This is a genomic window from Pedobacter nyackensis (assembly GCF_032678475.1).
GTDB classification, from domain to species: Bacteria; Bacteroidota; Bacteroidia; order Sphingobacteriales; family Sphingobacteriaceae; genus Pedobacter; species Pedobacter nyackensis_A.
In genome coordinates, this window is record NZ_JAVTSF010000007.1 from 115343 (window position 1) to 173013 (window position 57671).

At 38.4% G+C, this 57671-nt stretch carries 44 protein-coding genes (1 of these 44 cut by a window edge); 36 read left to right on the forward strand and 8 right to left on the reverse strand.

From position 1 onward, the window contains the following. Positions 1 to 71 precede the first annotated feature (71 nt). Entirely contained in the window at positions 72 to 665 is a 594-nt protein-coding gene (locus R2Q84_RS20385) for a hypothetical protein (RefSeq protein WP_316818447.1), read from the reverse strand. 193 nt (positions 666 to 858) lie between these two features. Between R2Q84_RS20385 and R2Q84_RS20390 the strand changes: the two genes are divergently transcribed. From R2Q84_RS20390 to R2Q84_RS20405, 4 genes are read left to right on the forward strand one after another with little or no spacing between them, the layout of a single operon-like run. Continuing rightward, a complete protein-coding gene (locus R2Q84_RS20390; protein WP_316818448.1) occupies positions 859 to 2160 on the forward strand; it encodes a hypothetical protein in 1302 nt (433 codons plus the stop codon). A 44-nt stretch (positions 2161 to 2204) separates the two neighbouring features. Then, on the forward strand, positions 2205 to 3575 hold the full coding sequence (locus tag R2Q84_RS20395; RefSeq protein ID WP_316818449.1) for a hypothetical protein: 1371 nt from the start codon (positions 2205 to 2207) through the stop codon (positions 3573 to 3575). Between the two features lies 1 nt (position 3576). Then, on the forward strand, positions 3577 to 3963 hold the full coding sequence (locus R2Q84_RS20400) for a hypothetical protein (protein ID WP_316818450.1): 387 nt from the start codon (positions 3577 to 3579) through the stop codon (positions 3961 to 3963). Between the two features lie 2 nt (positions 3964 to 3965). Further along, positions 3966 to 4346, forward strand: coding sequence for a hypothetical protein (locus R2Q84_RS20405; protein ID WP_316818451.1), 381 nt, complete (start codon positions 3966 to 3968; stop codon positions 4344 to 4346). 229 nt (positions 4347 to 4575) lie between these two features. Here the strand turns inward: R2Q84_RS20405 and R2Q84_RS20410 are convergent, their stop codons facing one another. Further along, positions 4576 to 5553, reverse strand: a complete 978-nt coding sequence (locus R2Q84_RS20410) for a GlxA family transcriptional regulator (RefSeq protein ID WP_316818452.1) — start codon at positions 5551 to 5553, stop codon at positions 4576 to 4578. Between the two features lie 140 nt (positions 5554 to 5693). Between R2Q84_RS20410 and R2Q84_RS20415 the strand changes: the two genes are divergently transcribed. The 9 genes from R2Q84_RS20415 to R2Q84_RS20455 all read left to right on the forward strand — a co-directional run bounded on the left by R2Q84_RS20415 (position 5694) and on the right by R2Q84_RS20455 (position 19539). Further along, positions 5694 to 6116: an SRPBCC family protein gene (locus tag R2Q84_RS20415; protein WP_316818453.1), complete on the forward strand. Its 423-nt coding sequence runs from the start codon at positions 5694 to 5696 to the stop codon at positions 6114 to 6116. Positions 6117 to 6139: 23 nt separating this feature from the next. Next, the gene (locus R2Q84_RS20420; protein ID WP_316818454.1) at positions 6140 to 6514 is read left to right on the forward strand and encodes a DoxX family protein; all 375 of its coding nucleotides are present in this window, start codon (positions 6140 to 6142) and stop codon (positions 6512 to 6514) included. Positions 6515 to 6518: 4 nt separating this feature from the next. Continuing rightward, complete coding sequence (locus R2Q84_RS20425) at positions 6519 to 6893, forward strand: glyoxalase (RefSeq protein WP_316818455.1); 375 nt, start codon at positions 6519 to 6521, stop codon at positions 6891 to 6893. A gap of 320 nt (positions 6894 to 7213) precedes the next feature. After that, positions 7214 to 10525, forward strand: coding sequence for a TonB-dependent receptor (locus R2Q84_RS20430; protein ID WP_316818456.1), 3312 nt, complete (start codon positions 7214 to 7216; stop codon positions 10523 to 10525). Between the two features lie 12 nt (positions 10526 to 10537). Then, positions 10538 to 12292 carry a RagB/SusD family nutrient uptake outer membrane protein gene (locus R2Q84_RS20435; RefSeq protein WP_316818457.1) on the forward strand — a complete coding sequence of 585 codons (1755 nt, stop codon included), beginning with the start codon at positions 10538 to 10540 and terminating at the stop codon, positions 12290 to 12292. 275 nt (positions 12293 to 12567) lie between these two features. Further along, positions 12568 to 13137: an RNA polymerase sigma-70 factor gene (locus tag R2Q84_RS20440; RefSeq protein ID WP_316818458.1), complete on the forward strand. Its 570-nt coding sequence runs from the start codon at positions 12568 to 12570 to the stop codon at positions 13135 to 13137. A gap of 65 nt (positions 13138 to 13202) precedes the next feature. Next, positions 13203 to 14348 carry a FecR family protein gene (locus R2Q84_RS20445; protein WP_316818459.1) on the forward strand — a complete coding sequence of 382 codons (1146 nt, stop codon included), beginning with the start codon at positions 13203 to 13205 and terminating at the stop codon, positions 14346 to 14348. A gap of 18 nt (positions 14349 to 14366) precedes the next feature. Then, on the forward strand, positions 14367 to 17813 hold the full coding sequence (locus R2Q84_RS20450) for a TonB-dependent receptor (RefSeq protein ID WP_316818460.1): 3447 nt from the start codon (positions 14367 to 14369) through the stop codon (positions 17811 to 17813). 10 nt (positions 17814 to 17823) lie between these two features. Continuing rightward, entirely contained in the window at positions 17824 to 19539 is a 1716-nt protein-coding gene (locus R2Q84_RS20455) for a RagB/SusD family nutrient uptake outer membrane protein (protein ID WP_316818461.1), read from the forward strand. A gap of 38 nt (positions 19540 to 19577) precedes the next feature. Here R2Q84_RS20455 and R2Q84_RS20460 read toward each other — a convergent pair whose 3' ends face one another. The 3 genes from R2Q84_RS20460 to R2Q84_RS20470 are packed head-to-tail and all read right to left on the reverse strand — an operon-like array spanning position 19578 to position 22028. Further along, entirely contained in the window at positions 19578 to 20636 is a 1059-nt protein-coding gene (locus R2Q84_RS20460; protein WP_316818462.1) for a sterol desaturase family protein, read from the reverse strand. Between the two features lie 39 nt (positions 20637 to 20675). Then, positions 20676 to 21602, reverse strand: a complete 927-nt coding sequence (locus R2Q84_RS20465; RefSeq protein ID WP_316818463.1) for a sugar phosphate isomerase/epimerase — start codon at positions 21600 to 21602, stop codon at positions 20676 to 20678. A gap of 51 nt (positions 21603 to 21653) precedes the next feature. Then, positions 21654 to 22028: a helix-turn-helix domain-containing protein gene (locus R2Q84_RS20470; RefSeq protein WP_316818464.1), complete on the reverse strand. Its 375-nt coding sequence runs from the start codon at positions 22026 to 22028 to the stop codon at positions 21654 to 21656. A gap of 80 nt (positions 22029 to 22108) precedes the next feature. On the opposite strand from R2Q84_RS20470, the gene R2Q84_RS20475 reads away from it, so the two are divergent. From R2Q84_RS20475 to R2Q84_RS20515, 9 genes are all read left to right on the forward strand, one after another. Next, the gene (locus R2Q84_RS20475) at positions 22109 to 22987 is read left to right on the forward strand and encodes an NAD(P)H-binding protein (RefSeq protein ID WP_316818465.1); all 879 of its coding nucleotides are present in this window, start codon (positions 22109 to 22111) and stop codon (positions 22985 to 22987) included. Between the two features lie 148 nt (positions 22988 to 23135). After that, on the forward strand, positions 23136 to 23708 hold the full coding sequence (locus tag R2Q84_RS20480) for an RNA polymerase sigma-70 factor (RefSeq protein ID WP_316818466.1): 573 nt from the start codon (positions 23136 to 23138) through the stop codon (positions 23706 to 23708). A 96-nt stretch (positions 23709 to 23804) separates the two neighbouring features. Further along, positions 23805 to 24782: a FecR family protein gene (locus R2Q84_RS20485; RefSeq protein ID WP_316818467.1), complete on the forward strand. Its 978-nt coding sequence runs from the start codon at positions 23805 to 23807 to the stop codon at positions 24780 to 24782. A 103-nt stretch (positions 24783 to 24885) separates the two neighbouring features. Continuing rightward, the gene (locus R2Q84_RS20490) at positions 24886 to 27609 is read left to right on the forward strand and encodes a TonB-dependent siderophore receptor (RefSeq protein ID WP_316818468.1); all 2724 of its coding nucleotides are present in this window, start codon (positions 24886 to 24888) and stop codon (positions 27607 to 27609) included. Between the two features lie 2 nt (positions 27610 to 27611). Then, on the forward strand, positions 27612 to 28715 hold the full coding sequence (locus R2Q84_RS20495) for a PepSY-associated TM helix domain-containing protein (RefSeq protein WP_316818469.1): 1104 nt from the start codon (positions 27612 to 27614) through the stop codon (positions 28713 to 28715). A 134-nt stretch (positions 28716 to 28849) separates the two neighbouring features. Continuing rightward, a complete protein-coding gene (locus R2Q84_RS20500) occupies positions 28850 to 31237 on the forward strand; it encodes a TonB-dependent receptor (protein WP_316818470.1) in 2388 nt (795 codons plus the stop codon). Positions 31238 to 31265: 28 nt separating this feature from the next. Beyond that, positions 31266 to 32525: a DUF4374 domain-containing protein gene (locus R2Q84_RS20505; protein WP_316818471.1), complete on the forward strand. Its 1260-nt coding sequence runs from the start codon at positions 31266 to 31268 to the stop codon at positions 32523 to 32525. A 53-nt stretch (positions 32526 to 32578) separates the two neighbouring features. Beyond that, on the forward strand, positions 32579 to 33901 hold the full coding sequence (locus R2Q84_RS20510; RefSeq protein ID WP_316818472.1) for a PepSY-associated TM helix domain-containing protein: 1323 nt from the start codon (positions 32579 to 32581) through the stop codon (positions 33899 to 33901). Positions 33902 to 33931: 30 nt separating this feature from the next. Then, complete coding sequence (locus R2Q84_RS20515; protein ID WP_316818473.1) at positions 33932 to 34645, forward strand: DUF4198 domain-containing protein; 714 nt, start codon at positions 33932 to 33934, stop codon at positions 34643 to 34645. Positions 34646 to 34748: 103 nt separating this feature from the next. Here R2Q84_RS20515 and R2Q84_RS20520 read toward each other — a convergent pair whose 3' ends face one another. From R2Q84_RS20520 to R2Q84_RS20530, 3 genes are all read right to left on the reverse strand, one after another. Further along, positions 34749 to 35918, reverse strand: a complete 1170-nt coding sequence (locus R2Q84_RS20520; RefSeq protein WP_316818474.1) for an MFS transporter — start codon at positions 35916 to 35918, stop codon at positions 34749 to 34751. A 189-nt stretch (positions 35919 to 36107) separates the two neighbouring features. Continuing rightward, a complete protein-coding gene (locus tag R2Q84_RS20525) occupies positions 36108 to 36719 on the reverse strand; it encodes a hypothetical protein (protein ID WP_316818475.1) in 612 nt (203 codons plus the stop codon). 124 nt (positions 36720 to 36843) lie between these two features. Further along, positions 36844 to 38388 (reverse strand): ATP-binding protein, encoded by a 1545-nt coding sequence (locus R2Q84_RS20530; protein WP_316818476.1) that lies wholly within the window; start codon positions 38386 to 38388, stop codon positions 36844 to 36846. A 154-nt stretch (positions 38389 to 38542) separates the two neighbouring features. Between R2Q84_RS20530 and R2Q84_RS20535 the strand changes: the two genes are divergently transcribed. From R2Q84_RS20535 to R2Q84_RS20600, 14 genes are all read left to right on the forward strand, one after another. Continuing rightward, entirely contained in the window at positions 38543 to 39130 is a 588-nt protein-coding gene (locus tag R2Q84_RS20535; protein ID WP_316818477.1) for an RNA polymerase sigma-70 factor, read from the forward strand. A 68-nt stretch (positions 39131 to 39198) separates the two neighbouring features. Next, on the forward strand, positions 39199 to 40338 hold the full coding sequence (locus R2Q84_RS20540; RefSeq protein WP_316818478.1) for a FecR family protein: 1140 nt from the start codon (positions 39199 to 39201) through the stop codon (positions 40336 to 40338). Positions 40339 to 40459: 121 nt separating this feature from the next. Next, the gene (locus R2Q84_RS20545) at positions 40460 to 43987 is read left to right on the forward strand and encodes a TonB-dependent receptor (RefSeq protein WP_316818479.1); all 3528 of its coding nucleotides are present in this window, start codon (positions 40460 to 40462) and stop codon (positions 43985 to 43987) included. 11 nt (positions 43988 to 43998) lie between these two features. Further along, a complete protein-coding gene (locus R2Q84_RS20550; protein WP_316818480.1) occupies positions 43999 to 45621 on the forward strand; it encodes a RagB/SusD family nutrient uptake outer membrane protein in 1623 nt (540 codons plus the stop codon). 115 nt (positions 45622 to 45736) lie between these two features. Beyond that, a complete protein-coding gene (locus R2Q84_RS20555; protein WP_316818481.1) occupies positions 45737 to 46786 on the forward strand; it encodes a glycoside hydrolase family 99-like domain-containing protein in 1050 nt (349 codons plus the stop codon). An 11-nt stretch (positions 46787 to 46797) separates the two neighbouring features. Further along, positions 46798 to 48657, forward strand: a complete 1860-nt coding sequence (locus R2Q84_RS20560) for a glycoside hydrolase family 127 protein (RefSeq protein ID WP_316818482.1) — start codon at positions 46798 to 46800, stop codon at positions 48655 to 48657. Between the two features lie 56 nt (positions 48658 to 48713). Continuing rightward, positions 48714 to 49412, forward strand: coding sequence for an SGNH/GDSL hydrolase family protein (locus tag R2Q84_RS20565; RefSeq protein WP_316818483.1), 699 nt, complete (start codon positions 48714 to 48716; stop codon positions 49410 to 49412). A 30-nt stretch (positions 49413 to 49442) separates the two neighbouring features. Next, on the forward strand, positions 49443 to 50642 hold the full coding sequence (locus tag R2Q84_RS20570) for an InlB B-repeat-containing protein (RefSeq protein ID WP_316818484.1): 1200 nt from the start codon (positions 49443 to 49445) through the stop codon (positions 50640 to 50642). A 418-nt stretch (positions 50643 to 51060) separates the two neighbouring features. Beyond that, a complete protein-coding gene (locus R2Q84_RS20575) occupies positions 51061 to 53289 on the forward strand; it encodes a heavy metal translocating P-type ATPase (RefSeq protein WP_316818485.1) in 2229 nt (742 codons plus the stop codon). A 27-nt stretch (positions 53290 to 53316) separates the two neighbouring features. Then, positions 53317 to 53529 carry a hypothetical protein gene (locus tag R2Q84_RS20580; RefSeq protein ID WP_316818486.1) on the forward strand — a complete coding sequence of 71 codons (213 nt, stop codon included), beginning with the start codon at positions 53317 to 53319 and terminating at the stop codon, positions 53527 to 53529. A gap of 106 nt (positions 53530 to 53635) precedes the next feature. Continuing rightward, entirely contained in the window at positions 53636 to 54034 is a 399-nt protein-coding gene (locus R2Q84_RS20585) for an HYC_CC_PP family protein (protein ID WP_316818487.1), read from the forward strand. Positions 54035 to 54170: 136 nt separating this feature from the next. Then, positions 54171 to 54521, forward strand: coding sequence for a heavy-metal-associated domain-containing protein (locus R2Q84_RS20590; RefSeq protein WP_316818488.1), 351 nt, complete (start codon positions 54171 to 54173; stop codon positions 54519 to 54521). 25 nt (positions 54522 to 54546) lie between these two features. Next, entirely contained in the window at positions 54547 to 55845 is a 1299-nt protein-coding gene (locus R2Q84_RS20595; protein WP_316818489.1) for an efflux RND transporter permease subunit, read from the forward strand. Next, positions 55842 to 57671, forward strand: partial view of an efflux RND transporter permease subunit gene (locus tag R2Q84_RS20600; RefSeq protein WP_316818490.1) — the 5' portion only. 108 nt of this gene lie beyond the right edge of the window; the window shows 1830 of its 1938 coding nt (coding positions 1-1830); it begins with the start codon at positions 55842 to 55844; its stop codon lies off the right edge, out of view. The genes R2Q84_RS20595 and R2Q84_RS20600 overlap by 4 nt, the downstream gene beginning before the upstream one ends.

The following is a 57671-nucleotide window of genomic DNA, read 5'->3' on the forward strand; positions in this document are numbered from 1 at the left end:
TTGAAACGCTCACACCATCTTTTACAACGTAGTTTAATTTCGTTATTGATGTATTTTTCATAATGATATTCTTATTTTACCATAGCATGATTGCCGCTATAGATGTCTATGTAATCAGCCAGTTTAAAGTTGAAAAATTCTTCCTGTATATTTTTAAGGTCTTCTTTAACCTGATCAATAGATGGCTTTGGATATTCGGAGGTCATAATATCTCGCAGGTAATCCGGTAGATGGTAATCCTTTTTACCCTTGCTGTTTTTTTTGTTTAGCGCTGCTGCAGCAATTCTTTTCTTAAAATTTTCCTGATCCTCTCTTAATTCTTTATACCTTTTTAGGTTTACATTGCGGGCTTTCAGGGCTTTAGCGAGGTCTTGTATTGCGGCTTTATTGTAATAATATGTATAGCTATGTTTAAAGTAATTCGAAAATTTAAAGTCCTCCCGAATAATTTTACCGGTATTGTGATAGCAGCCCCTAAAATATTTATGAAGCTCATTCTCACTAACCCACTGATCGTTCATTGTGTTTAGTTTTTTAAATTCTTTGGCTGCTTTATCTAATACTGATTTTGATAGTTGTTCTTGTTGAGGCAGGTCAGAGGTACCTGCAAGAGCAGCGATTGCTGCTTTAATTTCTTTAATTTCTTCGAGTATTTGTTTTTGCATGTTGTTGATATTAAAAGGAAGGCTTAATCATTTCATATTCAGCTTGATTTTTAACACCTAAAATACAAAATATGTTGTGCTATAGGGACTCTGAAATTTATTTCAGCCCAGAACTTACTTCTTCTTTGAGGTTGATTTAAGAGCAATTGGCTTTCTTGTATTTTACCCTTAAGTTTGTAAAAACTAACCAGATATGGATTTTTCAAGTTATGATATTAAAAATCTTCAACTGCTTTATACAATTGCAGAAGAAAACGTAAAGGATTTTACTGCTCAAATGGAAAAGGAAGAAGATCTTAAGTCGGAAAAATTCAAAGAGCTGGCAGGATATTTATTAAATTCATCTGCCTGGGCTGAACAGGTATTGGCGGAAATTCAAAAAAGACAGAAGGAAAAGCTTAATTTCTCTGTTGAAGATTTATTTTGTCAAGCTGGCCAGTATGATAAGTTTGTTTCAGTAGAGTTTTATCGGAATAGTGATGCCTTTGGTAAATATGGTGAATCTGTAAACGGAAAGATTATTTACGGGCGTAAACAAAGAAATGACCTGACACAGAGAATTTCAGTTGAGGACCATGAACGAACTGATGGGGTAGTTTTGCTAAACTCAAGCAGTAAAAATCAAGCAGTTAATAAACAGTTGAAAACAGAGGGTTTTTTAGCAAGCGATATAAGTTCTATATTGACTTTTCTAGGTGATCCAAATGAAGTTGTATACCAAAAGCCTGGCATAAAAGAAATACCTAATACGATTGTTATACCTTTTGAATCAGATAGCTTCGATTTGCCTAAAACTCAAAATCTGATTACATCTTGGAAGTTTCGTGATAAAACCAAGATCCTAGATCACGAATTGATAAGATATTATACCAATGAGTTAATTATGGGAGAGGAAGTCCCAGAGGCTATTAAACTGAAATTTCTTTATGAGGACTCGGGACCCGGTTTGAAGGAAGATGTGTTAATTCATTTCTATAGCTATGGGTATGAAAAACAACTGCTTGATCAACAGCAGAAAAACCACCTCAATAAACTTTTTAAGAGCCGAGCCGATAGGAGAGAGGAACTTCTAAAACGTGACTTGAGTATCAGTAATAAAAGATTTGAGAAATTTAAGTTGGACTTTCCTGATGCATATAGGCAAACCCGTGGGGCATTTTTGGCCTTTACTAATGAAACATTATCTGAGCATAAAACCCAACATCCCGTGTATTGGGATGAAGAACGCTTTGTTCATATATATGGTCGTCATTATGTTGATCATTTTATAAATATGTCAACATACAATGGTACCCATTTTCAGTATTCCTTTAAGGACATTAGGAGATTGCTATGTATGGTGTTGGAAAGTTTGCAGGGGGAGATTGAAGCCGCATTATCAAGCGGTAAAAATTATAATAAGTATGGTGATCAAGGGTATTACTTCAATGGTAACTATTACACACTTAAAATTGATGCAAACGGGCGGTTGATGACATTTTTCCCTATGTCTTAAGCGGCTTTTTATTTAAAATTAACGTACAAAACTTAAAATATTTAATGACAGATTTAATAATACGTCCGAGGATAAGTGATTTTTATGGAAAGCATTTTACCCAAGAGGAAGTAGACTTTGCAATCCCTTTCTTGAATGAGGATCTACCATTGTATATAGATCCATTTTTGATGTGGAAATCTCCCTCTCAGCAGGACAGCAGTTTGCACCTAAATTTGGTAAATTCTTTCAACTATTTAGGAAATCAGTTCCTTAAGGGAAATGATGAAATGCTTAAAATATTGATTCATTCCTCAGAATGCAATGAGATTGGGTTAGGTAATTCTAAAACTAGAATCGGGAAGCGAATAGGGGAAAAAACAGCCATAGAAATATTGTCGTTATATAAAGATATTCCGCAAATTTCCTCCGCTGGATTTACCCATTTTGAGGAAATTCAACTATTTGTTGACAATATAGCTCAGGATAGAATAAGTGACATCTCTGCCAATCTTATTAAATCTTTTTTGATTGACTATACCATAGACCAGGCAGAAAGGTACGGTATCCCAATTGAAAAATGTTCTGTTACAGTATTTAACAATAGAACATTTAAACTCGAAGAAGAGCAGGTATTTCTTCCTGTAAATCCTGTCTCTAAATTTCCTGTTTTATTTGTTCCGAAAAGATGGCTTAGGTTCTCAACTTTTATAAATTATGAAGATTACTTCAATGGCTATTATGTAAAAGATATAGATGCCAAAGGCTTAAAATCAGAGCGGGTAAAGATCTTAAATTTTAACCGGAGGAATTATGATCTAGTTGATACCTATATTAAAATCAAAGAAAGACAGCAGGTCGACTGCAAGAATGATCCACTTTTTAAGCAGCTTCCAATATTGTCAGTAAAAAGAAAACTATCTACAATATTAAAGCTTGCAACAGGTAAGACTGATAATGCAGATAAAGAATACGAAAATAATATAGCCCCTTTGATTGCAACAATGCTATATCCACATTTAGATTTTGCAGAAGTTCAGAGCCGGACTGATAGTGGTGTTTTAATTCGTGACCTGATATTCTATAATAATCAATCTCATGTATTTTTCAAAGAGATGTATGAGACCTATAACAGTAAACAGATAGTTTTTGAAATGAAAAACGTAAAAGAGCTGTTGCCAGAACACATCAACCAAGTTTATAGATACCTAAATGATAATTTCGGTAAATTTGCTGTGATCCTTACAAGAAATTCAACTCCAAAGAAGGTTTTAAAGAATATTATAGATCTTTGGTCGAGTAGGAGAGTTTGTATATTGGTATTGACAGATGCGGAATTACAGCAGATGTGTGAGGTCTTTGAAAGCAAGAATAGAGATCCTTATGAAGTGATTAAAATGAAATATTTAGAATTTACAAGACTTTTACCCTCTTAAGATGACACAACAAGAAGTAGACCTGTTTGAAAAATTGCAAGCACAATTAGAAGGCTTGTATATTGAGATTAGTGCACTGTCAAAAAAATCGCAAAATGATGCGCTGAACAAATTTAAGCTAAAATTCGTCAATCAAATACTGACTGAAGCGAATATCCTGCTGGAAGAAGAATACATGCCTTTTGCTGATTTTTCGACTTTTGATGAAAACGATATGCCGACCAATAGTGATGTGGCAATGATGCTTACACAGTATTTAAATTGTTTTGAAAAATTAAGAGTAGATAACATTGTTAAGGCAATGAAATTTCCCCAGTATTGGTATTGGGTAATTGATAAAGAAATTTCAGATTCCAGAACTCATGCACCTAAAAATCTAGCTAAATAATCATGGCAAAGAAAAATAAGACGAATTCAGCTCCAAGCCAAGAAGACATAGAGCAGTATCAAATGTTGTTTCCTATGATTATCGCTGATCTAACAGAGGTGAAAAATCTTTCCAATAAAAAGCCAGATGGACTTCTGAACAAGCTTAAAGTAAGTATGATCAATAAAAAGCTTGAAAAAATTAAGCAAATCTTGTCGACTGAACCGACTGTAGAATTTCTTGACATATTAGATGCTGATTCACTACCTTCGAATAGTGATGCTGTGTTTATAATTCTTCAGTTCAAAACTGCAATGGAACAGTTTAAAGACAAGCATTATACAAGAGATGATGATGGGTATGAGTACGATGTAGACCAAGATTGGTCATGGAAAACTAGATGATTGCCAGTTTAGAAGGGATCCTTCGATAAGTACAGATTTCGATAGTAAGGTGATCATAATATGTTAGATGTTAAATAGTTCGATACAGTCTCTTTATGGTCTTAAAAATCGGTTGGGAAATCATAAAGACGAGCGATTTTTTTCATGTCCTCTTTAAAAACCATCGTTAGTGATATATTTTGGAGTACAACCTGACTTAAAATGTTAAGTCAGGTTTTTTTATGCCAAATCACACTTCATATGCCACCTTTGCAAACTTATTTCTATACTCAATTGGGGTAAGCCCCGTAATCTTTTTAAATGTATCTCTAAATGCTTTGGTGTCCGTATAGCCTACATCAAACATTATTTCTGAGATATTCTTTCTGGATGCTTCAAAGAATTTTTTGGCAGCTTCTATTCTTACTCTTTGTATATACTCTATCGAAGTATTGTTGGTTGCCTCTTTAAATCTTCGTTCAAATGTTCTGCGACCCGTATTAATTAAATTTGCTAAGGTTTCTATCGTTATTTTATCCTCATAGTGCTTTTCAATATGATCCTGTACTTTTTTAATTTCGACATCACCATGGTTTCTCTGGCCTTTGAATATAGCAAATTGGGATTGGCTATCTCTCCCGATATCTAAAGCAAAGTATTTCGAAATCATCACGGCTGTTTCTCTATCAGCATACTTTTCAATCAGGTATAATATTAAATTCCATAAACTACTGGCCCCACCACTGCTATAAATATTATCGTGTTCTGTTATGATCGCTCCATCTTCTACTTCCACCTCTGGATATCTTTCTCTAAAATCACTAATATGGGCCCAATGTGTAGAGCATTTTTTGCCATTGAGGAGACCAGTTTCAGCTAAAAGAAAGGCACCGATGCATAAGCTGGCAAGACTTGAACCGTTTTCATAAAGTTTTTTAAAATAAGGTATTGCTTCTGCATTAGCCTGTATTCCCTTGGTGGTATCGCCAAAGGTAGGTGGTATAATCAGTAAATCTGTTTCAGTAACATCTTTGAGTAATCTGTCGGTTTTAATCGTGTATTCTCCATTATTGGCTGGCACGTACTCGTTTAAACCTACATATTCTACTTTAAAAATTGGTTTTTTACCAAATGTGGTTAAAAAATCATTGGCAGTATGAAAGCTTCTAAAAGGGGGAGTGATTGCTTCAATTACCCCATACTCAGGTACAAAGACTGAAATTCGCATATCAATTTTAAGATTAGACTACTAAGCTACGAAAATAGTTTTGTCATAATTTACCCCTAAAGTTGTCATTTTTATAATAGACCAGATTTTATATCTTAATGTAACTTTGAATTATAGAATTTAACAAACGAAAAATCACAATGGCACAAGTAACAAAAATTACGGTAGAAGCAGTAACCAATGTTCCCGTAGCAAGAGTTTGGGAGGCGTGGAATACGCCAGGCGAAATTATGCAATGGAATGCTGCCGACCCAAGTTGGCATAGTCCAAGTAGTGAAAATGATCTGACAGTAGGTGGTAAGTTTAAGCACAGAATGGAAGCCAGAGACGGTAGCTTCGGTTTTGATTTTGAGGGTGTTTATGATAAAGTGGAATTACATAAAGAAATTACGTACACCATGGGAGATGGAAGGCAGGCCACTACTTTGTTCGCTGAAAAAAATGGTAAAACCACTATAACAACCACATTTGATGCGGAAACAGAGAATGATCCTGAATTTCAGAAACAAGGATGGCAAGCTATTCTGAACAACTTTGTGAAATATATTGAATCAACTAATTAATCAACTCTACTTATTTTAATATCATGAAGAAGAATAAAGTAATCTTTTGGGTGGCAACTGTGATCATACTACTGTGGGAGGGTGTAATGCCACTTGCTACTATGCTGTTCGCACCAGAGTATGTAAATGCTGGTACAAAACCTTTAGGCTACCCAGATTATTTTGCGTACGTACTTATCATATGTAAAGTACTCGGTACTTTTACTATTGCTTATCCTAAAATGCCAGTTAAACTAAAGGAATGGGCTTATGCAGGACTCACATTTAGTTTAATCTTTGCATTCATCAGTCATGCTTGTGTAGATAAGAACATTGCATACATGTTAATGCCGCTGGCGGTATTGGGTATCCTGGCTGTTTCTTATCTGTATAACAATAAAATACAGCATAACGGTTAAAATAATGACTGCGATCTTTATAACATTTTCTGGAAATTGTAAAAAGGCACTTAGCTTTTACCAAAGCTGTTTTGGTGGGCTATTGCAATTTGAAACTTTTGAAAAAGAAATAGAGGGGTATGCTGAAATGCCTGTTGTTAGTGGATCGCTAGTTTCAGACAGTATAATTATTCACGGTTCGGACCTGGTACATAACGAAGGACGAAAGCTCGGGAATTATATATCTATTTTTTTGTACTGTAAAAATTTCTATCATAGAAAAGAGCTTATTGAAAAGCTGGAGTCTAATAAAAAAAATGTTTTTGTAAATAACTATGATGACCAAAAACTAATTGAAGTAACTGATGCTTTTGATGTGAGGTGGATGCTAGGTATTTAGTTGTAAGTAAGAAATTTGTAGTTTATTCGACCGTCTTTATTTTTAAAGGCGGTTTTTTTGTTTTTGGGTTTTGGCGCTCTCTTTTTCTCCCCGGCTTCTTGGTTATTCTACAATAAAAAATTTTTTGATTTTTTTTTGAAGCATTTGGTTCGTCTAAGGTACTTGTTAATAATTGATCACCTACAGAGGGTGGATTGTAGTCAATAAACAATTATTAATCACCAATAAACAATTAAAACAAGAAACAGACAGCGCACCAGAAAAAACTCCAACTAAACAAACAACCAATCAACAGACCAAGAAATAAATAAACCAAATGTATGAAACTTAAAAATTTACTTTTTAGTAGGGCATCTATTTCTATGCTTGCATTATTGAGTGGAAGTTTTGCTTCAGAAGCAACCGAACTACTCCGCCCGGTATTTGTAAAATCAAGAGCAAATGACAACGAAAAAAATGTTGACCCTAAAACAGTGCATCTCAATGAAACATTGGATCTACTGTTAACACACACACACAGTACTGCTTTTGCAATTATTAAAGGGAAAGTGGTCGATAATAAAGGGATTGGGTTACCTGGAATTAGTATTAAGGTTGATCGCACGGGTGCTTCTGCACAAACAGACCAAAATGGCAATTTTCAAATCGAGGCAAATTCCGGGGATATAATCTCCTTTAGTGCTATTGGTTACACTTCCAAAAAGCTTACTGTTTCAAATGAGAAAACAGTATTGACGATTACACTAGAAGAAGATGATAAAGATCTAGAGGAAATAGTTGTAGTAGGTTATGGTACACAAAAGAAGGTAAATCTAACCGGAGCCATTAGCACAATTAAAACAACTGATATCACTAGTATTCCAGTTAGTAATTTATCAAATGCATTGGCAGGGCGTTTACCTGGGGCTACAATTGTAGGTTCATCGGGTTTAGCAGGGGCTGCCTCAAGTATTCGTGTGCGGGGTAGTTCTGTTGAACCACTTTATGTGATTAATGGGATCATCAAAACGAAAGCGGATTTTGATGCGTTAAATGCGAATGAGGTAGAAAGTATTAGTATTTTAAAAGATGCTGCAACGGCATCTATTTACGGTTCTAAAGGAGGGGATGGAGTTGTTTTGGTTACCACTAAAAAGGGTATTGTGCAAAAGCCGACTTTTGATTATTCAAACTCTTTTTCATTTTCGAAAACAACACAACCACAGCAAGATTTTACCGCCACCGAAGAATTAAGGTACAACAATAATGTGGCAAGAGGAAAGGGAGTCCCTGAACCCATTGGTCAGGAACTTTTCGATTATTTTAAAGATAAAAGTTATAGCATTAACGATTACATTTGGCGGAATCCAAGTGTTCAGGAACATAATATAGGGCTAAGAGGAGGATCTGAAATCATTCAATACAATATGAACTTAGCCTATCATGACGAAAATGGTTCATATAATAATTTAGATTTTAATCGATATAATTTTCGTGGTGACATTACAGCTAAGGTATCAGAAAGAATAAAAATTAACTTAAACCTTAGTGGTAACCAACGTAATTTCAATAGATGGTATTGGCCTTATGATGATCCTGCAAGTAATACCGTTGGAGATTTTTATCGCGCCACTTTTAACTGGACCCGTTTGTATCCGTTTTATGTAGATGCTGTTGGAAATCCATCAACCAATACCAGTGATTTACCAGTTATTGCGGGTTCATGGAGTCCTGTTTGGGCCGTAAACAACAGTCCGGCTTATATTCATAATAAGCTACGTACGCTTGATGGAATTTTGAAATTTGATTTGGATTTAGGTGAATATGTGCCGGGCTTATCCACAGCACTCCAGGCTCAATATAATGCCAATGACAATAACATGAAATCATTTGTTGTTTTTAATGAGGTTTATAAATTTCAATCGAACCCCAATAGCCCAAATAATAAATACGTTCCGGGGCCAATCAATCCCACACAAATTAATATTCACACGATGAGTAATAATTATCCAAATATTCGGGAAGGATTTGGATTGGGCGATGGTTATACTTTAAATTGGTTTTTAAACTATAATAAAACTATAGGTAAACATGCCATAAATGCTATGGCTGTTTATGAGCAAGCGAGAACAAATTTTAAAAGTTTGAATGGGATGCGCCAAAAGCTCCTTATCAATGATATTGATCAACTTTTTAACGCATCGGATGATGCGGTTAATAGCACCTTTTCAGGTCGGGAAAGTATAGAAACACGCTCCTCGGTTATTGGACGGGTAAATTACAGTTATGCGGACAAATACATAGCAGAATTTTCATTCCGTGAAGATGGTAATTATAGGTTCGCACCGGGCATTCGATGGGGCTTTTTCCCTTCCGGCTCAGCTGCCTGGCGTTTAGGTCAGGAAGATTTTATGAAGGATATAAAATGGTTATCTGAATTAAAACTGCGTGGATCCTTTGGTACCTCGGGTAATGACTTAGCTGGTATTTCATCAGATGCGATTGCTCCATTTCAATGGGCCCAATATTTTAATAAAGCCAGCGGTACTGTTTTTGGATCAAGTCTGGCTGATGGTCTTGCCCCAGGTACTTTACCTAATCCAAATGTAACCTGGGCTACCTCAAAAATGCTGAACATAGGTTTAGATTTCGGCCTTTTTAATAATAGGTTAACCGGTTCTGTAGAGTATTTTACTAAAGAAACTTCAGATATTTTAATTGCAAGATTAGCTTCTACGCCTAATACTTTAGGTGCAGCTTTGCCTGCTGTAAATTACGCCGAAAGATCCTGGAAAGGTTTTGAATTTTCTGCCGGCTGGAGCGATACCAAAGGAGAAATAGATTATTCAGTTTTTGCGAATATGGGCTATTCGAAAGATCAGTGGGATGTTTTTGATCAACCTGCTGCTTATACCGATGGTACTTATTTAAACAACTGGAGGAGTGTGATTGGCCAACCTAACAATAGAATATCTGGCCTGGAATCATTAGGCATAATTCGCACTCAGGCACAATTAGATGCACTACCATCTACCTATACACAATATGGTCTTAAACCAAAATTGGGTTATATTTTATACAAAGATATCAGAGGCGCAAATTTCTCAGAAGGGCCTGATGGTAAAGTGGACGATAATGATGTGACTTTCTTATCTGATAATGCAATTCCACGTATAAATTTCGGCTTTGGTTTTCGTGTAGCCTGGAAAGGGATTTCATTGTCTACACTGTTTCAAGGTGTAGCTGCCTATGACAAAATAGTGAGTACAGGTAATACTTCATCTGGAGGTGTATTCCAGACAGGCGACAGGCCATATTTTGAAATATGGTCTAAAGATTACTGGACTCCTGAAACACCTAATGCGAAATATCCAATGGCCTCTGATTTATTTGGTGATCAGAATGTTGGAGGCGGACCTTCGACTTTTTGGATCCGTAATGGGGGGTATATTCGTTTGAAGAACATTGATTTGGGTTATGAATTACCTGCTAAATGGGTTAAACATATTGGTTTGCAAAAAGTACGGTTATTTGCTAACGGCACGAACCTTTTTGTCATTTCAGACTTTAAAGAGCACGATCCCGAACAAGAGCGTTTGGATTCTTATCCTTTAATGAAAACATATACAGCAGGTTTAAATGTTACATTTTAATCTATAAAAATTATGAAAAGTTTTAAATTCAATTTATATACATTGCTATGTACATTTATTATAGCAATAGTTTTTAGTAGTTGTAATAAAATTCTGGATGAGGCAGAAAATTTAGGTCAGTATCCAGCAGATGGTGTTTTTAACAATGCTGCACAATCAAATGCCTATTTAGCTAATTTGTATGGGACTTCGCTACCTGGAGGCTGGCCTCTAAACGATGGTAATTCTGCGGATGAAAGTGGTGGCATTACCGGAGCAAATGCCATTACACCAAATAGTTCAAGATTTTTTTGGCCTTATGTACAGATTAGAAAGCTAAATATATTTATAAATTCAATTCCTGCAGGTACCTTACCTGATGCGACTAAAACCAATTTAGTAGCGCAAGCCAAATTTTTGCGTGCATTTTTATATTTTAAAACCGTAGTTTTTCATGGTGGGGTACCAATTATTAAAGAGGCGCAGGGTTTAGATGATGATTTAAAGGTATCTAGAAATTCAACTGCTGAATGTTTTACTTTTATCGAAGGGGACTTGAATGATGCGGAAGCGGGTTTACCTCCAAAATACAGTGGAAATGACAGGGGACGAATAGATCAGGCAACGGTAAAGGCGTTTAGAGGAAGGGTTTTGTTATACAAAGCATCTCCGCAATTTAATCCCGGCAACCAGTACGATAATCAATATTGGGCCGCTGCCTATCAGGCGAATACTGCTGCAAAAACTTTTTTAGATGCAAACGGCTATGGCTTATTGGATAGTTACAGCGATGTTTTTACAGTAAAAGGTAATAAAGAATGTATTCTGTCGGTAATTGGCCTTAATCCCGGTAGAACAAATTTACGGGCTGATGATGCTGTTCGTCCGCTTTCAGAATCGAAAAATGCGACAGGAGGTGATCAACCCATTTGGGCCCTTGTGCAAGCCTATCCGATGTTAGACGGTAAAAAAATAACCGATCCTACTTCTGCATACACCTATAATGAACAACGTTTCTGGTTAAATAGAGATCCACGTTTTGCCCAAACCATAGTTTATAATGGAGCTCCTTTTGCGCTAAGTGGTAAAGCAGGACGCCGTCAATACACTATGAAGAATATAGCATCTTCACTTGATGCTTTTGGCTTTGCAATTCAAGGTGAGAATCATTATAGGACAGGTTTTTTTACTACTAAAGGTTTGAATTTAGCTTTACCAGCACCACCTACAACCAGTGATTATGATTGGAATGAAATGAGGTACGCGGAAGTCTTGTTTAACCTGGCTGAAAGTGCAAATGAAACCGGACATGGTAATGAATCATTAGCCATTTTAATTGCTATAAGAAAACGTGCCGGTATTTTACCTGGGGCGGATAATATGTACGGATTAAAAATAGGAATGAATCGTACGGAGATGCGGACTGCTATTTTAGATGAAAAGTATATAGAATTTGCTTTTGAAGGCAAACGCTACTGGGATTTACGCCGTCATCGCTTATTTGCGACCAAATTAAATGGTATACACAAATATGGTATGATGGCCACTACGGTCAACGGACGTACTGCTGATCAGCTAATTCCAACGGATAATAGTAGCGCAGCTGCCTATTCACTATTGCCTGAGAATTTTGGGTATACCGTTACGGAATTGATCACTTCGGGACCTACGGCAATGGTAGTGCCTGATACTTATTACTTCTTTCCCATTCCGTTGGATTACATTAATCAAAATCCGAATCTAAAGCAGAATACTGCCTGGGGTGGTACATTCAATCCTGAATTATAAAGAAGTATATCATTTTATTTAGTTGTAAGAAGCTGTCTCCTAACTTTTAGAGACAGCTTCTTTTTTTATATTTCAGGGGGCTGCCAGTTTGTAATTTACGATAAGGTATTGAGAAGAATTATCGTTATCTTTCGAATACCTGACAAATTAGTTTAATGTTTTGATGAAAATTCTTAATAAATGTTTTTTTGTAATTTATAATTTCGTTTATAAGCGATATTGTGTTAGTGGAATTGTAAGGGTAAAGTTGTTAGTCAAATCGAGGGATAATTATTATGAAGGCATATCCTGATTTTACTGATTCGGAGTTGCTCGCATTGATTTGTGAGGGTAACGAGAATGCATTTGCAGAAATATATAACCGGTATTGGAAACAGGTGCTTTATTATGCTACTCAAAAAACGGGTGATATGATAGTTGCAGAAGATATTGTACAGGATGTATTTGTGTCTCTATGGAAAAGAAGAGCGGAGCTGGATATTAAGTCGGAGTTTAAACATTACTTAATTGTATCTATAAAATACAGGGTATTGAAGTTTTTAAACAGAGAAAGAATTAAAAGATTAGCTGAAGAAAACAATGGCTTGGCTTATGATCTGTTGGATGATTCTACTCAACAGTATCTTGATTTTGACGAACTTCGTTCTGCCCTCGAGGAAATGATTAACAAGCTCCCAGAAAAAAGTGCCCTGATTTATCGTAAAAATAAGGAAGAGGGACAAAGTTACAAGGAGATTGCTTATGAAATGGGGATGTCAGAAAAGGCAGTTAATTCTAATCTGGTCCGGACAAAAAAAATACTTCGTGCCGGATTGCACACCATCCTTTTTAGTTTTCTGCTTTAAAATGTATATATTTTGCATCATTTGGCTGAGACAGGGTACTTATCAATGTATATTTAGGTAGAAAGATGAAAAAAACGACGGATAAGATCAGGCTCGAGGAGCTTGCCCTTAAGTATCTTCAGGGTAATCTTACCAAGAAAGAAAAGAATGAGTTTGACCACTGGTTTAATCAAATTACTGAGGAACCCTTAGAAGTCTCGACTTCGCATGCAAGTAACGAAGAGGCACATGGACAAGCTATTTTTAACAGGATAAAAGAAGACATAGGTACGAAGCGGTCAGGAACATTTAGCTTATGGAAAGGTATTGCTGCTGCAGTCTTTTTTATTTTTGCTGTAGGTGCTGGATTACTGTATTTTAAAGGTGATAGGGGGGCAGCTGAGCAGGTTACAAAAGTAAATAGAAATGATATTGGGCCAGGGAACAGTAAGGCTACTTTAACGCTAACCAATGGAAAAAGAATTTTACTTTCTTCGACAGTTAGTGGAGAATTATTGAAAGCAGTAGGAGCGGAAGTACAGAAAAATTCAAAGGGGGAATTGATTTATAAACAAATAGGAAGTAAGAACTCTGCAGCGTTGGAATATTACACGCTAAGCACTACGAGAGGAGAACAATATCAGGTTATTTTACCTGACGATTCTCATGTGTGGCTAAATTCTGCATCTTCGATTAAATTTCCGGTTAATTTTTCTCCATCAAAAGAACGCAGAGTTTTCATATCGGGAGAAGCCTATTTTGAAGTTGCTAAAGATAAAAAGAAGCCCTTCAGAGTGGTGTCAGATGGTCAGGTTGTTTCTGTGTATGGAACTCATTTTAATGTCAACAGTTATAAAGATGAAGGCGGAACACGAACTACCCTCCTTGAAGGAAGTGTAGATGTAAATGGTACTTTGTTAAAGCCCAAACAACAGGCAATAAATGAAAATGGGGTTATAAAAGTGATACCGGCTGATCTGGAATACATCATAGCATGGAAGAACGGAGACTTCAGGTTTAAAACCGAAACCCTTGAAAGCATTATGCGGAAGGTGTCAAGATGGTATAATGTAGATGTAGAATTCCAGTCTCCATTGCTTAAAAACATTGAATTTGGGGGAGTTATGACAAAATATACAAGTGTTTCTAAGGTGTTGAAAATGCTCGAACTTACGGGTGAAGCATCGTTTGAACTTAAGGGAAGAACCATCCTTGTTAAGGATAGAAAATGAATAAAATAGAGGTTGACAATGAAGTTAACTATTATTCTTTTAATGGCTGGCATGCTGCTGAATCCTTTAAGGGATTTTGCGCAAAGGGTTACCTATGTAAAGAAAAATGTATCATTGTCGGAGCTTTTCGACGAGATTAACAAACAAACCGGATATGGTATTATCTGGTCCGTGAAAAAACTAAAAAACAGGACCAACTTTGACGCCGATTTTCAAGATGTTCCTCTGGAAATGGTGCTTAAAATTAGTTTGAAAAATCAACCATTGAGTTACACGATTGAGGATAAGACAATTGTTCTCCGGGAACGAGATCCTATATCCGTTGGTCGTATTTCTTCGGGTACAACAAAGGATGTTGGGGGACGTGTTTTAGATGAGAATGGAAAGCCCTTGATTGGAGCTACAATTAGGATAATGGGAAGCTCAAAGGAAGCCATTACTGATACAATTGGTGCCTTTTTTATTAGTGGTGTTGATGAGCATGCAGAACTTATCGTTTCTTTTCTGGGCTATAATACGGAACAGGTCAAGGTCATCTCTGAAAATATGGTCATTAATATGTCTGTTAAGTTAATTGATCTTGAAGATGTGATGATTTCCATTGGCTACGGAATCCTGAAAAAGACAAGTGTTACGGGGGCTGTGTCGACTGTTAATGGAAAAGAGATACAACTGACGCCAACTTCGAGTTTATCTAATTTGCTTGCAGGTCGTTTATCTGGGGCACAGGTTGTTAATAATTCCGGATTTGTTGGTGCGAACTCGAATATCCTGGTTCGTGGAGTTGGTTCAGGTACGGGGGGTACGTACCCTTTGGTGGTGATTGATAATGTCGTAGGTTCCAGAATAGATTTCGATTTGCTGGATCCAAATGAGGTCGAGTCGATCACTTTATTGAAAGATGCAGGGACCGCAGCCATTTACGGCTCAAGAGCTGCAAATGGTGTGTTGTTGGTGAAAACAAGGTCGGGTAAGAATAACCAAAAGGCTGAGTTTGCGCTTAAATCTTATGTTTCTACAGATCGTACAACAAGACCAATCCCATCATATAACGCAATAGACGAATTAATATTTAAGAATAATCAATATAAGCATCAGCAGGAAATAGCAGGCCAGGTAGTTGGTACTTTACCTTATGGACAGCCTGCTTTTGATTATTATAAAGATAAGTCGTATCAACTGATGGATTACATATGGCGAAATCCGAGCGCTCAACAATATGATCTGGAGGTCCTTGGTGGAGGTGAGGATGTTAAATATTTTATGTTGCTAGGCGTTAATGAAGCAAATAGCTCTTTTAAAAATACAGAATATGACAGATACAATTTTAGAAGTAAAGTAGAGGCAAGCATTTCTAAGAACTTAAAAATAGGCTTGAATTTGAGTGGTTACAGACGTAAGCTCAATCGGTTTTATTGGCCGTATGATCAAGAGGAAAGTCAAACAGTACAAGATTTTTATAGAACCACCTTCAATTGGTCCAGGCTTTTTCCATTTTATGCCAGGTTAGATGGTACCGCCACTGATAGATTAGATCCGGAGGGATTTCCTGCTATCGGAAGTGGCGGATGGAATCCTGTGGAAACGATCTACAATGCGGGGTACCGCAAGACAATTTATAACACCTTAAATGGTATTTTAAATATTGATTTAAAAATTTCGTTCGTTCCTGGTTTAAGTACCAGTGTTATGGGGAATTATAGTGTTGATACTAGAAACAATAAGTCTTTCGTCAAATTTAATACTTCTTATCCCATAAAGTTTATGAGCGATGGGGTAAGCACCAGGCACTATTTGCCGGTAGGTCTGGATCTTGAGAACCCTAATGTTCACAATTTGAGTAATGATTTAGAAAAAGTAATTGAAAACGTAAATTTTGCAGATTCATACCAGTTAAACTGGTTCTTGAATTACAGCCGAACTTTTGGTAAGCATGATATTTCGGGTAATTTAATATATGAACAAAGTGAAGGTAGTTCTAAAGTCTTATCGGGTTCAGCCGGCAGACTCATATCAAGCGATATTGATCAAATAATATCGGCTTCGCCAGATGCTTCTGACAGATACTTTATTGGCGTTGAAAATGCCAATGCAAGATTGGGACTGATTGGAAGAGTACATTATGAGTATGATTCTAAATATATTGCTGAGTTTTCCTTCAGAGAAGACGGATCTTATATATTTGAACCAGGTCATCGTTTCGGATTTTTTCCATCGGCATCGGCAGCCTGGCGTATATCAAAAGAGAAGTTCTTTGATGTCAATTTTATTAATGAACTAAAATTAAGGGGGTCTTACGGTACAACAGGAAACGATGGTACTGTTGATGGCAGTATTCCGGCTTATCAATGGCAAAATAGGTATTATTCGGCCTCCTCATATGTATTTGGAGACAACTACGAACTTGGAATAGCACCGGGAATATTTCCTAATCCAGACATCACCTGGGAAAAGACAAGTTCATATGATGTTGGGCTTGATTTTGGAATGTTTAAAGGTAAGTTAAATGGGGAGTTTGATTATTTTAAGCGTAGGATATCAGATATATTTCAAACAAGAGTACAAACGTTACCAGGTACTTTAGGCGCGGTTCTACCACAAGTAAATTATGCTAAAAAAGATGTAAGTGGTTTTGATTTTAGTTTGGAATATAATAATAAGATTGGAGCCATTTCTTATTCCATTGGTGCAAATATAGGCTATGCTAAAGATAAATGGGTAGTTTATGATGAACCTGAGGCGCTGCAGGGAACATGGCGCAGTCGAATTGGGCAACCAGCTAATAGATTGAAGGGGTATATTTCTGAAGGGATTATTAGGGATCAAAGTGTTGTTGATGAGCTTAAAATCAAAGGTTTTAAGCAGTTTGGCAGAGATCCTATGATTGGAGCGTTATTATTTAAGGATATTCGTGGAGCGAATTATGCTGAGGGGCCTGACGGGAAAATTGATGTAAATGACGAAACCTATCTTTCAACTAATCAGATTCCCCGTGTCAATTATGGTGCGTATTTATCCGCAGGGTGGAAAGCTATTAAAATTGAGATTCTGTTACAAGGTGTAAGTTCTTATGATAAAATAGTTTCTACCGCAAATACGGTTGAGGGTGGAGTGTTTCAGTTTGATAGACCCTATTTTGGCCTTTGGACAGATGCCTGGTCAGCTGAAAATCCAAATGGTAAATATCCTAAAATTATTGATTGGGGATATCAAGAGTTAGGTTTTGCGCCTTCATCTTTTTGGATTAGAAATGGTGCTTATCTAAGGTTGAAAAATGTTAACATTTCTTATAGTTTTCCTACGAAATGGATGAATAATATTGGAATCAAACAAGCTCAGGTATTTTTTACCGGAACGAACCTCCTTACATTAAGTGCCTTTGAAGAACATGACCCTGAGCAGTTGGCTTTGGATTCGTACCCGATTATGAAAACATTCACAGGAGGATTAAATATTATCTTTTAATACAAATAGTATGAAAAATATAAACTATATCGTGTGTCTTTTAGCTTTCCTCTTATCCATATTGGGGTGTAAGAGAATTCTTGATGTAGAAAATGTTTCAGCATTTGATCCAAATAAAGTTTGGAATGATCCACAATTGGCACAGGCTTATTTAAATAATATATATCACAATGTTTTTGGTGGTTGGCCAGTTGATAACGGCCGTAATGCTGATGAATTATTTGGTAATCTTGAGGTTGATGCGGTAAATACTAGTAGTGATGCATTTAAAAGATGGCCCTATGCAACAGTAAGGAATATAAATATTTTGCTTAGTGAAATAGATAAGGGTCGATTATCCGCGTCAATTAAAGACCCTATTAAAGGGCAGGCATATTTTATGAGTGCTTTTTTGTACTTTAATACAGTTATTTATCACGGTGGAGTGCCAATTATTGATAAACCACAAGGGATAAATGACGAGCTTAGGGTTAAAAGAAATTCAACTAAAGAGTGTTTTGATTTTATAGAATCGAATCTTCAAAAGGCTGCAACCTTGTTGCCGGATAAATATACCGGGGATAATAGAGGGAAAATAGATAAGGCCACAGTATTGGCTTTTTTAGGTAGGGTTTTACTATATAAAGCTAGTCCACAGTTTCATCCGACAAATCCATATGGTAATACAGACTGGGCAAAAGCTTATGAGGCAAATAAACAGGCAAAGGATCAGCTGGCAGTTCTGGGATATGACTTAAATCCTGATTATGCCGGTATTTGGTCAAAAAATAATAAAGGGAATAAAGAAACAATATTTAGCGTCATATTCAAAAAGACAAGTAAAGCTAACGGAAGACGAGAAGATAGTTGCAGACCATTAAGTGAATCAAAAAATTCGACTGGTGGAGATCAGCCTATATGGGAAATGATTGAGGCTTATCCAATGAAAGACGGTTTTCAGATCGGAACTTCGCCGACTTACACTTACAATCTGCAGACCTATTGGATGAATAGGGACCCGAGATTTTATGCGTCTATTGTATATAATGGAGCACTTTATGAACTAAGTGGTAAAACTGGTCGTAAACAATATACAGCCGCAGGGGTAGCTCATCAAGATGATATGTTTGGTCCCGGACAGAATTATCCCAGAACAGGATTTTATCCGCTAAAAGGTATGGACCCTACGTTGGAACAAACAAATGTAACTAATAATGAAACGGATTGGATAGAACTTCGTTATGCAGAAGTTTTATTAAATTTTGCGGAAGCGGCAAACGAAACTGGGAAATTTAATGAAGCATTAGATATATTGATGCGTATTCGTAAACGGGCAGGTATTGATCCGGGCGCAAACAATCTATATGGCTTTGGGGCTAACTTGGGTAAGGATGATATGAGAAAAGCAATACACAGAGAGCGTAGAATTGAATTTGTTTTTGAGGGGAAGCGTTTTGATGATTTACGAAGAACAAGGAGCTTAAATATAATAGATGGAATGAGGAAAAATGGTTTGCTGGCAACATTACGGGAAGGGAAAAAGCCTGCCGATGGCGGGGCTTATTTACTTAAGCCAGAGGATTTCATTTATAATGTGTTACCGCTTTTGGGAAATGGTACAAATGTGATGTCAACACCCAATACCTATTATTTTTTTCCAATTAATAAAGTTGAGATTGATAAGAATCCCAACCTGGTTCAGAATGTCGGTTGGGATGGTGGGACATTTAATCCCACCCTAGAATAATAGAATTTGAATAAAGGTTTTTGGGGTATAAGGTTTGTTTAAACGCGCTCCAGATTAGGTTCTAAAATATTCTCATTAACCTGATCTTTATTTATACTGACTACTTTATTTTCATTTTCTTCTGCTATAAACGAATTGCGCACTATTTTGGCTGTTTGATGGCTACCTGTATGGCTCCATCCCGGAGGCATAACAATGTACAATAATGCCGTTTTGAGATTAGGTGCAGCAATCATGTCTTTACCCAAACAAATAAATTCGCCAAAATAGACATCCCATAAACTATTTGGGTTCATTTTTCGAGTGATACCATATTCGATATGAATGTCTTTTCGTTCATCCTGATAAGTTTTGAAAACTTTATCCCATATGTTCAAAAGGTTGCAAAAATTAGTATCCATGTATAGCGGGTTTTTTGCATGATGGACCCGATGATGAGAGGGGGTAAGTAAAATCTTATTTAAAAATCCGAGTCTGCCATCTTTAATGATATTCTCCCCGACATGGATAAAGGATCCCCAGAAACCATCAACGAACATAATGAAAAATAGTAATGCCGGATTAACACCCAGTAATATACAGATTGACGTACGAACTATATCAGCATAAGGGGCTTCCAAAAAGAAATGAGCGAAATTGACTGTAAGGTTCATCTGTTGCGGTGCATGATGTGTGGAATGTAGGCACCATAAAATTCTAACTTTATGCCCGAAATAATGATAGATAAAGTGAGAAAATTCCCATACTATGTATCCGTAAATAAACCAGTACCAGGTAAACGTTGTGGTGAAAATGGCCCATTTTTGAAGTAGGCCGATGCAGAATGCGACAGCCGCAATTGATATGAACCTGGAAATAACACGATTTAACACAAATACGAGAAAAGGTATCTTGTAGTCGTCGATTTTAAAACGTTTATAAAAAACTGCCCTTATTATTTCTATAAGCAAGAGAAAAGGTATAATAGGCCAAATGACACTCTGTATGCCACTTAATGTTGATAGTGCTCCGTAGTCACCGGATTGTACCATTTTTATGATACCGCTAATACCAAAGAAACCAATTAATTCATCGTAAACTGTTTGTAAAATATCCATTGCCCTTTAAATAATGACTAAATTTAGTGAAAGTTTTCTTTACAAGTATCTTTTTTTCCAGATTTGCATCATAAAAGTGTTTATTGCCCACTGATCGGCAATGGGAACGTTGGTAAAAGGGACAGTTGGCATATAAGTAGGTGGGCCAAATTCAGTTAACATCGTCAATACTTTACCCTGTTGTTTTTTAATCGCCACTACTTTGTCCCACCACGCGAAATGAGCTGCAACCGTCGTCTGCCACTCCGGAGCCCTTGGGTCACTAATCTGGGGACCCTGCTCATGGCCAACCCTCGAGTGAATATGATCTGTGCGGGAAATGGCTAGTTCAACTGTTGCCGGTTGATCTTCAAGTAAACTTTCACTTACATTACACCAATGGGAAATGTCAAGTGTTATCCTCAAATCAGGGTTTTCTTCTAAATAGCGTAGAGAGGCGGGAGCCGAATAAAGCATACGTGATCTGTGGGTCTCATGATAAATGGGAACCCCTGTTTTTTTTGCGTATTGAACAGTAAAGTCAATAAACTTTTTGTTGTCTTCGTATTTAAAAAAGTCCTTTCCTGAATGCACATTTATGTACAGTGGTTTCTGGTATTTATGCTCAATAGCTTCTTTTAGTACCTTTTGAAACGTTGCGAAATGAGTTGCGGGAACGGGTTCATCGCCTCTGCAAAGAAAGCCAACTTCTAATTTATATTGTTTCAGTGCATTAAACAACTCATCAGCGATTTGGGCTGACCATAGGATCTCTATCCCATCATATCCATCTTGTTTCGCTTTTTTGCAAAAATCAGTTACAGAACCTTGAAATCCCCAGTAAGGAGCCATGATTTTTAAAGCAAAACCTTCAGCTGCTTTTTTTGAAATGATGTTTGGGAGAGCAAATGCGTTCATTGATGTCAAAAATGAGGCTGTTGTCGCGATCATGCCTGCTCCTATAAAATCTCTTCTATTGTATCCCATAAATATTTATAATTTGAAAATTCAAATTACTTATTTTTTAATTATAATATATTATTTCTTCGGACCATTAATTCTTTGTTCCATGTCCTCCAGACCCCAGATGGCCATTGCATTTAAAACCGGTTGTAGCTTTGTACCTGCGGAAGTCACCGAATAGGTGACAAAAGGAGGGACCACAGGTTCGGCAGTTCTAAGCACGAGGTCATCTTCCTGTAATTGTTTTAAATGCTGGATGAGCATTTTTTCAGTGATCTGAGGAATTGCCCGTTTCAATTCACTGTAGCGTTTTGGCCCGTTTGAGAGGTGATATAAAATAATTGGCTTCCAATGCCCTCCGATTTTGTTCATTACATAAGTAACGGGGCAGGATATAGCAGTTGTCTGCTTGTTGAAATTACGGGTTGAGCTTTCTTTAATGGCTGTCATGTTACATACTTTGGGGTAAGTACTTGTATAAAAGTAAGTGCAAATATACCTTTGTATTCAACATTTTAAAATATAAAGTTATGAATTTTACAATCACAGGATCACTAGGAAATATCAGTAAGCCATTGGCAGAAATTTTAATTGCAGCCGGGCATCAGGTTACTATCATCAGTAGCAGTGCAGATAAGATTAAAGCTATAGAAGAACTTGGCGCAACAGCAGCTATTGGCTCTGTAGAAGATGTAGCTTTTTTAACCGAAGCTTTTTCAGGAAAAGATGCCATCTATACCATGGTTCCACCCAATTTTGGGGCTTCAAATATCAGGGAATTTATTTCCGGTACAGGTAAAAAATATGCTGAGGCCATTAAAGCTTCTGGTGTTAAACAGGTCGTTAACCTCAGCAGCATAGGAGCACATTTAGATGGCGGTACAGGACCTATCTCGGGATTGCATGATGTAGAGCAAATTTATGCTGAACTGGATGGTGTAGCGATTAAACACTTGCGTCCTGCATTTTTCTACATCAATTTCTATGGAAATATCGATATGATTAAACATGCTGGTATTTTGGGCTCGAATTATAGTGCGGAAACACCACTCGTATTGGTACATCCCATTGACATAGCCGCCGTAGCAGCAGAAGAATTGCAACAGGTATTTACTGGCAAGAGTATAAGATATATCGCCAGTGATGAAAGTACTGCTGGAAACGTGGCAAGTGTATTGGGCAAAGCGATTGGTAAGCCAGAACTTCCATGGGTAGAGTTTAATGATGAAGATGCTTTACAAGGTATGTTACAGGCCGGACTTCCTGAGGTGATGGCTAAAAGCTATGTGGAAATGGGTGATGCGACCAGAAGTGGCAGATTATACGAGCACTATTTTAACAATAAACCTTCTTCGTTTGGAAAAATCAAGTTGGAAGATTTTGCTGCGGAATTTGCAAAGGCATTTTAAAACTTTTGTTAATTGTATATTTAGAAGTACGCATAACCACCTTTAATTAGTTTTAAGGGTGGTTTTTACTATTTAGGTTAAGAAAAATTAAAGAGCGACAATTAAAATTGTTGCTTTATTTAGATTGATTCCAGTTAATTGTTTAGCTTTGAACAAATTTAACGAAGTGCCAGGATCTCCTTCAAATCAAGACCCAAACGCTCCCCTTGCTGTTCAACTGATGAACGAGCAAGATTTCGCCCATATTTACAGAAATTGCTGGAAAAGTGTGTTTGGCATTATATTTCATTACACCCGTGATGAAGAAATTGCTGAAGAGATTTGCCAGGATTTGTTTGCCTCCCTCTGGGAACGTAGAGAGAAAATCACTATTAAAACTACTATTGAACAATATTTAAACCGGGCAGCTAAGCTGGAAGCCTTTGAATATCTGCGTACCAGCAATAGCCATAGGGAACACATCAAGTGCGCTTTACAAAATTTTTCTTGTTCAAGAAACTGTACAGAGGAACATGTCTTGTTTAGCGAATTAAATGGAAACCTGAGCTTGTTGGTAGAGGAACTACCTTGCCGATGTCGTGAAGTATATCGCTTAAGTCAGGAACAGGGGATGAACAATAAAGCGATTGGCGTCGCATTGGTTATTTCAGAAAAAACTGTGGAATACCACTTGTATAAAGCTATTAGTTTTTTGAGGAGTAATTTGCAGGAATTCAGGTAGTTGGAAAATAATTCATTTTTTTTGAATTCAGGCCTAGGGAAAAAACTGATTTATCCGGCTTAGTTTATATAGGCGTCATAGTGATGCCTTCAATATATGCAGATTACTAAAGAACTTATTGAGCGTTATCACCTCGGGCAGTGTAGCCCTGAAGAGCAGTATAATGTTGAACAATGGCTGGAATCGGATGAGGTGGAAATGAGCTTTCCCGAAAAAACAGATTTAGCCATTCTGCAGAATAAAGGCTGGAAGAGGTTGTCGAACCGTTACCAGATACTTATTGAGACCATGCCTGCCCGTATTGTTAAATTGCGGAATTACAGGATGATCTGGCAGCTTGCAGCATGCGCCGTGTTCTTGCTGGGACTTGCAACTTTCTATTACATTCATACAATTGGGAGGAATAATTTCCCAAAAAATAACACAATAGTTTATAAAGAAATAAAGACAGTTAAGGGACAGAAACTAAGTGTAACCTTGCCAGATGGGACGGTGGCATGGTTGAATTCAGAAAGTGTTTTACGATTTCCTGAAAGTTTTAGAGGGACGTTTAGAAAACTGGAATTTAGTGGGGAAGCTTATTTTAGTGTGGCAAAGGATCCGTCAAAGCCGTTTATCATCCATACCGCAAATACAAAAATTCAGGTACTGGGTACTAAATTCAACTTAAGGGCATTAACTGCCGAAAAAACTACTTCGGTAGTTGTAGTGGAAGGTAAGGTCCAATTTTCAGAGAATTCCGATAAACAAGGATTGATTTTGACGGCTAATAAACGCGGTGTTTTTGAAAATGTATCATCAGAGGCAATTATGAAAGCTGAAGATGTATACACAAGTAAATATATAGCCTGGAAAAACAATGAGTTGCTGCTGGATAATGTAACCCTGGAAGAGGCTGTCAGAATTCTTGAAAGCTGGTACAATGTGAATATTACGATCAGCCGTCCTGCATTACTTAGAGAACGTTACACAGGTAATTTTAGTAATCCAACTTTGAAACAGGTGTTGGAAAGTATAGGCTTCGCGGTAAAGTTCAGTTACAGGCAGGAGAGAAATAATTATATACTCTATTGATCATCTCAAACCAATTATAAAAATAAACCCGGTTTCAGTCGGCAAACTTCACACCGGGTTATTGAAAAATCAATTCATCATTAATTTAACAACAAACAAAAGTATGTACAAAGGATGTACCCAAAAGAAACAATTCGTAAAATTTCTGCTTTTAATCTGTTTTGTGCTGTATCTGCCGCTTAGCAGCTATGCGCAGCAAAACCCAATACTGGAAAAACCGGTAACGCTTCAGTTGAGCAATGTTAGTGTTGCTGATGTACTCAAAGCTGTGGGCGATGCTGCAGGAGTGCGTTTTTCGTATAGCAGTACTCAACTGAATGTACAAAAGCGAGTGAATGTGAATTTCAAAGATAAATCTTTGAAAGATGCCTTAGCGGAATTGCTTGGTACCCAGCTTAAGGGATTGAGTGTAAACGGTACACAGATAACTATACAAACCTCCGGTATTAAAGGTAGCATCAAAGGTAAAGTGAGAACGAATGATGGAAAACCCGCTGAGTTTGTTACGGTAGGCATTAAAGGTGTAAAGAGTGCACAGGTAGATGCCAGGGGAAATTATTTACTGAAAGATCTGGAAGCCGGAGCGTATAAGCTTGTGGCCAGTTTTGTAGGACTTGGTGTTCAGCAAAAGGAAGTAACTGTACTTGCGGGTGAAACAGTTTCTGTTGATTTTGTACTGGTAGAAAGCAATGATCAACTGGAAGAGGTAGTGGTAAATGGTGGCTGTACTAATAAATTTGCGGTAAAGAAAACAACTACCGCGGCTAAAATGCCTTTAGGTAATCTGGAGAATCCGCAGATTTATACAACGATACCAAAGGCTTTACTTACTGAACAAATGGTAACTGAGTTTAGCATGTCGTTAAAAAACAGTCCCGGAATATATAAAATACAAGGTACCAGAGGAATCAATGCAGATGGTGCTTCTTCTTACAGTATGCGCGGTTTTCGCACTGAAGCCTCGCTGGTTGACGGTGTACCTTCACAGACTAATGGAGAGATTGACCCCGTGAATATCGAACGTGTGGAACTGGTGAAAGGACCTTCGGGAACTTTATACGGAGGTGCTGTTGTGGCATTTGGCGGTTTAATCAATATTGCTACTAAAAGGCCTGTGGACACATTGGGTGGAGAACTCAATTACACTACTGGAAGCTATGGTTTGAACAGACTTTCTGCTGATGTGTATGGCCCGGTTAATAAGGACAAAAAACTTTTGTTTAGAATGAATGCTGCTTATCAAAACCAGAATAGCTTTCAGGATGCAGGGTTCAAAAAGTCAATTTTTGCGGCCCCGGCATTTGAATATAGAGCAAATGAAAGGTTAACGCTGAGTTTGAATGCCAGTTTCTACGAAATGGAAGGAACAAGTTCTCCTTCGGTTTTTTTAAATCGTTCGCGTAATTTTTTTGCGACAACACCTAAGGAGTTAAATTATGACTGGAAACGTTCATTTACTAGTAATGATATTACCATGAGAAATCCAACGGTAAATGTAAGAGCACAGGCTACTTATAAGATGTCGGCACAATGGACTTCACAAACCATTTATTCAAGTAATACACGCAAATCTGACGGGTTTTATCAATACCAGTTTGTCCGCTTGTCTTACACTGACGATATGCTGGAACGCAACATCTCCCTGCAAAATTCTGTAAATACAGCCACTGATATTCAGCAGAATTTTATCGGTGATTTTAAAATCGCAGGCCTGCGTAACAGACTGGTGGTGGGGGTGGATTATCTGAACCAGACAATTAATAACAACAATTCACCTTATCTGGCATTTGATACCACAAGTGCTGTAAAACCTGATGCCTATTATGTAAGGTTATCACGTTCACTGGTAGAGTTGAGATTGGCACAACTTGATGCGATTAATAAAAAAGATCCAACAAAATTTCAACCTACAAAGAACAATACCAAAAGTAATATTTACAGCGCTTATGCCTCTAACGTATTGAACCTGACTGACAGATTGCTGGCCATGCTGAGTTTACGTATAGACCGTTTTCATAACAAAGGTACATGGAATCAGATTGATAATAAGTTGGCTGCGAACAGTTCATACCTGCAAACTGCCGTCTCGCCCAAGCTGGGAGTAGTATACCAGGTATTAAAAGACAAGGTTTCTCTGTTTGGTAATTACATGAATGGCTTTAGTTATGTGCCACCTGTTACACAGCCAAAGGGATCAGAGGTTTCAGGTACATTCAAACCTCAACATGCCAATCAGTTTGAAGCAGGGGTTAAGATGGAATTGTTTGAAGGTAGACTCAGCTTTACCGCTAGTGCTTATGATATTGAGGTGGAGAACATGACACGTACTGAAGCGATAAATGTAAACGGGGCAAATTACAATATTACCGTGCAAGATGGTACGCAGAAAAGTAAAGGCATAGAACTGGAGCTGATCAGTAATCCGTTTGAAGGACTGAATATTATTGCCGGATATAGCTATAACGATAGCAAGCTGATAAAAGGTCTTCCTGCTTTGCAGGGTCGTAGGCCGGCATCAGCGGGACCTGCAACATTGGTAAATTCCTGGATTAGTTACGCAATTCCCCGTGGTGAGTTGAAAGGTTTGGGGCTGGGTGCCGGTATCAATTATATTGGTGAGCATAAAACGGCGAACCATGCAACTACAGGTGTATTCACCTTACCATCATATATAATGGCAACGGCAACCATATTTTATGATAAACCTCAGTACAGACTGGGTATTAAAGTTGATAACTTAGCTGACGAATTTTATTTCGCAGGACAAGGTGTATTGACTCCACAAATGCCAAGAACCATTGCGGCAAGCTTAACGTTTAAATTTTAACATTGAATCTTAAAAAAATCATTGGACAAATTCACCTCTGGCTCGGATTAATATCCGGGCTGGTGGTGTTTATATTGGGGATTACCGGTGCAGTATATGCATTTCAGGACGAAATAAAGGCGCTGATTTACAAAGATCGTCTACACGTAAATATCCCTAAAGGAGCAGTACGTTTGCCTTTGAGCCAGTTGATCCCAATTGCTGAAAAGGCTATTGGGAAAGATCGTAAAATCTCTCGGGCAGAACTTTCGCAAACACCAGGACACACCTATATGTTCCGGTCAATGAAGGTAGATAAAACCGCATTTGGTTATTGGAACTATTATCAATATTATAAAAAGGTTTACCTGAACCCTTATACAGGAGAGGTGGTGTTTAAAGAAAATGCCAAAAAAGAATTTTTTACTGTGGTGTTGGCATTGCACATGAATCTATTGCTGGGTGATACCGTAGGACACTTTATTGTACGCTGGTCTGTCGTATGTTTTGTTATTTTATTGCTTTCAGGCTTGGTTTTGTGGTGGCCAAAAAAATGGAAAGCTAAGCAGCTGAAGAAAAGCTTTAAAATCAAATGGGATGCAAAGTTTAAACGTCTGAATTATGACCTTCATAATGTATCAGGTTTTTACACATTTATATTGTTGATGATCATTTCTTTGACCGGTTTAATGTGGTCTTTTGAATTGACGACAGAGAAAAAAACAAAAATACTATCCGATACTACACAGGTAGCTACTGTAATGCCAGCCGATCAGATTCTTGGTCAGGCCATTAAAGCTTCACCCGAAACGGCTTACTTTTTATATAGTTTTCCCTCTGCTAAAAGTGGAACGGTGAACGTTTCCGCTTATCAGGATGAAATGCGTTTATACCGTAGGGTGCAATACAAGTTCGATCGATACAATGGAAAGCTGCTGCAGAAAGGAGCCGAGTTCGGAATGCTATCAACAGGGGCTAAACTTATCGCTATGAATTATGATCTCCATACCGGAAGCGTACTTGGAATTACAGGAAAAATACTTGCATTTTTTGCAGGGTTAATCGCTGCGGGCCTGCCAATTACAGGCTTTTTGATCTGGTGGAAGCGTGGGAAAGCTAAGGTGTAAATTAAAATACACATTCTTTATTTGGACTTGTTCTAAATAACTATATATTTGCATCATAAAAAAAATGCCACACGGCTTAGGACCCGTGTGGCTAACCGGCAATGCCGGCTCACCTTTAATCGTAGTTAAAAGTCATGCAAATTAAGAATTTTTTGCTATTGGGTATATTATGTACCAACGTTTTTTTTTCCAAAGCTCAAACAGAGCAAGCCAACCTAAGTGGAAGGCTGACCGGCAGTGCAGGTGAACCAATTGTTGCTGCCACTATTAAACTTCAAAATTCCAAGTATGGAGCGGTTTCTGATCATAATGGGAATTATGTGATTAGGAACGTAAAATCAGCCATTTATATTGTGCAGGTAAACGCTGTTGGGTTTAAATCACAGAAAAGGGAGATTAAACTCGTTACCGGTGAAAACGGTGGCATAAATTTTACACTGACTGAGAACGTCCAGCAAATGGAAACAGTTAGCGTGATAGGTCGCACAAAGCCTCAGGAGGTGAATAGACAAGCATTTAATGTGACTGCGATAGATGCGACTAAACTCTACAATACTACCTTGGATATCTCGGGTGCATTAGATCGTGTTGCAGGTGTTCGGGTAAGAGAGTCTGGAGGTGTAGGATCCAATTTTAATGTATCATTAAATGGTTTCTCAGGCAGGCATATCCGTTACTTTATCGATGGTATCCCGATGGATAACATGGGATCTTCTTTTCAGATCAATAATATCCCAATCAATGTTGCCGAACGCGTGGAGGTATATAAGGGAGTAGTTCCAATGTGGTTAGGCTCTGATGCTTTAGGTGGCGCCATTAACATCGTTACTGGCAACCGACATCGGAACTATGTGGATGCCTCATATTCTTATGGGTCATTTAATACACATCGTAGCGTGTTAAATGCCGCAGCTACATCGGAGAGCGGATTTACGGTACAGCTTAGTGCCTTCCAGAACTATTCTGATAACAATTATAAAACAAACCTGAAAACCTTGTTACAGAATAATATGGTTCCTGAGAAAAAGGCAGCTACAGTAAAGCGTTTTCACGACACTTATCACAATGAAACTTTAATTGCGAATGTCGGCGTTATAGGCAAATCCTGGGCAGACAACTTGTTAATTGGTATGACCCTTGGACAAAACTATAAGGAAATGCAGACTGCTGCCAGACCTGAATCTGTATTTGGACAATTACACAGGCGCGGAAATATCGTGATGCCATCACTGAAATACAAAAAAACAGATTTAATTCCGGGACTGGATATAACCTTAAATGCAAATTATAATCTGGGATACGAGACTACAGTAGATACAGCAAGAGCGAAGTATGACTGGGATGGTATCCGTGATCCTAAGGTAACGATGGGTGAACGTGATGGCGGTGGCCATATTGAGTATAGAAACAACAATGGACTGGCTACGGCTATGCTGAGTTATAAACTCACAGAGCACCAGTCGGTAGCAGTCAACAACGTATTTTCTACTTTCGACAGGAAAAGCAATAATTTGTTATTCCCGGAGAACAATGTACTGGATCCGGCAAAAAAAATGGATAAGAATGTGCTTGGTTTCGGGTATTCCTATGCTGTAGACAGCAAATGGAGTCTTAACGTTTTCGGAAAGTACATTATGTTAAAGAGCGAAGTAGGTAGCTTAAAGCAAAAAAAAACAGATCATAAATTGGGATATGGTACAGCCCTGTCATACTACATCAAACCTGACTTACAAATTAAAGCTTCATATGAATTGACTAACCGGATGCCAGAAGCAAACGAAATATTTGGTAACCTGGAAAATGAGGAACCTAATCCATTATTGAAGCCGGAAAAAAGTGATAATTTCAATTTGGGGGTAATATATGGATTCAAAGTAAATGAAGTTAATAGGTTTTCCATCACTGCTAATGCTATTTACAGATATTCTCAGGACTTTATATGGAGTAGGATGTTCGGTGGCACGAGTCCACGGCAGAACAATACAATTTCTGATAACCGAGACGGTGTACGTACTACCGGGTTTGATACTGAGATCAGGTATTCCTATAAAAACTGGTTAAGTGCAGGTGCCACTGTAAGCTATCAAATGCTGAGAAATCTTCAAAAGCATGACTGGGATGCTGATTTGAAACAGTATTATCCGGGAGTAAGCTTTACCTATCTCGATCAGATGCCTAATATCCCTTACCTGTTTGGTAATACAGATGTATCTGCTTCTTTCAGGAATATATTCAAAAAAGGGAATAACCTGACTGTCGGTTATAATCTTATATACGTAGAATCATTTTGGCTCGTTTGGCCAAGTTTTGGAAATCCTACATCAGAAACTAAAAAAGGTATTCCTACGCAATTGCAACATGATGTGAATTTCGTTTACAGCATGAAAAATGGCCGATATAACATTTCCATGGAAGCTAGAAATCTTGCAGACAAGCCGGTGTTTGACAATTTTGCTTTGCAAAAGCCCGGTCGCGGATTCTATTTGAATTTTAGATACTTCATTAATAAGTCACAACAATAATTACAACATAATCTTTTTAAAAATCAATATGAAAACAACAATTACCAAAACGCTTCTAGCTCTGGCATTTGTAGGAGTTTTAAGTTCGTGCGACAAAAAATCTGATAGGGAAGTAATTCCGGAAAATCCTGGAAATTATATTATAGCCGTTACACCAACAGCGATTGCTGGTGTAGCCGATTACCTGCTTACAGCGAGCAGTCTGGAAAGTGGCGCAGTATCCATCATCGGTAACGGTGTAGAACAGGACGGTACCTACAGGTATTATGTAACTGCCAATAACAAGTTCTTTAGCATGCTTTATGGTCAGGGCAGTCCTGGCGCAGTAACCGTTTATGGTATAAACGATGGTAAATTAAAGGAGTTGAATGATTTTACATCGGCGACGGTACATGCTTTTGCACCGGTAAATGACGACATTCTGATGGTTAGGGTTCCAAGGACGATCGCTGCTGCTGGTACGCCGACTGTTTACAGCTGGTATCGCGTGAATACTACGACTAATATTCAGGTTGCTGAAGGTACCGCAGACGCGATAACGCCAAGTGGTAACGGGGAAATTGCTCACCTCAGCTGGATTAAGCAGGTAGGAAACAAAGTGTTTGCGCCATTCTTTTCTATTACCGGAAGAAACTTCTGGACTAAATTTCCAGATGAGGCAGGGATCGCCGTATTTTCTTACCCGGGTATGCAGTATGAAAAAACAATTAAAGACACTAGAACGAGCTTTATTGGCAGATATTTCACGGATGGTCTTGGCCTGATTGAAAATGGCGATGTTTACGCATTTTCATCTTCGGTTGCTGTTGATGATAACACTGAGACTCCAGATGTATTAACTGACTCTAAGTTAACCTCAACAAAACCTTCTGCAATTACCCGTATCAAAGCTGGTACTACAGAATTTGACCAGACTTATTTTATGAACTTTGAAACTGCTTCTAACGGTTATGTAATTACAGACTGGCTATATATTGGTCAAAATAAATTCATTGCCAACATCGAACCAAAAGCAACTAAAGGAGCTTATGTAACAGGTAAGCGTTTGGCTATAGTTGATGTGGTAGCCAAAACTGTAACCGCTGTAACAGGATTCCCTGAAGTTAGTACTATTTCAAGTGTAACGACTAACAACTATAGTCCTAAAGATGGAAAAACGGGCTATGTTGGTGTGAATTTGGTAAGTGGAGCTACTTACGTATATAAAATCGATGCATCTAATGCAACGGCTACACAAGGCCTAAAAGTTGAAGGTGGTAAGATCACCGCTATCCAGCACCTGCAATAACTTATTAGACATTTTAAATAACCCATTCAAAAAGACCCTTAAATATTAAAACAATGATTACCGGAAATAAAACTTTACTGCCTAAGAAAAAGAGCAAGGACTCTCTTTTTACAAGGATAAACAAATGGCTTCACCTCTGGCTGGGTCTTATTTCTGGTGTCATTGTTTTAATTGTTTGTCTTACAGGATGTATCTGGGTTTTTAATGAAGAAATTAACGGAATGCTGGAACCAGAGACCAAGGTTGAAAAGCAGAATAAGTCTGTGGTTACACCTGGCCAACTATCTGCTATTGTAGCCAGGGATTATCCAGATAAACTACCGGCTTATGCCAATTATCAGCAAGGGCGTGCCATAAACCTGAATCTGAAAAATAAGATAGAAAAAAAGGAAAAAGGAGCCCGGGGCGGTGGAAGACGAGGTGGTGGGGTTACGCTCAAAATCAATCCTTATACCGGAGAGGTTATCAGCAAAGAAGTACGTAAAAAAGGTGAAACAGATTTCTTTAGGTTCGTTTTAAATGGCCATCGATTTCTGTGGATGCCTTATGAAATTGGAAGACCAATTGTAAATTATGGTACAATGGTTTTTGTAATCTTACTGATTACGGGACTAATCTGGTGGTATCCGAAAAAATGGAACAAATCAACCCGTGATAAAAGTTTTAAAATCAAATGGGGAGCTTCATTTAAACGTGTAAATCTTGACCTGCACAATGTTCTGGGTTTTTATTCTCTATTATTTTTATTGGCGATAGCACTAACTGGAATGGTATATGGCATCAAATGGTATAGCGAGGGTTTATACTGGGTAACCTCAGGGGGAGAACAACTCGCCGAATTTAAACGTTTGGAATCAGACTCCTTGCAAGCCAATAAACACTATACAGCAGAACGGGCAATGGATCTGGCATGGAACAAGGTGATTGCCAAACACCCAAAATCACAGGGCTTTTATTACAATTTTCCTGATGCTTCAGAACCAAAGGCTACCATTGGTATAACTGTATATCCAAACACCGGACAGTTTTACAATAGCCAGGGGTATACTTTTGATCAGTACACAGTAATTGAACTCAAAAGAGAAGATGTGTATTCAACGAATTATGAAACGGCAAATTTTTCCACCAAACTTAGAAAAATGAACTATGACATTCATGTGGGGAGTATACTTGGGTTTCCAGGTAAAGTTTTGGCATTCCTGGCTTCATTAATCGGTGCTTCGCTTCCTATTACCGGATTCCTGATCTGGTATGGTCGAAAGTTTAAGAAGAAAAAAAGTAAACCTGATCAACGTGACCCGACTCAGGAAGGGAATAAAAATGATTTGAAAAAACCGGTTGCAAAATCAGTTGTAAAAGAAGTGGTCTTAAATTAATATATCTAACCCCTTATCAAAACAAAAAATATGAAAAGAATATCTTTTGCGATTGTTACAGTCTTGCTTACTATAGCGACGAGTAACGTTTTCGCTCACGCGCTTTGGATTGAAACACCGGCTACAGGCAAGGTGGGACAGAAGCAAACAGTTAAAGTTTATTATGGTGAATATGCTGATCTGGGACGCGATAGCGTTTCTACATGGTATTCCGATGTTAAGGAATTCAACCTATGGCTGATAGGTCCCGATAACAAGAAAACGCAGCTGAAAGTAACACCCGGTGTGAATTATTTTGAGGGAAGTTTTACGCCGGAACAAAATGGTTCGTATACCATTACGGTAAGTCACGAAGCTAAGGATCTGGGTGGGACCACTAAGTATCATTTCCTATCCAGTGCAGGTGTAAGTGTCGGTAAGGTTGCGCCTGTTGCTACACATAATACAAATGCACTTAAACTACATGTAAATGATGTTACATCTCTAAAAGTCAAAAATACAGTCAAAATGAGTGCCTTCCTTAAAGAGGCTGCGGCAAGTAAAAAAGCAGTAACTGTTTTTTCGCCGACAGGATGGTCTAAAGAATTTTATACTGATGAAAACGGAGCTTTTGAATTCGTTCCTTTATGGCCTGGAACGTATGTAGTTGAAATAACTCATACAGATAAAACTCCTGGTAAACATCATGATAAAGATTATGCAGCTACCTGGAAAGGGGCAACTTATAGCTTTTCAATCAATTAACAGTCCTAAATCATTTCTGTTTTCATAATAACAGAAATGATTTAGCAATAATATCCAGTTGTAATTATAAATTGTAGCTGGATATTATTGTTTTGTTACCTGGTTAGTCATTTCTTCTTAATCCATAAGCAATAGCAACCATGACCAACAATCCGCCAATAAAAGCGAAGGCTCCATTTAAAGAAAAGTGATAAGCTATAAAACCTAACAACGCCGGACCAGCTAACTGACCGGCATACCCCATTGTACTGATTACCGGAATAGAAATGGTTGCCGGTATATTCTTAAGTCTTCCACCTTCACTAAAGAAAACCGGAACAATATTGGCTGCTCCAATTCCTAAAAGTATAAACCCGATAAGCGAGGTAAGCAGCCATGGGGTAAGAATAGCTAAGAAAATACCTGAGGCCGCAATGATTGACCCACCAATGACTACTGTTTTTCCACTTAGATGAGATACGATTTTATCTCCAAGCAGACGCATGGTAGCCATAGCAATGGAGAAAGCGGCATAGCCTACGCCAGCGAGTTCCGGATTAATACCTTTATTCTCCGTAAGAAATATTGCACTCCAATCCAGCATAGCTCCCTCAGAAAGAAAAACAGAAAAACACATCAAACCTAAAAATATAACACTTCCCTTCAACCAGGAAACACCGTTTATTTTTTTTGTCACTGGTTCATTCGCAAATTCTTTGATCAATTCTTTTTCTGTATGTACGTCAAAGAGGTATTGGTAATTCCAAAGCACAATCGCTATAAGCATAACTGATATGCTTATAGCAGCAGTAATTGGACTAAGACCTAGTTTCATCAGAAAACCAAGACCTAGCGACCCGAACAGCCCTCCAACACTAAATAAGCCATGAAGAGAAGACATGATTGGTTTTTTTGAGCTATTTTGAACCTGAACACCTTGCGCATTCATCGCTACATCTACTGTGCCGACAGCACCGCCAAAAATAAAAATAGCAAGCCCCATCCAAATTGGAGAATTGATGATTATAAGTAAAGGAATTATAAGTGCCATGATTATTGCAGCATATCTTATCACAATGCGCGTTCCATAACGGTGTGCAAGGACTCCACTTACAGGCATCATGGCAATCGCACCTGCGCCAAGTAATAACAGCAAAAGTCCAAGATCTGCGTTGTTAAGCCCCAGGCGATCTTTTGCATAGGGGACCATTGGTGCCCAACTGGATATGCCTAATCCACAGACTAAGAAGATTGCTTTAGTTGCGTTTCTGGCTTTAAGGGTTTTTGCTAACATAAGACGTATTATTGTATAATGCTGCAAATATATGCAAAATATTGCAGTTTATTTGCTGTATTGTGCAATTTGTTTGTTGGTGCCAGCAGATGTTACCATCATGAAAAGAAAATTCTGAAGTTTCAGTCGTAATAAAAATGGCCATTGCAACTATGCAATGGCCATTTTTATTACGACTGATTATCGAAATTATTTTAATGCGCTCAGGTTCAGTTCTTTCACAAAAGCTTCCAGTTCCTGCAAGCTATAGCCTGTTCCATCCACACTAACAGAATACCTGTCTTTGTAAATAAACTTAATGGATGAGTTAACAGAACTATCTGATTTAGTATCTTCTGTTATGGAGCGGATTCCGTTGATTTCGGCAGTTTTAGTCTTAGTTCCATTAGATTCTGATTCTGTGTCCATACTTAATGTCAATGCCATTAAAGAAACAATCGCGCTTCCGGCTTCTCCGGCACCATCCATGATACCAATTTTTACATATTTAGTATCATCTCCATACTCTGCATCAATAGAACTTAAGCCCGTTACGGCTAAACCCCCGGCAGAAAAACTCTTTCTTTTCAGTCCATTTAAAGTCTCAGGAACAACGGCTTTAAGCTCGTCATTTGTTAATGGTGTCAGTTTCTTTAGTTTGTTGGTTGTTTCTTCAATCTTGTTTGCAGAACCAGCAACTTTGTTCAGGTTGCTGACATTATCAATTATGCTACTTGATTCTGAACTTTTTTCTTCATTTTTTGAATTGCCACAAGAAAGCATAAAAAATGCGATACCGGCGATCATTGTTTTTCTAAGCATGAGTTTCGATTTAAATGTTATCCAATTTACTAAAATTATAAAGATAAGTGTATTAAATTTAGTGTTTTTATAATGCTAACGTGTTATAAATCAGTAATGACTTCTGCTTGTTGTGCTTGTTTGTCTATGCTTTTTTATTTATGGGCAATCTGAAATAAAAAGTGGATCCCTGATCAGGCTCGCTTTCAATCCAAAACTCTCCGTTATGTCTGTTTAATATTTCCGAAGAAATAAATAAACCAAGTCCCAGACCTTCAAATTGCATTGAAGAATTGTGGATGCGGTAATAACGTTCGAATAGATGTTCCATATCCTGAACATCAATTCCAATACCGAAGTCTTGAATGGAGACAACTATATGTTCGTTTTTGATTCGGGAATTTACGATGACACGATTTGCACCAGGTGAATACTTAATGGCGTTAGTGAGGAAATTACTGACAACTTGTTCTATCCTTATCCGGTCACCAACAAAGCTTGCAGGTTCATGATGTTCCAATATAATTTGATGGGTAATTGCTGTGTGTTGTACGTTTTCAATAGTCTGTTGCAACATCTCATCAAAGTCAAAAAAATGCATGTTGTATTGCATTTTACCCGCATTTATTTTGGTTACATCCAATAAATCACCAATAAGTTTGTCAAGCCGCAAAATATTACCTGCAGATTTTAAGACGAAACTCTTTAGTTTATTGATATCATCCGTGCGTTGCATCAATTGATTAAATGCTTTTATACTCGTTAACGGGGTTTTCAGTTCATGACTGGCAATGGAAAGGAACTCGTCTTTTTTATATTGCTCCTCTTCTAGTTTCCTGGCGTTTACCAATTCAGTGATGTCATAAGCAAAAGTTAAAATTCCATTTACCGCGCCATCTTCATCTAACCTGGCTTGGTACATGATGTTGAAATATCGGTCAACCGGTGGTTCGCCTTCAACATTCGTAAGTGGAATACAGATTTCCTTACCTTCAAATGTTACTCCTGTTTCATACACTTTCTTTAGCTCAGCTATAATCGGATGGCCGGCCAATTCAGGCAGAGCTTCCAGAAAAGTTTTGCCAATAAGATCACGATATCCGAAGTGCTGATGATAAACAGGGTTGATATATTCGTAAACAAAATTGGCGCCGGATAAGATCGCTATTCTTGCAGGTAAATCAGCGAAGAGCTTTTCCAGTCTTTTGCTCAGTTGCGCTGCTTTTGAAGCTTCCTGAATTTGTTTTTCAAGACTGATTTTTAATTCTTTTTCGGCAGTTACCTGTGCAGTAAGCTCTCGTGTAGAGTGTATAATGTAAAGAATTTCTCCACTTGAATCAAGTATTGGTGTATTAAGCGAGTGCCAGTAATGTGTTTTGATTTTATCACTGCTTTCAGGATCAGGCAAGTCATATCTACCTATCGGTAATTGATCTGGTAACTTAGTTTGAACTACCTTAGAGAGTGAGGTTCTTATTGCTACTGAGTCTTCTATATTTTCATCAATAGGGAAAATATCAAAGACGTACTTACCCTGGATATCTTTTCTGTTTTTAGCTGTAATTTGAAGAAAGGTGTCACTTGCTGTAAGTACCGTTAATTCCTTTGAAAGGATTAAGTACAAGCTGGGAATACTCTCAAATACTTTTAGCATTTCGGGTAATAACTCCCGTTGCTCTTTTAAATTCATAAAAAGAAAAGATAAAACTTAAGCAATATAAAAAATGGAATTCACATATGAAACCAATTTTCATACCAAAATAGGTGTAATTATAGATATTCTTTTTTAGGAAATAATTAGATAACATTACCTTTTATTTCTCTAGTTTTATTGGGCTAATCAAATGAAGAATATTTATAATGATTTCCAGGATTTAGAACTCGTTGCTTTGTTAGCGAAGGGTGATCAATTGGCTTATTCCGAAATATTCTTCAGGTACAATAAATTGCTCTATAGCCATGCCTATAATAAGCTTCGGGAGCGGGAAGATGCCCGGGATATTGTCTCAGAAGTCTTTTATGCATTATGGGCAAAAAGAGAACAATCGCTACCGGAGCATAATCTGATTGGTTATCTTTTTGTCGCAGTTCGTTATAAAATTGCTGATTTCCTGTCCAGAAAACAAGTACGGCATCATTATATTCAATCATTACAAGCTTTCATTGATGAGCCTCAGCAGGTCAACACGGACCACCTGATCAGAGAAAAACAGCTTAAAGAAATTATTGAAGAAGAGATCTCAGCATTGCCGCCACGCATGCAGGAGATCTTTAGAATGAGTCGTTTTGAGCAGATGAGCCATAAAGAAATTGCTGATAAATTGTCGCTTTCCGAGCAAACAGTCAAAGATCAGGTAAAAAAAGCATTAAGAATATTACGGGTTAAATTAGGTTTAATGACCTTTTTAGCAATGTTTTTGAAAATATTTTAATTTCTTATCCCCCCAGGACCTGAGTCGGCCGACTTATAGTTTAACCAGATATAAATAAGGGAAACCAAATGAATGAGGTAAAAGCTAAAGAACTGCTGCGTAAGTATGCAGATGGTAATTGTACAGAGGACGAGAAATTGTTATTTGAACAGTGGTACCTGAACTTAAACAGAACTAATCATGCGCAGTTAACTGAGACGGAACTTGAGCAGGCTGAGCGGGAGATGGGGCTGACTTTAGCGATCAGTCCGGCAGTAAAAACAAAATCTTTATGGCCATACTATTCTGCTGCGGCAACTGTGTTGTTATGCCTCGGAATCGTTTTTTTCTTTAACAAATCCAATCGTTTATTAACCGACGAGAAGAGAGAGGCGGCGATAGCTTTAAACGAGATTAAACCAGGTAAAAATACAGCTACACTTACCTTGTCTAATGGTAAAAGTATTACGCTAAGCGATGTTAAAAGCGGTGTGGTTATAGATGCTTCCAAATTAACCTATAACGATGGCAGTGTGGTAACGAACAACAACGACCGTCAAAATTCAACTACTCCTTCTTATTCGGGTCAATTGAAAGCAAGTACTCCACGAGGTGGTACTTATCAGATCATTTTACCTGACGGCACCAAAGTTTGGCTTAATGCTTCTTCAGAACTTAAATTCCCCGCATCGTTTAATCAAAGTAAACAGCGTAGCGTTGAGTTGAGCGGGGAAGCTTATTTTGAGGTAGCTAAAAATAAAATGAAACCCTTTATGGTACGCAGTAACGGACAAGAAATTGAGGTGCTTGGCACTCACTTTAACGTGAACAGCTATTTGGACGAAAAGGTAGCAAAAACAACATTATTGGAAGGAGCAGTAAAAATTAGCCAGTTAAAAGGGAATAATCCTGCTTCATATGTACTGAGACCTGGACAACAAGCAATAGCCGGCAATACCATTGTTATAAAAAACGTAGATGCAATGGACGCAATCGACTGGAAAAATGGCATGTTTATCTTTAATAAAGAAAGCCTGGAAAGTATCATGCGCAAATTGTCCCGCTGGTACGATGTGGATGTGGTATTTGAAGACGAAAAATTAAAGTCGAAATTATTAGGGGGCACGGTATCACGTTTCAGTACGGTTACCGAGGTGCTTGAAGTTTTAGAATTAACCGAGTTAGCACACTTTAAAATAAAAGGAAGGAGCATTATGGTGATGGAATAACTACTAGAAAAGGTTATCCAGATAGCATAAAAAAGCCAGTTGTGGTTGCAACACGACTGGCTTAAAAGTCTGGATGACGTCAATAAAATTGGATCGTATTCACATTAAACAAACTAACCAAATGTATAAAAAAAAGACCAATAAAATTGGTGTACCCAAAAGGTATGTCCATAAATTACTGCTGATTATGCGAGTCACCACCATAGTATTAATAGCAATGATCATGCAGGTGAGCGCTGCAGGTAATGCCCAAACTATGTCATTTGCTAAGAAGAATACCACTATTAAAGAAATATTTGCGGAGATCAGAATGCAAATGGGCTATAATGTGGTATGGCCTGCGGAAAAATTTGATGAAAACAAGACCATCAACGCGAATTTTAAAAATGCACCGTTGTCAACTGTCTTAAATCAAACATTAGATGGCCAGAATATCTCTTATGCCATTAAAAATAAAACCATTGTTTTAAAAGCCAGTAGGTTGAACGAGGTAAGTCAGGAAGTCATTTCCGGTGTAGTTACTAATCTTATAGGTAACGAACCCTTAAAAGGAGTTACAGTTCTTTTAAATGGAACTTCAACTGCTACACAAACCGATGCAAATGGCCGGTATAACATTAAAGCGGGCAAAGGAACGTTGAAGTTTTCTTTCGTGGGTTTTGCGGATACACTGATTAGCATTAACGGACGCAGTACAATTAATGTAATGATGATCCCGGCTCATTTAAAACTGGATGAGGTTGTCGTAGTAGGATACGGAAGTGTTAAAAAAAGAGACCTTACCGGATCGGTTTCAACAGTTAAAGCAGATGTTTTTGACCAATCCAGACAAAGCTCCTTCGTGAACAGTATGCAGGGGCGTGTGGCAGGTCTCCAAATTACTTCAGGTTCTGGCGAACCAGGATCAGGATCTAAGATTATCATTCGTGGGGCAAATTCCCTGACTGGTGAAAGTCGGCCTTTGTTTGTTATAGATGGAGTTCCTGTGAACGAGAGTGAGGCACCTATTGCCAATTCTAAATTCGGGGCAAATTCAAGAAGAGATCCATTGAACTCCATTAATCCTGCGGATATTGTTTCTGTTGAGGTCTTAAAAGATGCTTCATCTACAGCAATATATGGATCAAGAGGTGCCAATGGAGTTATTATTATCACTACCAGACAGGGAAAAGAAGGTGAATCTATGGTTACTTATGATGGTCGTATGGGCATTTCCTATCCGGCAAAAAGACTGGAAATGTTGAATGGAGATGAATGGATTGACTATCGTAAAGACTGGGTATTGATGCCCGACGGGAAAAGGGTTACCTATGGTTACTTTAATGATTATCTTTTCTTTACCAATGCAGGAAAAACAGAGCCCTCCGAAATGGTACCCAGAGATGTTTATGCTTTACCCGAATACAACTGGCAGGATGAAATGTATCGCACGGCATATGCGAAAGATCATAATTTGTCAGTAACCGGTGGAACTAAGTATACCAAGTTTTTTGGAAGCGTGGGATATAATAAAGAAGATGGTTTGTTTGTCAATAATGATTATTCAAGATACAATACCCGCTTGAGACTTGATCACAATAAAAACAGGTTTATCATGTCGCTTTCTCTTAACGGGTCCTATTCAAAATATAATGGCGCGGTACAATCGGGTGATGGATATGGAAATATCGGAGTTACCCAGGCCGCCATCATATCACGGCCACTGGTGTTTCAGAACCCTCTTGCGTTACAAACACAAGGTGGATGGAAAAAACCAACAGAAAACCTGGAACATATAGACCGGGATATTTCTACACCAAATGTAGGCGCTAATATTGTCTTAAATTATAAGCTGATAGAGGGCTTGTACGTTGGAACAATGTTAAATGGTGTGATCGTAAATTCAAAAGTGAATGAATTTTATGGAAAAGATACACCCTGGGGGTATTACTTAAAAGGACGGGCCGCAATTAACAATACAGAATGGATGGGCTGGTCGAACATCAACACTTTGAGTTACGATAAGATGCTGAAAAATAACTCAAAAATTAGTGCATTGGGTGTTTTTGAATTGAGTGGAAGCGGGTATAGAAACAGTTCCATGATTAAAAGTAACTTTTCTGATGAGACCACCGGAATTCATGATATCAGTAAAGGTATTACGCTGGAAGATGCTACATCAGGGGCCGGGCAAACTAAAAGGATCTCGTATCTGGGTAGGTTGAATTACGATCACAGAGGAAAATACCTGCTCACGGGTAGTATGCGTCTGGATGGTTCAGATCGTTTTGGAGAAAACAATAGATATGGTTACTTCCCTTCAATGGCTTTTGGCTGGCGGATTTCTGAAGAAAACTTTATGAAAAAACAAACGCTGTTTGATAATTTGAAATTGCGATTGAGTTATGGACAAACCGGAAATTCAAATATCCCTGAATTTCAGTACATGGCAAGGATGGGCAATTCATTTTATGGAGACCAGTTTGGCCTGGTACCGGTATCCCTGCCAAACCCTAATTTGAAATGGGAAACAACGGTGCAGTACAACGCAGGTTTAGATATCTCTGTTTTAAACAAAAGATTAGATATCACGTTCGACGTTTATAATAAAATAACAACGGACATGTTGTACAATGCCATTATTCCCGCACAGTCCGGGTTTAAAACACAATGGCAAAACCTGGGGAAGATTAGCAATAAAGGGGTTGAACTGGCTTTAAATACAAAAAATATTGTTGCTGATAATTTTAGCTGGAACAGCAGCTTAACCCTTAGTTTAAACAGGAATAAAGTATTGATTATAGGAGACAATCTGTCGGTAGCCCCTGTAGGTGCCGGTTCATGGAGTACCTCATATATCAAGCAAAATGTTGTCGGCCGAATTATGGTCAACCAGTCGATCGGCCTGATGTATGGATATGAAATGATCGGCGTATACCAGGAAAACGATTTCTCCGGCTGGATAGATAAAACTGGTCTTTTACCGGACAACGATCCAAATATAGCATGGCAGGAAAGAAACTGGGTATTAAAACCAGGTGTTGTTGATCCTAGTGCTATCGCTAAGCCGCGCCCGGGAACATTTAAGTTTAACAATACCGATAATTCAGCTGATAACAAGATTACTGAAAGTGATAAAAAGATCATTGGTAACAGTCAGCCTTTACTTTTTGGCGGTTTTGGCAATAGCTTTAGTTATAAGAATTTTGATTTGAATGTATTTATTGCCTATTCTATTGGTGGCGAGATATTTAATTCTACTAAGTTTGAATTGGAAGGCTCCAGTCCGGGTGAATATTATAACATCACTAAAAAATTCTGGAACAACCGGTGGACACCTTCAAACCCGACAAATGACTATCCCGCTTATTCGGATGAAGGTTATTATAATTCACTGGCAGCGCAGCCCAATAGCTACTACGTTGAAGATGCGTCTTATGCAAGACTTCAAAATGTTTCCCTGGCCTACAGGTTACCTGTAAGTTTTACTAAAAAGCTGGGCCTGGGTGCTGCCAAGATATACTATTCAGGGATCAATCTCTTTACTTTAACTAAATACAGCGGGTTTACACCCGAGGTTGATTCAGGAAATCCATTACTGACAAATTTTGATACCATAGGTTACCCCAGGGCAGCCGCTCATTCTATAGGTTTTAACATCACATTTTAAAGATTTTGAACATGAAAAAGATACTTTATACAGTAATGATCTCATTGTTTGGGGTCTTGGTCGGTTGTTCTGACTATTTGGATAGTGAGCCACTATCATTTACATCTATTGCTAATTTTTATAAAGATCAGGATGATGCCGAAGCTGCACTGACGGGATGTTACGGTTTATTGCAAGACAGTTACTCTGTAAATGGGCGTACCGGTGTGTTTTTAATTGCCGATGTAGGCACTGATGAAATCATAGGTAATCCATATTCTACACCTGATGCCGAAGCTAATATGGACCAGTTTTTATTTGGCAGGGTTGTAAAAAGTAACCTTACCATAAAAAATCTATGGGCAAAGGTATATTCAGGTTTATATAGCATCAATCTGCTGTTGTCTCAGATTGATAAGATTGACATGCCCGAACTGCGTAAAACGCAGATGAAAGCAGAAGCCAGATTTTTGAGGGGCTGGCACTACTACTATATGGGGATGATTTATGGAGGTGTTCCGGTATTTAACAGCATTCCTCACGATATCAAACAGAAAAGAAATACCCTGGAGGAAGTAATGAAGCAGGCAATTGATGACCTGCAGTTTGCTTACGATAATTTGCCTGATGAAAAGTTGATGAACTCTGGAAGAGCTTCAAAATGGGCCGCCGGAGGGTATCTGGCTAAGCTGTACTGTTATATTGCCAGTTGTAAAAAGTATGACACAGGTAAAGCACTTAATTTTCCTTTAAACAGCTTTGATTGGGTCGACATAAATGATAGTTATGTAAAGGCAGATGCGTTGAGCCAGAACATCATCAGCAAAAGTGGTTTAAATCTAACCGCTGATTACAGGTTGCTATTTTGTGAGGGATCAGTAAATAAACAAAAAGAAGAGATGCTATTTTCTTTAACATCCTCTCCTCAGAAAAAAAACGGCTTTGCACTAAACTTTTATCTGTTGCCGGCAGGTTCTTATGGTGGTGGCTGGGGCACATGCAGGCCAACACAGGAATTGTATTCCCGTTATGATTCACTGTATGATGCACGTGCGAACTGGGTTGTAGGAGGGTTAGGTACCGAACCTGTAACGCAGACGATCGATAATCAGGTGTATTACCAGCCTTCAAAATTGAAACTCGTAAATGGAGAAGCTGTTGATGGTGATTATTGTGGGAATAAATTCAGGTTGCTGAAAACAGAGTCTAAACATGACGATGTTTATTACGGCAACTATCCGCTGCTCCGTCTCGCTGACATCATGCTTTTGCATGCAGAAGCTGTAGGACACATGAATGGAGATGCGGCCGGACGTGAGGCGCTTAAGGTTGTCAGAAGCCGGGCATTGATAAAGTCCCGGTCAACTGATGTGGATAAACTTCAGACCGCATATCGCAAAACGGATTTTATCGAGGAATTGCTGGATGAACGCTCAAGAGAATTGTGTTTCGAACAGCAGCGGAAGTTTGACCTGGTCAGGTTCAATAGGTACCAATCAACCATAAAAGCCATTTCTACTACTCGTGGGGTATGGAATAGAAATGGTGCTATTCAATTGGTGGATAACGTTACGGATGCAAAAATATGGAGCCCGGTACCAGAAGAAGATGAAATTATAAACCCTAATCTGAAGCCGAATAACCCCGGTTATTAATGTGTTTCTGATTGTAGAATTGAACAAAATGTATAAAAACATTATATATAGTATTTTTTCCTGCCTGTGTATTGTATTCTTAACAACACAATCTTCTTGTCAGAGTAAAAAACAAATGGAGGAGCCGCAGGAACAAACAGAAAAAGTAAAAGTTGGTGCCTGGTATTTTGGTGGCTGGAGTTTTCCGGCAGATCAGAATGGCAATACTTTTCACATCAGTCCGAGTTTGGTTGGCAGTTTTTCAAACCGGGAGCCTGTTTGGGGTTGGCGGGAAGATAAAGCGGGTGTAATGAGTGATCAGATTAATTATGCAGCAGATAGCGGTCTTTCTTTTTGGGGATTTTGCTGGTATGAAAATACATTGGTAGATGATTCCAAAACAATGGACAATCTGAATAATGCACTTGATTTGTTTCTTAAAGCACCAAATAAAAGTCGCCTCGATTTCTGTTTGTTGTCCTGTTTTCCGGTTTCACCTGTAAACTGGGAGAAGGTATGTGACAGAACGGTACCTTATTTTAAAGAATCCAATTATTTAAAAGTAGATGGCAAGCCGGTAATGGTATTCTTCAATACAGATGAAATCATTGCCGGAATGAATGGTATTAAAAAAACACGTGAAGCAATTGAATTGTATCGTAAGAAGGCGCGTGATATCGGAGCCGGAGAAATCCTGATCGGAGCCAGAACGGCACCAAGACCTTTAGATGCAACTTACCAGAACAAGTATGTAGAATGCGGATTCGATTTTTTAACAACCTATAACAACGCAGATGACGGAAGAACTAATTCGGGTGCGAATGATTATTCAAAACTACTGGAAGGGGATGTGAAATCATGGACAGGTATTTCTGCTCACAGCTCATTACCTTTTGTTCCTGTGGTAGGTGCAGGTTATGATATGCGTCCCTGGGCTATGGATCATCCTGCTCAACCTGCTTCCGATTATTGGTACAACGGAGTTACTCCACAGAAAATAGCTGAACATCTTCGTACAGGTATGCAGTGGGTCAAAGCAAATGCAAAAAAGGTACCAGGCAATCTATTGTTTATGTACGCATGGAATGAAAACGGAGAAGGTGCATGGCTTACACCAACTAAGTCTGAGGGGAATGCCAGACTGCAAGCCATAAAACAAGTCATACAGGAGGAATCCGCTAAGTAATGAATGAGGTTATGAGAAAAATAATTATGATGTTAGTTTGCGTATTACCTTTCCAGGGAATATCACAAATAAAAAATACACAGTTAAAGCAGGTAGAGTTACATGGGCATATCGGTACACGGATAGATGAATGTATTAAAATGAATGTAATGTCACAAGACATCGATCACCTGATAGAACCTTTTAAACATAAAACTGAAACAGAACGCTGGCAAAGCGAATTTTGGGGAAAATGGATGTTAGGGGCCTGTCAGTCCTATCGGTACACTAAGAATCCTGTGTTGCTTAAGAAGATTAGTTATGCAGTAGATGAATTGCTGAAAACACAGCTTCCAAATGGATATATCGGTAATTATTCCGAAGAGGCGCAACTTGCGCAATGGGACGTATGGGGGCGGAAGTATTGTCTTTTAGGCCTTCAGGCATACTACGATATCACAGGTGATGAAAAAGCATTAACCGCTTGTCGGAAGTTAGCTGATCATTTGATGAAGCAGATAGGTCCCGGGAGTACAGATATAGCCAAAATAGGCAACTATAAAGGAATGGCTGCGAGCTCTATCCTTGAACCGGTAATGTACCTATACAATAGGACCTCAGATTCGCGCTACCTTAACTTTGCAAAGTATATCGTTGCACAATGGGAAAAGCCCGATGCCGCTAATTTGATCAGTAAGGCAATTGCAGGAGAGCCTGTGGCTAAACGTTTCTGGCCCTTTCCTAAGGCTAGCCATTGGGCATTAGGTGGACATAAATCTTATGAAATGATGTCTTGTTATGTAGGTCTTTTAGAACTTTATAAGATCACTAAAAATCCAACTTATCTTTCGGCTGTAGTAGCTACTGCAAATGATATCATGACCAATGAAATTAACATTGTTGGTGGGGCAAGCTCTACTGAGTGTTGGTTTGAAGGTGCTAAAAATCAAACCACTCCTTCTTTTTTGTCGATGGAAACCTGCGTTACGTTTACCTGGATGCAGCTGTGTGATCGTTTGTTGCAAATTACGGGAGAGGTGAAATACGCCGACCAGATTGAAAAGACAACCTATAATGCGCTTCAGGCTGCTGCAAGAGCAGAAAATATGATGATCGCTTCTTATGTTCCGCTTGAAGGTTTTAGAAGAGATGGAGAGCGGCAATGTGGTATGGATATCAATTGTTGTAAAGCCAATGCGCCCAGAGCTTTTGCGATGCTTCCCGATTTTGCATTCCGTGCTTCGGAAAATAAAATTGTGATGAACCTTTACACCAGTTCAAATGCACAGTTCATACTCAACAATAAAAAGAAAGTGGGTCTTACTGTAGAAACCAGTTATCCCGTTTCAGATAAGGTAAATATAACCCTAAACCCTGAGCAGGAAAGTGTTTTTACATTATCGCTTAGAATACCGGAATGGAGTAAACAAAATAGTTTGCTGGTAAATGGTGAAGAACTACGGGAAGCGATACTTCCAGGTGGATATTTAGAGGTTACCCGTAAATGGAAAAAAGGTGATGTGGTTGTTTTGTCCTTAGATCTGCGTGGAAAAATGGTGGTGTTGAATAACCATATGGCGATTGTACGCGGGCCTGTTGTTTTAGCACGGGATACTCGTTTTAAAGATGGCTTTGTTGATGAAACCATTGCTATTGAACATGATAAAGATAATTACGTACCTCTGGTTGCCCTAACGGATAAACCTTCTTCAGTATGGATGGCCTTCAGTGTAAACGCACTGACCAGCATTTATAACGGTGATAAGGAGTCTTTCAGAAAAATAAACCTATGCGATTTTGGCTCTGCCGGAAACGGATGGGATGAACATGAAAGGTATAAGGTATGGCTTACACGTACGATAGAAACGGCTGATAGGGGGACCTGGTGGTAGTTGATGCCATGTATTCTTTATCCACATTTTGATTTAAACTCATAACAGTAAAAAATATGACAGCTTTTAAGCTTCTAATATGTACAATTTTAGCTCCCTTGTTTTTAGCGGTTGCCTGCGACAAAGTGAAAAGTGAAGAGCCGGGCAAAGAAAAACTACCTCAGAAAATTAAAAATGTAGTAATTCTGGGCAATAGTATCGTTGCCCATCCTGTTAAAACATCAATAGGATGGAACGCTGACTGGGGAATGGCCGCCTCTGTACGAGACAGTGATTTTGTGCATAGATTAATTCACAAGATTCATAAGGTTGACCCTGCGGTTGACATTTGTTACACCAGTATTGCGCCTTTTGAACTCAATTATGAAACCTATGATCTTTCACAACTATCGACATATAGAAATGCGGATATAATCATTATAAAAATCTCTGAAAATGTCGATTTACAGACCGCTGAAAAAAGAGGCTTTATCACCTATTATGATAAACTGATTAAATATTTAAACTCAAATCAGAAAAGTCAGATCATTATTTCAGATGGATTTTGGCCAAGCCCGGTGAACGAGCTCATTAAAACTTATGCGATTGATCATAAGTATCCTTTTGTGACTTTGCCAGATTTATACCGCGATGATGTAGCCAATTCGGCGAGGGGGAAGTTTGAAAACGAAGGAGTGGGCAACCATCCTTCAGATCAGGGTATGAGGAATATCGCAAACCGGATATGGGATTGCATAGCCAGATATTTTCAGTAGATAGTCATTAACTCATTTAATAATAAAATTATGAAACTGTCAATAAAAAGAAGAGAGTTACTCACTTTTTTAAGTACAATAATGGTTTTGCTGACATTGCTTTCCTGCAAAAAAAGCGAAGAGGAAACTGTATACAAAGTAACACTAATTTCAAACGGAGGAACCAATATTGCTCCTGTTATGGTAGTCGGAGGGCAGGTATTGCCGAAGAAGAAGTTGTCACCAAATCCCATTGTTAGTGATGGAGGTACATTTATTACCTGGTATGAGGATGCTGAATTTTTAAAGGAATTTGATTTCAATACGCCAATCACAAAAGACATCACCTTGTATGCTAAATGGTATTACAAGACTTTTAAAATTTCTTTTGTGATGAATGGCGCTGCAGTTAAAGCAGATGTAGATATTGTTGAAGGCAAATACCTTACAGTAGACAAGCCGGTTTATGCAGGTTTTGTTTTTGTTAACTGGTACGAAGATGCGGGGATGACCAAACCTTTTAACTTTAACGAACCTGTTACTGCCGATAAAACGTTATATGCAAGATGGGTGACACCATCACCTGCCGGTTGGTTCTCCATTGATGCAAATGGTGTACTGGTTGGTTGTGTACCTCCGGCAGGAACCGTAATTGTGGTTGTTCCGGATGGAGTAAAAGCAATTCCTGCATGGTTTATTTTAGCTAATGGTCTAAACGCACCAGGTAAGCCAGGTTTTCCGACAGGTAAAGATATTAAGGAATTTGTATTGCCAGAGTCGTTGGAGTCTATCGGAGAGGGGGCTTTTAAATATGCCGGTATAACTACCATAACAATACCTGCAAAAGTAAAGGTACTGGAACCCGTTTCTTTTGAAGGTTGCAGTGATTTGAAAAATTTCAGTTTTGCCGCTAACAGTTCACTGGAACGAATTAAAGGTAACGATAATAATAACCCTGTTATTGAGGCTGCTGCTTTAACCACCATTTCATTCCCTGCTTCCTTAAAATTTGTTGGTAAATATACCTTGTCAGGCTGTAATGCTTTGAAGGTGGTTACGTTTGAACGTTCAGCTTCACCGGTAATATTTGATTCGTTTTTACCAGGTGGTGGCGTATGGTTGTTTGGAGGGTATTTTCCTGCTAAAATAAGAATGCCTTCAACGGTTGTTGATCCTTTTGTTGCAGAGATGAGAAAAACGATGGGAGATTATGAATTTGAAAAAATGAAAGGTACGCTGGAAGGATATTAATGAATTTTTTTCAGATCCTTAATGGGACGGATAGATAGCTAGTGAAAGGCTTTACTAAACATTTAGTGTTCTACTGGTTTCAGTCGGTTTTTATCGAACAGAGTCGAACGAGAGACGAAGGAGGTCCCTCTTAAAAACGAGTTTGCTATTAAGGCTGATCCCGGGGCCCTACAAGCCTGACAATGATCTAAAAAAATAAATGCGTTTTCGGGGGTATGTTTGAATTTTATTAGCTAATATAATGTAAATCAAACTACCCCCGTGCGTTGTATGCGTTAAATACCTAGCCATGCGTTTTATGCGCTTTATTTGACAGAAGGATTATACCACTTACAGAATTCTATAAACTAATCTCTGAATCCTGTAAAAGAAGGAAGGGATTGTTGATTTATCTTTGTGTTGTTAAATAAAAACGATCATGAATAACAACATAGAAACGATTTCAATACCAGTACTGGGAATGACCTGTGCAAGTTGTGCAGTGAGTGTTGAATCTATAATAGGGGCACAGCCAGGCGTAGATAAAGCCGCAGTTAATTATGCGACTCAATCTGTTCAGGTAAGTTATAATTCTGATGTCGTACAGCCTGAAGCTTTTCAAAAAGCCGTTCAATCCATAGGTTATGATTTAATCATAGCGGAGGAAGGTGCTAAGGAATTACAGGAAGAAGTTCAGAAAAATAATTATGAAGCCTTAAAAAGGCGAATGATCTGGTCTTCGATATTGACTATTCCTGTAGTCATCATTGGAATGTTCTTTATGGATATGCCGAATGGTAATTATTATATGCTGGCATTGACCACTCCGATATTATTCTTTTTTGGACGTACTTTTTTCATCAATGCCTGGAAACAAGCTAAACATGGAAAAGCCAACATGGATACACTGGTAGCATTGAGTACCGGAATAGCTTATGTATTTAGTGTTTTTAATACTTTTTATCCGGAATTCTGGCATAGCAAAGGCTTACATCCTCATGTTTATTTTGAAGCTGCAGCCGTAATTATCGTTTTCATTATGCTGGGCAAATTGCTGGAAGAAAATGCAAAATCAAACACTTCCTCGGCCATTAAAAAGCTGGTAGGTTTGCAGCCTAAAACAGTAATTGTGATCACTGAAAATGGCGAAAAAGAGATTGCTGTATCCGATGTAAATATTGCCGATCAGATACTGGTACGGTCCGGAGAAAAGATTCCGGTAGATGGAGAAGTGTATGAAGGTAGTTCGTATGTGGATGAAAGTATGATCACAGGTGAGCCTGTAGCAGTCGCTAAGAAATCGGGCGATAAGGTATTTGCCGGAACTATTAATCAGAAAGGTAGTTTTAAATTTAAAGCAGAGAAAGTTGGTGGGGAAACGATGCTGGCCCAGATTATCAAACTGGTGCAGGATGCTCAGGGTTCTAAAGCGCCAGTACAAAAACTGGTAGATAAGATTGCCGGGATATTTGTCCCAATAGTTGTTCTAATTGCTATTGTTAGTTTAGCTGCATGGTTGTTGTTCGGTGGAGAACATGCCTTTACACAAGGTTTACTCGCCATGGTTACCGTTTTGGTGATTGCTTGCCCTTGTGCGTTGGGTTTAGCAACACCAACGGCAATTATGGTTGGTATAGGCAAAGGTGCAGAGAATGGTATTTTAATTAAAGATGCCGAAGCATTGGAGTTGGGTTATAAAGTTAATGCGGTTATCCTGGACAAAACAGGAACCATTACACAAGGTAAACCTGAAGTTACTCATGTGGAGTGGGTGGCTGAATTACCTAAGGACAAGACAGAACTGCAAGCAATATTAATTGCTTTGGAACAAGCGTCGGAACACCCTTTAGCAGAAGCTATCGTACGTAATCTAAAAAAAGATGGTATAAAAGGAGCTGCAGTAAGCGGATTCGAAAGTTTGACAGGAAAAGGTGTAATGGCAGTATTTGAAGGCGATAAGTATTGGGCGGGAAGTCATAAAATTCTAACTGAACAAAATGTAAGCGTAGATGTTGCTTTCCAGAAAAAGGTTACAGCGCTTCAAGAGCAAGCGCAAACTGTAATTTACTTTACCAATGCAACGCAGGTACTGGCGATTGTATCTATTGCAGATCAGATTAAAGCCGGATCAGCTAAAGCGGTAGCTGCATTAAGAAGTGAAGGTATTGAAGTTTACATGCTTACGGGTGATAACCAGCAAACAGCCGCTTCGGTTGCCAATCAGGTGGGGATTGATCATTTCAAGGCAGAAGTTTTGCCTTCAGATAAATCAGACTTTGTAAAACAGTTACAAGCTGAGGGAAAGGTAGTCGCTATGATTGGTGATGGTATAAATGACAGTCAGGCATTGGCACAAGCGGATGTATCTATTGCAATGGGTAAAGGTTCTGATATTGCTATTGATGTGGCTAAGATTACCTTGGTGTCATCTGATTTACAGCAGGTGCCGAAAGCTTTACGCTTATCAAAACTTACCGTGAAAGCCATTCGCCAGAATTTGTTCTGGGCATTTATTTATAACCTGATCGGAATTCCAATTGCAGCAGGATTATTGTATCCTTTCAATGGTTTCCTGTTAAACCCAATGATAGCAGGTGCTGCGATGGCTTTAAGTTCAGTGTCGGTAGTAGGGAATAGCTTACGATTAAAATTTGCAAAACTTATTTAAACAGTTCAATCATAAATCAATAATATCATGGAAACATTAAAATTCAAAACAAATATCAAATGCAGTGGATGTATAGCAACAGCAACTCCATTTCTGAACAATATCCCTGAGATCAGTAAATGGGAGGTGGATACCGACACCCCGGAAAAAATCCTTACCATAGAAGCCAGTGATGAACTGAACGCTGATACAGTAGTTAGTACGCTTGAAAAGGCTGGTTACGTAGCCACAATATTGTAAAGAAAAGTCATGAGCCTCAAAATAAGGCTAATGTAAAAGTCGTGTATAAAAAAAGAACGGAATTATATAAAAGTATTTCCGTTCTTTTTTTCAATCTTTGTGTATAATGAAAAGAATATTGCTCACCATACTTGCCATTTTCTATCTGGGTATAGCCAGTGGGGCAACTGTGCACTTTCATTATTGTATGGGCAAGCTGGTAAGCTGGGGACTGGAAAAAGAAACCGATAGAACCTGTGATTTATGCGGGATGCCCAAAACAGAGGACAAGAAAAATACGTGCTGTAAAGATGTTGAAAAGCAAGCTAAGGTCGAAAAATCACAGAACGCCAGTCAAACGGTGTATAAATTTGATCAGCTATCGACAGCACTCGTTCAACCCGAATTATATATTACTTACCAGGCTCCAATACCTGTAAAAATTACCAGGGAAGCATTAAGCAATGCACCCCATGATGGACGAGATATACCCGTTTATTTAAAAAACTGTACTTACAGAATATAATACCCTCTTTCTTTTAATTTTTGCACGTCTGTGCAACGAAAAAGCAAGGCATCATGCTGATTTTTATTTCAGCTCCCGATGTAGCCTGCTTGTAATTCAATTGTTATTTATACCATTTCATTAAATCGAAACTAAAATGAATTTATTTAAAACTCTTTCGGTAGTCGTATTGACTTTCCTTGGTAGTGCTGTATTTGCACAAACTAAAACAGAAAAAATCAATGTATTAGGTAATTGCGGTATGTGCAAAAAGAAGATAGAGACTTCGCTAAAAGTACCTGGAGTAAATTCCGCAGACTGGAATGTAAAATCAAAAGTGCTGACGGTAAGTTATGACTCGAGTAAAATCAGTAATGACCAGATCCAGCAAAATATAGCTGCTGTAGGTTATGATACTGAAAAGGTAAAGGCTAAAGATGAAGTTTACCAAAAACTACATAGCTGCTGCCGTTACGACCGTACGGCCAAACCAACAAAAGCACACTAAATAAAAAGAAAGAGGGTTATTATAAATGGTACATAAAATTATAGAATGGTCGATGCACAATCGGTTTATTGTGCTGGTACTTTCTATCGGCTTGTTTATATGGGGTGTATTTTCCATACAAAAGAACCCGATAGATGCAATTCCAGATCTGTCTGAAAACCAGGTTATCGTGTTTACGGAATGGATGGGCAGATCACCACAACTTATAGAGGATCAGGTAACTTATCCTTTGGTTACAAACTTACAGGGGATCCCCAAAATCAAATATGTAAGGGGCTCCTCGATGTTTGGAATGAGTTTTATCTATGTCATCTTTGAAGATGATGTAGATGTGTACTGGGCAAGGGAAAGAGTGATGGAAAGAATCAGTACGATCTCTAAAACTTTACCAGAAGGTGTTGCACCTCAGCTTGGACCCGATGGGACCGGTGTAGGGCATGTGTTGTGGTATACGCTGGATGCACCCGACATGGATTTAGGTGAGCAACGAGCTATACAAGACTGGTATGTGAAGTTTGCGCTTCAAAATGTACCAGGAGTAAGTGAAATCGCTTCCTTTGGCGGATTTCAGAAGCAATATCAGATTTCTATAGATCCAAATAAGTTGCTTTATTATAAGCTTAGCGTTCCTCAGGTTATTGCTGCGGTAAGGAGTAATAACAATGAATCAGGAGGTCGGAAATTCGAGATGAGCGACATCGGATATATTATAAAGACCTCCGGCTACCTGAAGTCTCTTGAGGAAATATCAAACATCCCGGTTAAGAATCAAAATGGTACACCAATTAAAATATCGGACTTAGCCACTGTACAGATGACAGGAGAAACCAGGCTGGGCATCTTCGATCAGGATGGTGAGGGAGAACGTGCGGGTGGTATTGTTGTGATGCGCTATGGTGAAAATGCCGCCGATGTAATAGATAAGGTGAAAGCCAAAATGGAAGAGGTATCAAAAGGATTGCCTAAGGGCGTTAAGTTTGATATTGTGTACGATAGGGGCGAATTGATTAAAGAGTCTATAGATTCAATTAAACATACCCTGATAGAAGAGATGATCGTGGTATCGCTTATCGTGTTTATATTCCTGTTTCACTGGCGAAGCGCTTTGAGTATCATTATTCAAATTCCAATTACCATTGCAGCCAGCTTTATTCTGCTCAATGCCTTTGATATTTCATCAAATATTATGTCGCTGACTGGTATTGCACTGGCAATCGGGGTAATTGTTGATAATGGAATTATCATGAGTGAAAATGCTTACAAGCATTTATCAGAGCGTTATGAGATATGGGAAAAGGATCAAAATAAAACAACAGTATCATGATTAGGTGGTTTAAAAATATATTTAAAAAATCTCCGGATTGGATTAGTGAAGAAGATCGCCTGGCGGTCATTACTAAATCCAGCAAGCAGGTTTCAAGAGGCGTGTTCTTTGCAACCGTCATCATCATTACTTCTTTTTTACCGGTATTTATGTTGACCGGACAAGAAGGGAAATTGTTCCATCCTTTGGCCTACACCAAGACATTTATCATGATTGTAGATGCTTTGCTGGTGATTACACTTGCGCCGGTATTGATTTCCTTTTTTATGAAAGGGAAATTTAAGCCCGACAATGCAAACCCGGTAAACAGAGTGCTGGAAAAAGTTTATGAACCTGTAATCAGAACTGTATTGAAGTGGAGAAAAACAACCATTGTTGTAAACGTTATTGCACTGTTGATTACCATTCCATTACTTAAAAACCTGGGTACGGAATTTATACCTCCTTTAGATGAACAGAGTATTTTGTTTATGCCGGTAACCTTACCTGACGTATCGAATGCAGAGGCTAAACGGATTTTACAGGTTCAGGATAAGATCATTAAGTCTGTTCCTGAAGTAGACAAGGTTTTAGGAAAAGCTGGTAGAGCAAATACGGCTACAGATAATTCACCGATCAGCATGATCGAGACTATTATTACTTTGAAACCAAAAAGCGAATGGCGTGAAGGGATCACCAAGAAAGATATAGTAACTGAACTGGATGCCAAATTACAGATTCCAGGTGTGGTAAATGGTTGGACACAACCGATTATTAACCGGATTAATATGCTGGCTACTGGAATTCGTACGGATGTGGGGATAAAAGTATTTGGTCAGAATCTGGACACCATCGCTTCAGTATCAGAAAAGGTTAAGGCTGCTCTTGAAGGCACACCGGGTGTGAGCGATTTGTTTGTAGAACCGATTACGGGTGGTAAATATCTTTCTATAGATGTAAAAAGAGCAGAGCTGGCACGTTATGGTTTGAATGTAGATGATGTAAATCAAGTTGTAGAAAGTGCGTTAGGTGGAGCAACTGTTGGCAATACCATCGAGGGAAGACAACGTTTTTCTATCAGCGTGCGCCTGGCACAAGAGTACCGTAACAGTGTAGAACGTATTCAGCGCATTCCAATACAGTCGGCCAGTTTCGGTGAAATCCCGCTATCGGCAGTAGCCGATGTGAAATTTGAAGACGGGCCACCAATGATCAGTTCTGATAATGCCATTTTACGTGGTGCAGTTATGTTTAATGTGCGGGATAGAGATTTGGGTAGTACAGTTCAGGATGCAATGGAAAAACTGAATAAAGAGAAAGGTGTTCTTCCTGAGGGATATTTCCTGGAATGGAGTGGCCAGTATGAAAACCTGATCCGGGGTAAACAAACGCTGATGTGGATTGCGCCAGTTGTTTTGGTCATCATTTTCTTCTCTTTATACTTTGCATTCCGTTCTGTAAGAGAAGCATTTTTAAGTTTGATCACTGTTCCATTTGCGTTAATTGGTGGTGCTTACATGATTTATTTCTGGGGGGTAAACCTTTCTGTTGGTGTGGCTGTAGGTTTTATCGCTCTGTTTGGTATTGCCGTAGAAACGGGTATTGTTATGGTTATTTACCTGAACGATGCGATGCAACAGTTGATTAAGTTAAAAGGTAATTCAAGTGAGACGATTACAAAAGAGGATTTGAGGGAGTATGTGATCCATGGAGCGGCGAAAAGATTAAGGCCAAAACTGATGACGGTTTGTGTATCATTATTTGGATTGGTGCCTGTGTTATGGGCAACTGGAGTAGGGGTAGATGTGATGCAGCCCATAGTATTACCGATGATTGGTGGGGTATTG

Bases quoted from the DNA above. Each gene is read 5' to 3' on its own strand.
- R2Q84_RS20535 (WP_316818477.1), top strand. From the start codon at position 38,543: ATGAAGAATATTTATAATGATTTCCAGGATTTAGAACTCGTTGCTTTG.
- R2Q84_RS20475 (WP_316818465.1), top strand. From the start codon at position 22,109: ATGAATTTTACAATCACAGGATCACTAGGAAATATCAGTAAGCCATTG.
- R2Q84_RS20590 (WP_316818488.1), top strand. From the start codon at position 54,171: ATGAATTTATTTAAAACTCTTTCGGTAGTCGTATTGACTTTCCTTGGT.
- R2Q84_RS20560 (WP_316818482.1), top strand. From the start codon at position 46,798: ATGAGAAAAATAATTATGATGTTAGTTTGCGTATTACCTTTCCAGGGA.
- R2Q84_RS20575 (WP_316818485.1), top strand. From the start codon at position 51,061: ATGAATAACAACATAGAAACGATTTCAATACCAGTACTGGGAATGACC.
- R2Q84_RS20425 (WP_316818455.1), top strand. From the start codon at position 6,519: ATGACTGCGATCTTTATAACATTTTCTGGAAATTGTAAAAAGGCACTT.
- R2Q84_RS20545 (WP_316818479.1), top strand. From the start codon at position 40,460: ATGTATAAAAAAAAGACCAATAAAATTGGTGTACCCAAAAGGTATGTC.
- R2Q84_RS20465 (WP_316818463.1), bottom strand. From the start codon at position 21,602: ATGGGATACAATAGAAGAGATTTTATAGGAGCAGGCATGATCGCGACA.
- R2Q84_RS20390 (WP_316818448.1), top strand. From the start codon at position 859: ATGGATTTTTCAAGTTATGATATTAAAAATCTTCAACTGCTTTATACA.
- R2Q84_RS20510 (WP_316818472.1), top strand. From the start codon at position 32,579: ATGATTACCGGAAATAAAACTTTACTGCCTAAGAAAAAGAGCAAGGAC.
- R2Q84_RS20410 (WP_316818452.1), bottom strand. From the start codon at position 5,553: ATGCGAATTTCAGTCTTTGTACCTGAGTATGGGGTAATTGAAGCAATC.
- R2Q84_RS20445 (WP_316818459.1), top strand. From the start codon at position 13,203: ATGAAAAAAACGACGGATAAGATCAGGCTCGAGGAGCTTGCCCTTAAG.
- R2Q84_RS20550 (WP_316818480.1), top strand. From the start codon at position 43,999: ATGAAAAAGATACTTTATACAGTAATGATCTCATTGTTTGGGGTCTTG.
- R2Q84_RS20515 (WP_316818473.1), top strand. From the start codon at position 33,932: ATGAAAAGAATATCTTTTGCGATTGTTACAGTCTTGCTTACTATAGCG.
- R2Q84_RS20530 (WP_316818476.1), bottom strand. From the start codon at position 38,388: ATGAATTTAAAAGAGCAACGGGAGTTATTACCCGAAATGCTAAAAGTA.
- R2Q84_RS20385 (WP_316818447.1), bottom strand. From the start codon at position 665: ATGCAAAAACAAATACTCGAAGAAATTAAAGAAATTAAAGCAGCAATC.
- R2Q84_RS20440 (WP_316818458.1), top strand. From the start codon at position 12,568: ATGAAGGCATATCCTGATTTTACTGATTCGGAGTTGCTCGCATTGATT.
- R2Q84_RS20525 (WP_316818475.1), bottom strand. From the start codon at position 36,719: ATGCTTAGAAAAACAATGATCGCCGGTATCGCATTTTTTATGCTTTCT.
- R2Q84_RS20400 (WP_316818450.1), top strand. From the start codon at position 3,577: ATGACACAACAAGAAGTAGACCTGTTTGAAAAATTGCAAGCACAATTA.
- R2Q84_RS20395 (WP_316818449.1), top strand. From the start codon at position 2,205: ATGACAGATTTAATAATACGTCCGAGGATAAGTGATTTTTATGGAAAG.
- R2Q84_RS20485 (WP_316818467.1), top strand. From the start codon at position 23,805: ATGCAGATTACTAAAGAACTTATTGAGCGTTATCACCTCGGGCAGTGT.
- R2Q84_RS20420 (WP_316818454.1), top strand. From the start codon at position 6,140: ATGAAGAAGAATAAAGTAATCTTTTGGGTGGCAACTGTGATCATACTA.
- R2Q84_RS20570 (WP_316818484.1), top strand. From the start codon at position 49,443: ATGAAACTGTCAATAAAAAGAAGAGAGTTACTCACTTTTTTAAGTACA.
- R2Q84_RS20415 (WP_316818453.1), top strand. From the start codon at position 5,694: ATGGCACAAGTAACAAAAATTACGGTAGAAGCAGTAACCAATGTTCCC.
- R2Q84_RS20405 (WP_316818451.1), top strand. From the start codon at position 3,966: ATGGCAAAGAAAAATAAGACGAATTCAGCTCCAAGCCAAGAAGACATA.
- R2Q84_RS20430 (WP_316818456.1), top strand. From the start codon at position 7,214: ATGAAACTTAAAAATTTACTTTTTAGTAGGGCATCTATTTCTATGCTT.
- R2Q84_RS20470 (WP_316818464.1), bottom strand. From the start codon at position 22,028: ATGACAGCCATTAAAGAAAGCTCAACCCGTAATTTCAACAAGCAGACA.
- R2Q84_RS20455 (WP_316818461.1), top strand. From the start codon at position 17,824: ATGAAAAATATAAACTATATCGTGTGTCTTTTAGCTTTCCTCTTATCC.
- R2Q84_RS20490 (WP_316818468.1), top strand. From the start codon at position 24,886: ATGTACAAAGGATGTACCCAAAAGAAACAATTCGTAAAATTTCTGCTT.
- R2Q84_RS20555 (WP_316818481.1), top strand. From the start codon at position 45,737: ATGGAGGAGCCGCAGGAACAAACAGAAAAAGTAAAAGTTGGTGCCTGG.
- R2Q84_RS20450 (WP_316818460.1), top strand. From the start codon at position 14,367: ATGAAGTTAACTATTATTCTTTTAATGGCTGGCATGCTGCTGAATCCT.
- R2Q84_RS20540 (WP_316818478.1), top strand. From the start codon at position 39,199: ATGAATGAGGTAAAAGCTAAAGAACTGCTGCGTAAGTATGCAGATGGT.
- R2Q84_RS20500 (WP_316818470.1), top strand. From the start codon at position 28,850: ATGCAAATTAAGAATTTTTTGCTATTGGGTATATTATGTACCAACGTT.
- R2Q84_RS20460 (WP_316818462.1), bottom strand. From the start codon at position 20,636: ATGGATATTTTACAAACAGTTTACGATGAATTAATTGGTTTCTTTGGT.
- R2Q84_RS20595 (WP_316818489.1), top strand. From the start codon at position 54,547: ATGGTACATAAAATTATAGAATGGTCGATGCACAATCGGTTTATTGTG.
- R2Q84_RS20435 (WP_316818457.1), top strand. From the start codon at position 10,538: ATGAAAAGTTTTAAATTCAATTTATATACATTGCTATGTACATTTATT.
- R2Q84_RS20565 (WP_316818483.1), top strand. From the start codon at position 48,714: ATGACAGCTTTTAAGCTTCTAATATGTACAATTTTAGCTCCCTTGTTT.
- R2Q84_RS20505 (WP_316818471.1), top strand. From the start codon at position 31,266: ATGAAAACAACAATTACCAAAACGCTTCTAGCTCTGGCATTTGTAGGA.
- R2Q84_RS20585 (WP_316818487.1), top strand. From the start codon at position 53,636: ATGAAAAGAATATTGCTCACCATACTTGCCATTTTCTATCTGGGTATA.
- R2Q84_RS20580 (WP_316818486.1), top strand. From the start codon at position 53,317: ATGGAAACATTAAAATTCAAAACAAATATCAAATGCAGTGGATGTATA.
- R2Q84_RS20520 (WP_316818474.1), bottom strand. From the start codon at position 35,918: ATGTTAGCAAAAACCCTTAAAGCCAGAAACGCAACTAAAGCAATCTTC.